This window comes from Hydrogenophaga sp. (genome assembly GCF_019264445.1).
In the GTDB taxonomy this organism is placed as follows: Bacteria; Pseudomonadota; Gammaproteobacteria; order Burkholderiales; family Burkholderiaceae_C; genus Hydrogenophaga.
This window is the reverse complement of sequence record NZ_JAHVAB010000058.1, coordinates 1-55964: the sequence shown is the minus strand read 5'-3', so window position 1 is coordinate 55964 and position 55964 is coordinate 1. Positions and strand designations below refer to the sequence as shown.

Here is a 55964-nt window from a genome sequence, read left to right as displayed (position 1 = left end):
GCTCCCCCGCGGTTCACGGCGTGTCAGCCTGTTCTGCTACGAGCCCGCCGCACTGCCCGATGTGTTGCGGCAGGCCGCCCGGGCGCAAACCCGCAGCGAATGGCTCGTCACCCCCGGGCGCGCGTGGCAGGCGGTGCAACAGGCCGGCCCCGTCGTTGCCAACGACCGAATTCACGCCCTGCCCTGGTTGACCCAGCCCGAGTTCGACCACCTGCTGTGGGCGTGCGACCTGAATTTCGTGCGCGGCGAGGATTCCCTGGCCCGCGCCCTCTGGGCGGGCAAGCCCTTCGTGTGGCACCTCTATCCGCAACACGACAACGCGCACCACGCCAAGCTGGAGGCCTTTCTCGAATGGCTGGATGCGCCCGCCTCCTGGCGCGCGTTTCACCGCGCCTGGAACGGCATGGGGTCCATGCAGGCCGTGTGGCCAGGCGCCGACACGCTGCACGACTGGCATGCCTGCGCTCAAGCCGCGCGCCAGCGGCTGCTCGCCCAGAGCGATCTGTGCAGCCAGCTGATCGGTTTTGTGCAGGAAAAGCGATAAAATTCGAGGCTTTGCGGAAAACCGGACCGGACTCCTTCGGCACCCCGGACCCCGCAAGCCGTCTGCCTCGCCGCACAGACCGCCACCATCAGCTCAGTTTTCGGGTGTCCAGCGCACGCCGGGAGCAAGCGGCCCAACCGTTGGAATCCCTATGAAAATCGCTCAAGAACTCCGCGCCGGCAACGTCATCATGCACGGCAAGGACCCGATGATCGTCCTGAAAACCGAATACAGCCGTGGCGGCCGTGGCGCGGCCACCGTGCGCCTGAAGCTCAAGGCCTTGCTCAACAACATGGCCACCGAAGTCGTCTGCAAGGCCGACGACAAGATGGACCAGATCATTCTGGACAAGAAGGAGTGCACCTACTCCTACTTCGCCGACCCGATGTATGTGTGCATGGACGCCGAGTACAACCAGTACGAAGTCGAAGCCGAAAACATGGGCGACGCCCTGAACTACCTCGAAGACGGCATGACCGTTGAAGTGGTGTTCTACGACGGCAAGGCCATCTCGGTCGAACTGCCCACCAGCGTCGAGCGCGTCATCACCTGGACGGAACCTGCCGTCAAGGGCGACACGTCTGGCAAGGTGCTCAAGCCCGCCAAGATCGCCACCGGCTTCGAAGTGGCCGTGCCGCTGTTTGTGGCGCAGGACGACAAGATCGAGATCGACACGCGCACGGGCGAATACCGCCGCCGCGTCTGAGCCCCCTCGGCGTCGACCCTCGTGAAAAGGCTCCTGCGGGAGCCTTTTCATTTGCCATCGTCTTTTCCCGCCCTGCATGGACCTGATCGCCCGCATCGCTGACGTCATCATCCCGGTCTTCCTGATCGTGGCTGTCGGCTATGGCTATGCGCGCCGTCAGGCGCCAGACATGGGCACCTTCAACCGCATCGCACTCGACGTGCTCGCGCCCGTGCTGGTGTATTCGGCACTCGCCTCGCGGGACTTCGTCATGGCAGAGCACCTCACGCTGCTGGTGGGCGGCGCGGTGATCATTCTGGGCGGCGGCGTGCTGGTCCGGCCCATTTCGGGGCGGCGGTGGCGCTGTTCTAGGTGAGCAACCTGCTGCATTTCTCGGTCGGTGCCCGCATCACCAGCCCCCTCATGATCGCCACCGCACTGGGGTTCCTGAGCGCATTGACCGACGTGCGCCCACACGACGTGATGCTGGCGGGTCTGAAGCTGCTGGGCGACGCGCTGCTGCCGATGATGCTGTTCGCGGCCCTGCGGCCGGCCGTGATGCAGTTCATGCTGGCCGACCGTTACCACCACGAGCCCGACAAGGTCGGTGCCATGATCATGCTGGGCAATGCGCAGGCCGTGGTCTTCGTGCCGCTGGCACTGGCGCTCGCCCTGTGAGCGGCATCATCCGAATCACATGCAAAACAGGAGTGTCCACACCATGGAAGCCACACAAGATCTGAACGAACGCCGCCTGGCAGATGCCTGGGCCGAGCTGCAGACCCACGCCAACGAAGGCCTGCCGCTGCAAGCCGACGCCTACCGTCTCGCCTTTGCCGACCCGGAATTCCTGCTGCGCCGTGAGACCCGCGGCATCCGCTTCCAGCTGGAGATGCTCAAGCCCGACCTCGCCCAGCGCGACGCGGGCATTGAAAACACGATCGTGGTGTTTGGCAGTGCGCGTTTTCGCGAAGCGAGCGAGGCACAGGAGCAGCTGGTGCGCGCCGAGCGCAGCGGCGACGCGCGCGAGATCGCTCGCGCCAAGGCGATGGTGCGCAACGCGCATTACTACACCCACGCGCGCGAATTTGCCCGCACGGTGGCGCGCTACAGCGCCAAGTGCAACAAGGCCGAGCAGCTCTTCATCTGCACGGGCGGCGGCCCCGGCATCATGGAAGCCGCCAACCGGGGCGCACACGACGAAGGCGCGCCCAACGTGGGCCTGAACATCGCCCTGCCGCACGAGCAGGCGGCCAATCCCTACGTGTCACCGGAGTTGAGCTTCAAGTTTCACTACTTCGCGCTGCGCAAGATGCACTTCATGATGCGCGCCAAGGCCTTGCTGGCTTTCCCCGGAGGCTTCGGCACACTCGACGAGCTGTTCGAAGTCATCACGCTGGTGCAATGCAAGAAGGCCAAACCGGTGCCGATCCTGCTGTTCGGCTCGGACTACTGGAAACGCCTGATCAATCTGGATGTGCTCGTTGAAGAAGGCACGATCTCGCCCGAAGACCTCAACCTCTTCAAGTATGTGGATGACCCGCAGACCGCGTGGGAGCACATCCTGAAGTTCTACGACTTGAAGGGCTGAAGGATCACCCCCCGCCGCGCTGCGCGCCCCCCCCTTGAAAGAGGGGCGCACCCTGGGACCGGCAATGCCGGATCCTCGGGTGCTCTGGACAAGGCGCCTCACCTCGGAGAGGGAAGCCGCGTCAGCGGCGCAGGGGGTTACTCCGGCCCCCAGCCGCCACCCAGCGCCTTGTAGAGCGCCACCTGGTTCTGCTGCTGCGCCAGGCGCGTCTGCGCCAGCGCCTGCTGCGTGGTGAAAAGCGAGCGCTGCGCATCCAGCACGTCGAGGAAACTCGCCACACCGTTGCGGTAGCGCAGATCGGCCAGACGGAAGCGCTCGGCCTCTGCAGTGGCCTGCAGCTGCTGGGCACTCAGCTGGTCGCCCAGAGTGGCGCTGCCCGCGAGCGCGTCGGCCACTTCGCGGAACGCGGTCTGGATGGCTTTTTCGTACTGGGCCACCGCGATGTCTCGCGCCGCATTGGATGCGTCGAGGTTGGCGCGGTTGCGGCCGGCATCGAAGATCGGCAACAAGGCCTGCGGTGCGAGCGTGAAACCCCAGGTGCCGTCCTTGAACAGGCCTGAGAGGCTGCTGCTGGCCGTGCCTGCGCTGGCGGTGAGCGAAATGCGCGGGAAGAACGCCGCCCGGGCTGCGCCGATGTTGGCATTGGCGGCGATCAACTGCTGCTCGGCCTGGCGGATGTCAGCACGGCGAGTGAGCAAATCGGATGGCAGGCCGGCGGGCACCTCGCGCAGGATGGAGGCGGCCGGCACGGGCGCCATGGGTACCGCCGCGCCACTGCCGCCAGCGGTATTGGCAGCGGGCATGGTGGGCGGCACCGGCAGCAACTCGGCCGGCGGCGCCTGTCCCACCAGCAGGGTGAGCGCGTTCACGTCCAGCGCACGCAAGCGCCGTTGCTGAGCCAGCGCCGACTGCGCAGCGGCGGTGAGCGACTCGGCCTGGCGCAAATCCAGCGCCGAGGTTGCACCGTTGTCAAAGCGCAGTTTGCTCAGCCGCAGCGAGTCTTCGCGCGTGAGCACGGTGCGCTCGGTCAGGGCCAGCAATTCGTCGTTGGCCTGCAGGCTGAGCCAGGTGCTGGCCACGGCGGCGACCAGGCTGGTCTGCGCGGCGCGATGCGCCTCTTCGCTGGCCAGGTACTGGGCGAGCGCCGCTTCTTTCAATGCCCCCAGACGCCCGAAGAAGTCAATTTCCCAGCTGCTGAGCGCCAGGCCAAAGCTGTACACGCTGGTGATGCCGCCGGTGCCGTCGGGCTGGCGGTTGCCACTGGCGGCCAGACCGATGGAGGGGAACTGGTTGGAGCGGCTGATCTGGTATTGCGCACGAACCTGCTCGATGTTGAGCGTGGCCACGCGCAGGTCGCGGTTGTTCTTGAGTGCGAGTTCGATCAGTTGGCGCAGGCGTGCATCGCCCACGAAATCGCGCCAGGCCACCTCGGCACCCGACGGCACGCCCGCTGCAGCAGCGGGCGCCAGCGCGGGGTACTGCGCATCAACCGGTGCGGCAGGCCGCTCGTACTTGGGAATCATCGAGCACGCCGACAGCGCAGCCACAGCGAGCGCACTCAGCGCAAGCCGCAGCGAGCGACGGGGCGCGAAGTCCAGAGCAGCGGCGGGACGGGCTTGGCCAGTCCGCACGGTGCGCCCCCCTGGAGGGATGGCGCCGAAGGCGGCGCGGGAAGGGGTCATGTCAAGCATCGGTCTGCACTCCTGAACCATGGTGAGCGGCGGCCTGTTCGGCGTCGCGCTGGCGCTGGCGCTCGCTGCCCTTGAACAGCGTGCGCACCACCACAAAGAAGATCGGCACAAACACCACCGCGAGAATGGTGCCGGTGACCATGCCGCCGATCACGCCGGTACCAATGGCACGCTGGCTGGCCGAGCCTGCGCCGGAGGCCAGTGCCAGAGGCAGCACACCCAGGGTGAATGCCATCGAGGTCATGATGATCGGGCGGAAGCGGATATGAGCGGCTTCGAGCGCCGCCGCAATCGCACTCTTGCCCTGGGCCTGCAGGTCTTTCGCGAACTCGATGATCAGGATCGCGTTCTTCGCCGAGAGACCGATGATCGTGATCAGCCCCACCTGGAAGTACACGTCGTTGGAATAGTTGCGCATCAAGGTGGCGAGCAACACGCCCAGCACACCCAGCGGCACCACCAGAATCACCGAGAGCGGGATGGTCCAGCTTTCGTACAGCGCGGCCAGGCACAGGAACACGGCCAGGATGGCGAATGCGTAGAGGATGATGGCCTGCGAGCCCGCCAGCTTTTCCTCACGCGTCTGCCCGGTCCACTCGTAGCCAATGCCTTGCGGCAGCTGGGCAGCGAGTTTTTCCATTTCGGCGATCGCAGCGCCCGTGCTCGAACCCGGCGCTGCGCTGCCACTGATGCGCATGGACGGGTAGCCGTTGTAGCGCACGGTCTGCATGGGGCCAGTGATCCACTTCGTGCTCGCGAAGGCCGACAACGGAACGGCCTGGGCCTTGTTGTTCACCACGTTCAGGCGCAGCAGATCTTCCGGCTGCATGCGGGCGGGTGCATCGGCCTGCACCACCACGCGCTGCAGGCGCCCGGCGTTGGGGAAGTCGTTCACGTAGCTGGAGCCCAGCGCGGTGCCAATGGCTGCGTTGATCGCATCGAAGCCCACGCCCAGGGCGTTGGCCTTGTCGCGGTCGATGTCGATCTGCAGCTGCGGCGCATCTTCGAGGCCATCGGGCCGCACCTGGGTGATCACCTTGCTTTGCGAGGCCATGCCCAGCAACTGGTTGCGCGCGTTGAGCAGCGCTTGCCGGCCCAGGCCGCCGCGGTCTTGCAGACGGAAGCTGAAGCCTGAGGACGCACCCAGCTCCGGAATGGGCGGCGGGCTCAGCGGATAAATGAACGCATCGCGAATGCCCGAGAGCGCACCGAAGGCGCGACCGGCCACCGCCTCTGCAGAGCTGCCTGGGCCGCTGCGTTCGGCCCAGTCCTTCAGTGTGATGAAAGCGAGCGCCGCGTTCTGGCCCTGCCCCGAGAAGCTGAAGCCCAGCACGCCCACCATGCTCTGTACTTCGGGCTGCTTGAGGATGTAGTCCTCGACCTGCTTCATGACTTCCAGCGTGCGCTCTTGCGTGGCACCCGGAGGCAGCTGCACGTTCACCAGCATCGTGCCCTGGTCCTCACCCGGCAGGAACGACGTGGGCAGGCGCATGTAGACCACCGCCGCCGCCGCCACGATGGCCAGGTAGATGATCAACGTGCGGCCCGCGCGCGGCAGCAGCGCAGCCACGCCGCTTTCGTAGCGCTTGGCGGTGCGGGCAAAACCCCGGTTGAACCAGCCGAAGAAGCCCTTCTTGTCGTGGTTGTGCCCGGCCTCGACTGGCTTGAGCAAGGTGGCGCACAACGCGGGTGTGAGCGACAGCGCCATGAAGGCCGAGAAGGCGATGGACACCCCCATCACCGCCGAGAACTGGCGGTAGATGTTGCCCACCGAGCCCGCAAAGAAGGCCAGCGGCACGAACACCGAGATCAGCACCACCGTCACACCGACAATCGCGCCGGAGATCTGCGTCATGGCCTTGCGCGTGGCTTGCAGGGGCGGCAGGCCCTCCTCGCTCATGATGCGCTCGACGTTCTCCACGACCACGATGGCGTCGTCCACCACGATGCCGATCACCAGCACCATGCCGAACATGGTCAGCACGTTGATGGAGAACCCCATGGCCAACAGCACGGCGAAGGTCCCCAGCAAGGCCACCGGCACGACGATGGTCGGGATGATGGTGTAGCGGAAGTTCTGCAGGAACAGGAACATCACCAGGAACACCAGCAACATGGCTTCGCCCAGCGTCTGCGCCACTTGCTGAATGGAGATCTTCACAAAGCGCGAGCTGTCGTACGGAATCGACCAGCTCATGCCCTTGGGGAAGAAGCGCTCGAGCTCCTGCATCTTCTTGCGCACCGCGTCGGCCGTGGCCAGCGCGTTGCCACTCGGCGAGAGCTGCACGCCAATGCCGGTGGACGGCTTGCCGTTCAGCCGCGCCGAGGTGGCGTAGGCCTGCGCACCCAGCTCGATGCGGGCCACATCCTTGAGGCGCACCGTGGCGCCATCGGCGCTGGCACGCAGCACGATGTTGCCGAACTGCTCAACGCTGCCCAGCTGGCCATTCACGACCACCGTGGCCGCAATGCTCTGGCCGCCCACGTTGGGCAGCGCGCCGATTTCACCGGCCGATACCTGCGCGTTCTGCGCGCGAATGGCGTTGGTGACATCGGCCGAACTCAGGTTGAAGCCGAGCAGCTTGGCCGGGTCGATCCAGATGCGCATGGCGCGCTCGGTACCAAACAGCTGCGCCTGGCCCACGCCGGGCAGGCGCTGCAACTCGGGCACCACGCTGCGCGACGCATAGTCGCCCAGCGCCACCGGATCCCAGGCGGGGTCGTCGCTGGAAAGGATCGCAAACAGCAGGAAGTTGCTGCGCGACTTGTCCACGCGCACGCCCTGCTGCGTCACCGCCGCAGGCAGGCGCGGCGAGGCCCGCGATAGCCGGTTCTGTACGTCCACCTGCGCCAGATCGGCGTTGGTGCCGGTCTCAAAGCTCAGCGTGATGCTGCCGGTGCCGTTCGCCTGCGCGACCGACTCCATGTAGATCAAGCCGGGCGAGCCGTTCATTTCCTGCTCGATCACGGAGAGCACGCTGTCTTCGAGCGTGGCGGCCGACGCACCCGGGTAGGTGGCGTTGATGATGATGGCCGGGGGCGCCACCGGTGGGTACTGCGCAATCGGCAACTGGGTGATGGACACGCCGCCCAGCACCATGATGAAGAGCGCGATCACCCACGCAAAGATGGGCCTGTCGATAAAAAACTTCGCCATGTCGGGCGCTCCTTACTTGGCCGGCGCGGCCGCAGGGGCTGCCGCGGGTGCAGGCGCTGCGCCCGGCGGCTGCCAGGGCACGGCCTTCACGGGCGTGCCCGGCGGCATCATCTGGAGCTTCTGGAAGCCATCGACCATCACCTGCTCGCCGGCCTTCACCCCGTCCAGAATCACCCACTTGCCGTTCTGCTGGCCACCCACCTTCACCTGGCGCGATTCGATCTTGCCGTCGGCACCGACCACAGACACCGTGTCGCCCTGGGCGGATCGCGTCACAGCCTGCTGGGGCAAGGTGATCGCGTTGCTGGCCTTGGCCTGCTCCAGGCGCACACGCACATAGAGGCCAGGCAGCAAAGTGCCTTTGGGGTTGGGCACTTCGGCGCGAAGCGTGACCTGACCGGTGGCGCTGTCCACCGTCAGATCGGAAAACAGCAGACGGCCTGGCTGCTCGTACACACTGCCGTCTTCCATCACCACCTGCACCGCCGCGGCCTGCGCGCCAGCGCCCTTGAGCTGACCACTTTCCATGGCCTTGCGCAGCTGGTACACCTCGGCGGCAGACTGCGTGAAGTTCACATACATCGGATGGATCTGCTGGATCACTGCCAGCTGAGTGGCCTCGCCCTGCCCCACCAGCGCGCCCTCGGTCACCAGCGCACGGCCGATGCGGCCAGAAATCGGCGCCGTCACGCGCGCATAGCCCAGGTTGATATTGGCGGTCTGCACCGCAGCCTTGCCACCGGCCACATCGGCCTCGGCCTGCTTCTGCGCCGCCACGGCACTCGCAAACTCCTGCTGGCTGATGGCGTTTTCCTTCACCAGCGGCGCATAGCGCTCGGCCAATGCGGTGGCTTGTGTGAGGTTGGCCTGCGAGCGCGCCAGGCTTGCCTGTGCGCTCTGCAGCGCGGCGGCATACGGCGAGGCGTCGATGCGAAACAGTGCCTGCCCCGCCTTCACGTCACTGCCTTCGCGGAACAGACGCTCCTGAAGAATGCCGGCGGCGCGCGCGCGGACCTGCGCCACGCGCGAGGCCTCCAGGCGGCCCGGCAGCTCGGTCACGAGGCCGACATCGCCCGGAGCCACCGTGACCACACCGACTTCGGGTGCCGGCATGCCGCCACCGGGGGCAGCGGCCTGGGGCGGCGCAGATTTGCCGCAAGCCGCCAGCACCACCGCGAGTGCGACCACGGACAAACCGCGCATCAGGGGGACAGAGGACATGGGGGAGAAGCGGGAGCGCAAGACGGGCGCAAGCTTGATCGGGCTCAAGGCGGGCATGGGAATCCTTGGGTATGAAGGGGGTGAAGGCGCCGGAGTGGGGTCATAGCCTACCCGGCGGCGCTGCCGCAAAACGGCGAAGTATACATACATCCAAGAATGTATGTATAGTCCACCAGTTACCCAAGGGCTTCCATTCTGGAGACACAACACCATGGTCCGACGCACCAAAGCCGACGCGCTCGCCACGCGACACAGCCTGCTGGATGCTGCCGAGCATTTGTTTCAGGAGCGTGGCGTTTCGCGCACCTCGCTCAACGACATCGCCACCGCCGCCGGCACCACGCGCGGCGCCATCTACTGGCACTTCAAGGACAAGGCAGACCTGTTCAACGCCATGATGGAACGCGTGACCCTGCCCCTGGAGGGCACGCTCGCCTGCACCGCACGCACCGCGGACACCACCGCCAACCCCCTGCTCTCGCTGCGCGAGTCGATGATGAATGCGTTGACGCAAGCCGCCAGCGACGAACAGACCCGCCGGGTGTTCGAGGTGGCCACGCACAAGGTGGAATACGTGAGCGAAATGCAGGCTGTGCGCGACCGCCATCTGCAGGTGCGCAACCAGTGCATTTCCATGACGCAGGAAATCCTGCAACAAGCGGTGCAACGGGAAGGCATTGCCCTGAGCATGCCGGTGGCCACCGCTGCGCTGGGCCTGCATGTGATCATGGACGGGCTGATTCAGAACTGGTTGCTCGAACCCGACGCCTTCGATCTCGTCAAGAGCGGCCGGCTGATCATGGACGGCTATCTCCAGGGACTGGGCTTTGTCGTGCACGCCGAGCGTGCACTGCAACGCCGCACCGGCGCCACCCCCCGAAAACTCGCCGCCGTCTGAGGCCCCAGGCGCTCAGGGTGGCATGCGCTGAGGCGCTTCAGCCGGCGGGGCTGGCAGCGTCCATGCCAGTGGCGAGCCCAGCCCCACCACCGCTCCCACCAGCCAGAACACCGCCCCCACACCCATCAGCACGCCAGCCGAGCCGAACATCAGTGGCATCACGACGCTCGACCCGTTGATGGCCATCGCGCGCAAGCCCAGCGCCTCGCCATGACGGTGGTGCGGGGTCATCTGGTGCAGCGAGCTCATGATCATCGGCTGCACCGAGCCCAGCGCCAGGCCCAGCAACACCGAGAGCGCGCCCATGGCCCAAGCGGCATGCACCAGCGGATACACCGCGAACAGCAGCGCCGTGGCCACCATGGCGCTGCCAATCACCACCGACTCACGCAGGTGCGATGCCATCCACGGCATGAGCACACGAATGGCGGTGGCCGCCAGCGCAAAGGAACCCAGGATGGTGCCGATCACCGTGGCACTCAGCCCACGCTCGTGGCCCAGCACCGGCACCAGGAAGGTGTGCACGTCCCAGCACGAGGACAGCAACCAGTTGACCACCATGAGCTTGCGGAAACCCTTGTCGCGCAGCAGGTTCCACGACGAGCCGCTGTTGTGCCGCAGTTCGGCGGCCACCGGCTCGTGCTCCACCGTTCGCTGCACCCAGAACCAGGCGAGCGACGGCAACAGCGCGAGCAGCAGGAATGCCGCACGGAAGCCGAAGCTGTCGATCATCACCCCGGCCGCAAACGGCCCCAGAAAGTTGGAGATCGACGGCCCGATGGCCATCCAGCTGAACACCTGCTTGAGCTCAAGCGGACCGTGGGCCAGACGGCCCACGTGGCGTTGCAGCGCAATCATGGCCAGGCCCGTGGCAGCGCCACAAGTGAGCGCGGTGAAGCACAACACGGCGAACACAGGAAAGGCCACCGCCAGCGCCGCGCCCACCGTCGCGATACCCACCGAGAGTGCCACCGGCTTCTTCAGCCCGCGCCGGTCGGCATAGCGCCCTGCCGGCAGTGCCATGAACACCGGCGCCAGGGCAAACAAGGCCAGCAACATGCCAACCGCCGCAGGGCTGTAGCCCTCGCGCAGGGCCATGAGCGGAGCGGCCATGCGAAAGCCGGTCATGCACGCATGCAGGCAGATCTGCGCCGCAATCAGGCGCGCCAGGTCGGTTCGCAGCGACGGGTTCAAGCGTCCCCGTTGTCGTGCGGGTCCAGCGGCAAAAAGGCGCTGGCCTGCTCTTGCGGCAAGGCCTCCACCGCCTTGAGCGCACGGCCCATGGCGCGGCTGCGCGTCTCGGCGCTGTCCAGCGTGTTGAGCACGGTCTGCGTCTGGCTCTTGACGCGGGCAAGCACGTCACCGAACTTGCCGAACTCGGTCTTGACGGCACCCAGCACCTGCCACACCTCGCTGGAGCGCTTTTCCAGCGCCAGCGTGCGAAAGCCCATTTGCAGCGAGTTGAGCATGGCCATGAGCGTGGTGGGCCCCGCCAGCGTCACGCGGTACTCGCGCTGCAGCACTTCCATCAGCCCGGGGCGCCGCAGCACTTCAGCGTAGAGGCCCTCGGTGGGCAGAAAGAGGATGGCGAAGTCGGTGGTGTGCGGCGGCTCCAGGTACTTGTCGGCCATCGACTTGGCTTCGAGCCGGATGCGTTGCTCGAGCCCGCGCGCGGCCAGTTCGGCGCCCTCCACGTCCGCGCGCTGCTGCGCGTCGAGCAGGCGCTCGTAGTCTTCGTTCGGGAACTTGGCGTCGATAGGCAGCCAGCACGGCCGACCATCGTCACCACGCCCGGGCAGCTTGATCGCGAAGTCGACCGCGTTGCGGCTGCCTGGCCGCGTGGTCACCTGCGTGGCGTACTGATCGGGTGCAAACACCTGTTCGAGCAGCGCGGAGAGCTGCGCTTCCCCAAACATGCCGCGGGTCTTCACGTTGGTCAGCAGGTGCTTGAGATCGCCGACGCCCTGCGCCAGCGTCTGCATCTCGCCCAGGCCTTTGTGCACCTGCTCCAGCCGGTCCGCCACCTGCTTGAAGCTCTCGCCCAGGCGTGCCTGCAGCGTGCTTTGCAGTTTTTCGTCCACGGTGGCGCGCATCTCGTCGAGCTTGGCGGCGTTGCTCTGCTGCAGCTGCGCCAGCTGCGCGTCCAGTGTGGTGCGGATCTCGGCCAGGCGGCGCGCGTTGCCCTCGCTCATGTCTTGCAGCTGTCGGGTGAGCGTGTCGCCCAGCGTGCCCCGCAGCTGCACGAGCTGCAACGCGAAAGCGTCGAGCTGCGCGTTTTGGGTGCGTGTGGCTTCAGCTTCCTGGCGCGACAGCGTCTCCTGGAAGGTGGCCAGCGTCTGCTGCATTTCCTGGCGCCCCCCGCGCGATTGCTCGCTGATCTCACGGCGCAGTTCGCTCTCCACCCGCTCCAGGCGTTGACCGGTTTGCTGCCCCTGTTGCTGGAGCAGGTCGAGCACGCGTTCCCGGTGCACCAGCTCCTGCGCATCGACCGGCGCGCGACGCAACACCAGCCACAGCCCCAGTGCCAGGTTCAGGACCAGCAGGGCCAGCAACAGCCAGAGCACAAGGTCGGTCGTCATCGAGTGGCGTTCAACGCTTGCCAGCGACTTCAGGGTTGAGCGGGGTGACCGTCTTGCCCTGCGTGAGGTAGGCGATCACGTTGTCGGCCGCCAGGTGCGCCATGGCTTTGCGGGTGGCAATGGTGGCACTCGCAATGTGCGGCGTGAGCACCACGTTGGGCACCGTCAGCAAGTCCGGGTGCACCTTGGGTTCGCCCTCGAACACGTCCAGCCCGGCCGCAGCAATGCGCTTGTCGCGCAGCGCCGCCGCCAAAGCGGCGTCGTCCACGATGCCACCGCGTGCGATGTTGACCAGCGTGGCGGTGGGTTTCATCTGGGCCAGCTCAGCTGCGCCGATGGCGTGGTGAGACTCCGCGCTGTAGGGCAGAACGAGCACCAGGTGGTCTGCTGTGCGCAGCAGCTCCGCCTTGTCCACGTAGCGCGCCTTGCAGTCGGCTTCGGTCTGGGCGTCCAGGCGGGAGCGGTTGTTGTAGATCACCTTCATGCCGAAGCCATGCGCTCCCCGCCGCGCGATCGCCTGACCGATGCGGCCCATGCCCAGGATGCCCAGGGTGCTCCCGTTGACCTCGGCGCCCGCAAACATGTCCAGCGCCCAACGGTTCCACTGGCCTGCGCGCAGGAAATGCTCGCTCTCCGTTAGACGGCGCGCCGTGGCCAGCAGCAGGGCAAAGCCGAAGTCGGCCGTCGTCTCGGTGAGCACGTCGGGGGTGTTGCTGGCGAGCACGCCAGCGGCGGTGATCGCCGGCAGGTCGAAGTTGTTGTATCCCACCGCGATGTTGGCCACGATCTTGAGTTGCGGACAGGCCGCGATCAGCGCGGCGTCCACCCGCTCGCTGCCCGTGGTGATCACGCCAGCCTTGCCCTGCAGGCGCTCGGCCAGTTGCGAGGGCGTCAAGGGCTTGTCTTCGTCGTTCGTGTCGACATCAAAGTGCTCGCGCAGCTTGGCCACGACTTCGGGGAACACGTTGCGGGCAATGAGGATGGAGGGACGGGTGCTCATGGGTGGGGCTTTCCTTCAGTGTCAGACGAACCAGATCCAGGTCATCAGCGCGAACAGCGGCAAGAGGATGCCGACCGACCAGAGCATGTAACCGAAGAAGCTGGGCATGCGAACGCCACGGTCTTCGGCAATCGCCTTGACCATCAGGTTGGGCGCGTTGCCGATGTAGGTGTTGGCACCCATGAACACCGCGCCGGCAGAAATGGCCACCAGAATGGGCGCCATGGCGGTCATGAGCACCTTCGGATCACCGCCGGCGGTGTTGAAAAACACCAGGTAGGTGGGCGCGTTGTCGAGGAACGAGCTCAGCAGGCCTGTGGCCCAGAAGTACATGGCCGGGTTGGGGGAGCCATCGGCATTGGTGACCGCGCGCACCACTGCGCCAAACGGGCCGTTCACGCCCGCCTTGAGCATGGCGATCACGGGAATGATGGTGAGAAAGATGGCGGCGAAGAGCTTGGCCACTTCCAGCATCGGCCCCCAGTTGAACTGGTTGCTCTCGTGCACGCTGGACGGCGTCAGCTTGAGCGACACCAGTGTGACGATGATCAGGCCGACGTCTCGCAGCAGGCCGGGAAGTCCCACTTCAGTGCCTGCAATGTTGAACACCACCGAGGATTTCCAAAGGCCGCTCATCAACACCAGCACGACCACCACGCCCAGCAAGGCGAAGTTGAAGCTCCCGTCAAAGCCCAGACGCTGGGTGTCCGGCGTCGGATCCATGGGCGCGATCTCCTCGCGACGGTGGTAGTACCACCAGTCAATTGCATAGAACAGCACGAGCAACGCGCCGATCAGGAAAAGCGCCTGACCCCAGAGATGTGTCACCGTCCAGAAAAAGTCCACACCCTTGAGGAACCCGAGAAACAGCGGGGGATCGCCCAGTGGTGTGAGCGAGCCACCCGCGTTGGAGACGATGAAGATAAAAAACACCACCACATGCACCTGGTGCTTGCGGTTGTCGTTGGCGCGGATCAGCGGGCGGATCAGCAGCATGGAGGCGCCGGTGGTGCCCATGAAGCTCGCGAGCACCGCGCCGATGGCGAGCAAGCCCGTGTTGAGGCCCGGGCTTCCGTGCAGGTTGCCGCGCACAAAGATGCCACCCGCCACCGCAAACAGCGCGGTCAGCAAAACAATGAATGGAATGTATTCCGCCAGCAGCGCATGCACGACGCTGGCGCCTGTGACCGCGGGCCCGACCACCACCGCGAAGGGCACGAGGAACGCGAGCGCCCAGGCCGCCGACACCTTGCCGAAGTGGTGGTGCCAGAAGGTCGGGGCCAGCAACGGCATCAACGCAATGGAGAGCAGCACGCCAGCAAACGGCACGCCCCACAGAAGGGAGAGCTGGCTGCCGTCCAGATCGGCCGCGCGCGCCAACCCGGGCAGCAGCAAGGCGGCCAGCGCCACCCAGGGCGCGAATCGGTGTTTCATCTTGGTCTCCAGAGGTGTTCGCGAACACCGGCTGACGCCAGCGATCCAGCGTCAGCATCCTTTTTGTTTGATTTTTCAGACGGCCAGCAGGTCCACTTCGAACAGCAGCGTGGCGTTGGGCGGAATCACACCACCCGCCCCGCGCGCACCGTAGCCCAGGGCGGCCGGGATCACCAGGCGACGCGTGCCACCCACGGCCATGCCCTGCACACCTTCGTCCCAGCCCTTGATGACATGACCGGCGCCCAACGGGAATTCAAAAGGCTGGCCACGGTCCTTGCTCGAGTCGAACTTGGAACCCTGCACGCCGTCGTTGTAGAGCCATCCGGTGTAGTGCACCTGCACAGGACGACCGGCCTTGGCCACTTCGCCTTGGCCAACCACGGTGTCTTCGTACTGCAGGCCGCTGGGGGTGGTGATCATGTTGTGTCCTTGAAAATGTTGAAAACGGAACCACCGATTATTCCAGCCAGCGGGTGAAGTTCTCCACGCTCTCGCGTGGCGTGTGGAAGCCGTTGACAGGATCGGAGGGATCGGCATAACCCAGTGCCATGCCGCACACCAGCATCTCCTCGGCGCCCGCACCGATGTGCGGCAGGATGATTTTTGCGAAACCGTTCCAGGCGGCCTGAGGGCAGGTGTGCAAACCATGGCCACGGGCGGCAATCATGAGCGTCTGCAGGAACATGCCGTAGTCCACCAGCGAGCCCCTGCCCATGACCCGATCCACGGTAAACATGAGGCCGACAGGCGCATCGAAGAGCCGGAAGTTGCGCTGGTGCTGCGCGTGCATCTTGTCCTTGTCGCCTTTGGTGATGCCCAGCAGGCCATAAAGACTCCAGCCGTTTTCACGGCGGCGGTCAATATAGGGGCTGACCCACTTCTCGGGGTAGTAGTCGTACTCTTCGCGGTACTCCGAAGCCAGGGTGGGGTCGGCCCGCAAAGCGTCGTGCGCCGCACAGACCTTCTGAACCAGCCCATCGCGACTTTCTCCCTGCAACACATACACCTTCCAGGGCTGCGTGTTGGTGCCCGAAGGGGATCGACTGGCCAGGCTGAGCAACGCTTCGATCGTGGCACGGGGCACCGGGTCGGGCAGAAAGGCACGGGCCGACATGCGGCTGCGAATGGCCGCGTCCACGCTGGCGGCATCAATCACTGTCGAAGTGGGGTTCAGACTCATCGCAAGGTCTCCAGGGTTTTTTTGAGGTTGTCAGGCAGGGGAACGGGGCGCCGCGTGTGCCTGTCAACGTACACGTGCACGAAGTGACCGCAGGCAGCGGCACGATCTTCACCGTCCGCAAACAGGCCGACTTCGTAGCGCACGCTCGAGCTGCCGAGGTGTGCCACCCGCAAACCCGCCCACACGGTCTGCGGAAAAGCCAGCGGGGCAAAGTAGTTGCACTGCGTTTCAATCACCAGCCCGATCACCGGGCCCGTGTGAATATCGAGGGCACCTTGTTCGATGAGGTGCGCATTGACTGCTGTATCGAACCAGCTGTAGTACACCACGTTGTTGACGTGTCCGTAGACATCGTTGTCGCCCCAGCGCGTACCTATCGGGCGGAACACCCGGTAAGCGCTGCGCGGCAATGCTTGCGGACGAGAAGGCGGGCTTGAGCTCATGCGGCGGCATTGTGCCAGTGGGTCGCCGCGCTCACGCCGTGGGCGGTGGACGGGCGCGAGGCCCAGCGCCCTGCGTAGTCCAGCGCCGTGCGGTAGGTGTTCATCTGCACCTGCACCGTGGCCTCCAGGTCATGGCCATAGCCACCGCCCATCGCGAACGCCAGCGGCACGCGGCGCGACCAGGCCCAATCCATCACGCGGCGGTCTCGGGCTTCGAGACCATCGAAGCTGAGTTTCAAGCGCCCCAGCCGATCGCCCTCGTGGGGATCGGCGCCAGCCAGGTACAACACCAGATCGGGCTCGAAGCGGCGCTCAAGCTCGCCCAATGCCCGCTCCAGGGCTTCCAGGTAGTCCACATCGCCGCAACCGTCGGGCAGCTCAACGTCCAGGTCGCTCGGTTCTTTGCGGAAAGGGAAGTTCTTCGCCCCATGCATCGACAGCGTGAACACCGAGCCGTCGTTGGCAAAGATCGACGCCGTGCCGTTGCCCTGGTGGACGTCCAGATCGATGATGGCGACCCGAAGCGGCCCGCGTGCGCGGTGACCGCGGGCATGTTCAGCCTGCATCAGCCGTGCGGCCACGGCGAAGTCATTGAACACACAGAAACCACTGCCCTTGTCGGCGTAGGCATGGTGCGTGCCGCCGGCCAGATTGGCAGCCAGCCCGCCGCCTGCCATCGCGCTGCGGCAGGCCTGCAGGGTGGCGCCCACAGACCGATGAGCGCGCTCTGCCATGGCGGGGCTCCACGGAAAACCGATCTCGCGCTGGGCGGCTGCGGTCAGCGTGCCCGATGCGACCGCTTCGATGTAGGCCGGGGAATGCACCAAGGCCAGTTCGCCGCGGCTCGCGGGCAGCGCCTCCTGCAACTGCACACCCGGCATTTCCAACGACAGCCGCTCGCGCAGACGCGCGTACTTGGCCATGGGGAAGCGGTGGCCGCTGGGTAGAGGCAAAACGAAATGATCGGCGTAGAAGGCAAACACGTGAGGCCACCGCAAGGACCATGAAGCGCGCTCATTGTGTGCGGATGTTCAATCCGCAGCGCGGGCGGCAACTTTTAGGAGATCGCCCCTAGAATGTTGCAGCGCAGCAAAAAAGAGTTGCAAGCCCTCGGGTAATCCCTATAATTCGATCCATGTTGCAGCGCAGCAAAGCGAACGAAAACAACAGCGTCCAGACAGCGCGGTGTTCTCAGCAGCCTTCAACTAAGCCCTGTTTTTTTACAAGTTTAGGAGTATGAATATGTTGACCGCCGAACAATTGATTGCCGCCCAGAAAGCCAACATCGAAACGATTTTTGGCCTGACCCAGAAAGCCTTCGAAGGCGTGGAAAAGCTGGTCGAACTCAACGTGCAAGCCACCAAGGCCGCCCTGTCCGAGTCCGCCAACAGCACCCAGGCCCTGCTGAGCGTCAAAGACGCCCAGGAACTGCTGGCCCTGCAAGCCAACCTGATGCAGCCCCTGGCCGAAAAGACCGTGGCTTACAGCCGCCACCTGTACGACATCGCTTCGGGCACCACCGCTGAGTTCGGCAAGGCAGCTGAAGCCCAGGCCAGCGATACCCAGAAGAAGTTTCTGGCCGTTGTGGACAATGCTTCCAAGAACGCACCTGCCGGCTCTGAAACCGCCGTCGCCGTGATGAAGAGCGCCGTGTCTGCCGCCAACAACGCCATGGAATCGGTGCAGAAGGCTGTCAAGCAAGCCACCGAAATGGCCGAAGCCAACTTCAACACCGTGACCGCCTCTGCCGTGAACGCCACGAAGACGGCTGCCAAGAAGCGCTGAACATCACCGCGATCGTGCCGTTGATCGGCCCGCTGGACACGTGTCAAGCCGGCCAAACTAGTATCAATTCACGACGCGCTTGACCCACACAAAGGCAGCGCTTGATTTTCAGGTCTGTTTTTCTGGTTGTCTCCTCGGGTCCTTTTCGAAATTCGGTTTCATCGGACCCCTTAAGCCCTCACTGCAAAGTGGGGGCTTTTTTTATGGCCGCCCCACCAGGGGCAAGCGGCGGGCAAGCTGGGTCCGCAACTGCGGAAGGGCTGCCTGCATCGCGGCCCTGCCCGCCTCGATGGCACGTTGGCGTGCCGTGAAATCCGCACTGCCGACCCCGGCGAGTGCTGGCCGCAACACCACATCTGCACCCGCCAGCTCATGGCGATTGATGCTCTGACCCATGATTGCAAAGGTCTGCAGCAACACCTGCACGCTGCCCACCGAACTGTTGCCTTCGGGTGCACTCGAAATATCCACCGCGAGAACCACCTCAGCGCCCATGTCGCGGGCGTAGCGCACCGGCACCGGAGCAACCAGCCCGCCATCCACATAGTCCCGGCCAGCGATATGGACCGGCGCGAACACGCCCGGCACGGCACTGGATGCGCGCACGGCCTGAGCCGCATCACCACGGCGAAACAGCACGCCCTGCCCGCTGGCGAGGTCGGTGGCCAGCACGCCCAGTGGCATCTGCATGTTTTCGAGCAGCTTTCCGCCCACCGCCTGGCGCACATAGCGGGTCAGTGCCTCGCCACGCAACATGCCACGCCCCATGATGGGCAGCGACCAGTCGGTGAGCGTCGCCTCTTCCATCGCCAAAGCGGCCGCCTCCAGTTCTGCAGCGCTTTTGCCGCTGGCGTACATGGCGGCGACCATGCTGCCCGCAGAGGTGCCCACCACCAGATCGGGCCGGATGCCGTTCTGCTCCAGCACCTGAATCACGCCCACATGCGCAAAACCCCGGGCGGCGCCGCCACCCAGCGCCAAGCCCAGACGAGGCGCCCGGGTGGGCACCTCTGGCACGGGCTGGGAAGGCACGACGACGGGCGCATCAGGCGGTTTGGGCGGCCCGCTTGCACATCCCGCCAGCAGCAGGAGCAATACCCAGATCCACCGGGTCGGGTTTTTATTAAGAACGATTCGCGTTTGTGATAGCATCATCACAGAATTATCTCCTTGACGATTCGCCACCCACTTTTCAAGGCGCGCGACCTGTCTGCGCCGCCACCCGCACAACAACCGAAGGACCGCGTGATGACCCGATTCCCCACCCTGGCTGTGATGGCCGTTGCCGTCACCGCGACGCTGAGCATTCAGTCCACCGCCCTGGCCCAGGACAAAGTCCTGAATCTTTACTCGGCCCGGCACTACCAGACCGACGAGGTGATGTACGACACCTTCACCCGCACCACGGGCATCAAGATCAACCGTGTGGACGCAGACGACGCCGGCATCATTGCGCGCCTGCGCGCCGAAGGCGCGGCATCACCGGCTGACGTGATCATGCTGGTCGATGCCGCCCGTCTGGCGGTGGCCGACACGCAGGGCCTGTTCCAGCCGATCAAATCCGCCAAGCTGGATGCGGCCATTCCGGCCAACCTGCGCGCCACGGCCACGCCTGACGGTGTGACCTGGACCGGCTTTTCCACCCGCGCACGCGTGATCGTGTATGACCCGTCCCGCGTCAAAGCCGAAGACGTGGCGACCTACGAACAACTCGCCGACCCCAAGCTCAAGGGCATGGTGTGCACGCGTTCGGGCTCGCACCCGTACAACCTGTCGCTGTTCTCTACCGTGGTCGAGCGGCTCGGCGACCAGAAGGGCGAGGCCTGGCTCAAAGGTGTGGTCGACAACATGGCTCGCGCGCCCAAAGGTGGCGACACGGATCAGATCAAAGGCGTGGCATCGGGTGAATGCGGTGTGGCCCTGACCAACACCTATTACCTCGCGCGCATGATCAAGTCGACCAAGGCCGAAGACAAGGCCGTGGTGGACAAGGTGCGCGTGGTGTTCCCCAACCAGGGCACGACCGGCACGCACGTCAACATCGCTGGCGCCGGCGTCGCCAAGTACGCCAAGAACCGCGACAACGCGATCCAGTTCATGGAGTTCCTCTCCAGCCCCTTCGCCCAGGACTACTTTGCCAACGGCAACAACGAGTTCCCCACGGTCAAGGGCTTGAAGATCGACAACCCCGCCATCAAGGCCATGGGTGGCGACAACTTCAAGGCGGAAAACGTGCCGCTGGGTGTGGTGGCGAAGAACATGACGAAGGTCCAGCAGATGCTCGACCGGGTCGGGTACAAGTAAGAGCGCAGCGACACCCCACTCAACGGTGGGGCCATCGTCAATCCGGCCGAGCCGGAGCCGTTCTACAAACGACAAAAGCCCGCAACCGCGGGCTTTTGTCATGGGCCTCAGTACACCTGCGGCACGTGGATTTCGCCGGGTACCTGGTGGCGGCGGTAGCCCTCGTGGCGCACGCGCTCGGGCAGCGTGATCGTCGGGCGGTCAACCTCGCCGTAAGGCATCTGCTGCAACAAATGGTGAATGCAGTTCAGGCGCGCACGCTTTTTGTCGTCGGCCTGCACCACCCACCAGGGCGATTCCGGAATGTGCGTGCGCTCCAGCATCACTTCCTTGGCCTGCGTGTAAAGCTCCCAGCGACGGCGGCTTTCAAGATCCATCGGGCTCAGCTTCCATTGCTTGAGCGGGTCGTGGATGCGACCCAGGAAGCGCAGGTGCTGCTCTTCGTCCGAGATCGAAAACCAGTACTTGATGAGCTGGATGCCTGAGCGAACGAGCATGCGCTCGAATTCGGGCACCGAGCGGAAGAACTCCTCGTACTGCTCGTCGTTGCAGAAGCCCATCACGCGCTCGACACCCGCGCGGTTGTACCAACTGCGGTCGAACAGCACCATCTCTCCGGCGGCCGGCAGGTGCGCCGCGTAGCGCTGGAAATACCACTGCGTGCGCTCGCGGTCGTTGGGCGCGGGCAATGCGGCCACACGGCACACGCGCGGGTTCAGTCGCTGCGTGATGCGCTTGATCGCGCCACCCTTGCCTGCAGCGTCGCGGCCTTCGAAAAGGATCACCACCTTGTGCCCGGTGGCCACCACCCAGTCCTGCAACTTCACCAGCTCCGCCTGCAGGCGGAACAGCTCGCGAAAGTAAGTGCGGCGCGCTTCCTTCTGAGCGTTCAACGTGCCCGCGCCGGGTGAGCCGGCCAAGGCCTCATCCAGATGGCGGTCTTCCAGCTCCATTTCCAGCTCTTCGTCGTACCCATCCATCAGGTCGTTGTGAATGCGGCGCATCAGCTCGTCAGGGCTGTCAAACATGAGGACTCCAGATCCAAATCAAAACCGCCAGCCTAGGAGCGCCACATGACATCGGTGTGACGCTGCGGTGTCGCATAATCGCGCACCCATTGACGTTTACGTCAACGTCACATCCCCCTCATCTCAAAGGAGCAACCTATGGACATTCAAGGCAAGGTATTCATCGTCACTGGTGGTGCATCAGGGCTGGGCGAAGGCACGGCGCGCATGCTCGCAGCCAACGGAGGCAAGGTTGTCATTGCCGACATGCAGGCCGACAAAGGTGAAGCCGTGGCCAAGGACATCGGCGGCGCCTTTGTGAAGTGCGACGTCAGCAGCGAGGCCGATGGGCAGGCCGTGGTGGCCAAAGCCGTGTCCATGGGCAAGCTCATGGGGCTCGTCAACTGCGCCGGCATCGCCCCCGCCGAAAAAACCGTGGGCAAGACCGGCGCGCACAACCTGGGCGTCTACACCAAGACCATCATGGTCAACCTGGTGGGCAGCTTCAACATGATCCGCCTGGCCGCAGAGGCCATGAGCAAGAACGAGCCCGAGTCCACTGGCGAGCGCGGCGTGATGATCAGCACCGCCAGCGTGGCCGCCTACGACGGACAGATCGGTCAGGCAGCCTATGCGGCATCCAAGGGGGGCGTGGTCGGCATGACCTTGCCCATCGCCCGGGACCTGGCCCGCAACGGCATCCGCAACATGACGATTGCGCCCGGCATTTTCGGCACACCGATGCTCTTTGGCATGCCCCAGGACGTACAGGATGCGCTGGCCGCCGGTGTGCCCTTCCCCAGCCGCCTGGGTACGCCTGAGGACTACGCCAAGCTGGCCAAACACATCTTCGAGAACGACATGCTCAACGGAGAAGTGATCCGCCTGGATGGCGCCATCCGCCTAGCACCACGCTGAGCATTTAAACGCACCCGGTGCCGACGCCGGGTGCAGCGCAGATCAGCGCAGCTGGATCGAGCCGGACACCGTCACATTCACGGTGGATTTGCCTGCCTCGACCGGCACTACCGCATCGGACATGGCGGCTTTGGCTTCCATCGCCATGGCGCGCGGCTGGAACGGTCGCACTTCCTGATCTGCCGAGCTCACCGAGATTTCGCGCAGGCTGTAGCCGCCAAACCCGAACCCCTTGCTCACCTCGTCGGCCCGCGCCTTGAAACGCTCGATCGCCAGGGCCTGCACGTCGGACTCCAGCTTGCGCCGTGCGTCGCGAGACAACGAAAAGCTGGTGCCAGACATCGTGAGTGTCTGAATCTTGCCCGCAGTGCTGCTGATCAGAGCGAAGTCGCGCCCTTCAAGCACGAGTTCGGTGTTGCCCTGCCAGCCCGTGATCTTTCCGTTTCGGTCGTACCGTGGGTACAGGCTGAACTGACCCGTGCGCACTTCCAGCAGCTGCGGTTTGGCGCTCGCGCGCGCCACCGTCAACGCTGAATCGAGCGCCTGCTTGAGCTGGTTTTGCACGGTGGTCGCGTCCGAGCCTTCGCGCGTCGTGCTCAGGCTCATGCTCAACCAGTCCTGAGGCACTTCGAGCACGCCACTGGCGGCGATGTTCACCACGTTGGCGGGCACCGGGGCCGCGATCTGTGCATGGGCCCATGTGCTCGCAGCAAGCCCGAAGGCCAAAATGGAAGGAAGAAGAAGGCGGGAAGACGAGGTGGAAACGCGGCGTGAGGCAGACAGGGTCATGGTTTGAACTTGAAGTCGTGGTGCGGCTGGTCGCGAAGCTGTTCGCGCAGTCGCTGGCGCTCCTCCACCGAAAGTCGGTAGGGTTTGCGGCTGTCGTCCATGTCGTCGAAGGGCTGCCGCAGCGCATCGCGCAAGCGCATCGTGCTGCGTGGATCACCTTCGTCGACCACCACAGGCATGGCGGCAACGGCAGGGGCTTCCGAGGGCATCGGATGCGGCCGCTGATCCCCTGGCCCGGCGAAGGCCGAACCCATGGTCATCAGCAGCAATCCACTCGACAGATACGAATTCATGGTGCACTCAAGTATGGTCAGGTCGCCGATTGTGTGATGTGGGTGGCGTGAAGCTGCGGCGAATCGGGGCAACATCTGTAACAGCGTGTCAGAAAAATAAAAATCGAGTGCTGACAAGCACTTGCAGCTGCCACAATCGAGTTTGTTACATTTATCGGAAGTTGCTGCCATGCCACAAACCAGTGTCCGTCCCAACAAAGTACTCGTTGTTGACGACGATGTCCGCATCCGGGATCTGCTGCGCCGCTACCTCATGCAGGAAGGCTTTGAGGTCATGCTGGCCGAAGACGGCAAGGCCCTCAACCGCGTCCTGCAGCGTGACTCGGTCGACATCATCGTGCTGGATCTGATGATGCCGGGCGAGGACGGCCTGTCCATCTGCCGCCGCCTGCGCGCCAACGGCGACCGCACGCCGATCATCATGCTCACGGCAAAAAGCGAAGACGTGGACCGGATCGTCGGACTGGAAGTCGGCGCCGACGATTACCTGGGCAAGCCTTTCAACCCGCGCGAACTGCTCGCCCGCATTCACGCGGTGCTGCGTCGTCGCCCGCCCACCGAGGTGCCGGGTGCACCGTCGCAGGACCAGGAAGTGGTCAAGTTCGGCCCGTTTGAGTTCGACCTGAGCTTGCGCACGCTGCGCAAGGACGGTGCCGACCTGCCGCTGACCACCGGTGAATTCGCCATGCTCAAGGCGCTGGTGCGCCACCCGCGCCAGCCGCTGTCGCGAGAAAAGCTCGCCCAGCTGGCCCGTGGACGCGAGTTCGAACCCTTTGACCGCAGCCTGGACGTGCAGGTCTCCCGCTTGCGCAAGCTGATCGAAGAAGACGCCGCGTCACCCCGCTACCTGCAAACCGTGTGGGGCGTGGGCTATGTATTCGTACCCGATGGCAATGCCTGATGTCAGACGAGTCGCGTGTTCCTTTCGAGACGCAGCCGGCCTCGCTGGAGACCATGCCCGCCCCTCTGGACATGCGTCCAGGGCGGGGCGTGAGCCTGTTCTGGCGCACGTTTTTCTTCCTGGCGCTGCTGCTGGTGGGCTGCATCGTGGCCTGGCTGCAGACCTTCCGCGCGCTGGAGTACGAGCCGCGCGCCCTGCAAAGCGCCAACCAGCTCGCGTCGCTCGTCAACCTGAGCCGTGCAGCGCTGGTGCACTCGGACGCGATCGCCCGCGTCTCGCTCATCAAAACCCTGGCGAGTGAAGAAGGCCTGCGCATTGCACCGCGCGAGCCCACCGACACCTTTCGCCTCTACAACACCGACGCCCTGAGCCGCAACGTGGCCGAGCGGCTCAGCGGGCGCCTCGGCCCGGACACACTGGTGGCGCGCGAGGTCAATGGCACACCGGGCTTGTGGATTGGCTTCACCATTGACGGCGATCCCTACTGGCTGCTCACCGATCCCTCGCGCATCGGCCCCGTGGCCGGCACCACCTGGCTGATCTGGCTGGGCACGGCCGCCCTGCTCTCGCTCACAGGGGCGGCGCTGATCGCGCGCCTGATCAACCGGCCGCTCGCGAAACTCTCGTTTGCGGCCAGCCGCGTGCGCGAGGGCGATTTCAACGCCAGCCAGCTCAACGAAGCCGTGGCCACCAGCGAGATCCGCGAGGTGAACATCGGCTTCAACCGCATGGCCCAGCGCCTGAGCAAGATCGAACAGGACCGCGCCCTCATGCTCGCCGGTATCTCGCACGACCTGCGCACACCGCTGGCCCGCCTGCGCCTGGAAACCGAGATGAGCGTGGATGACCCGCAGGCGCGCGAGCACATGGCCGCGGACATTGACCAGGTCAACGCCATCATTGACAAGTTCCTCGACTACGCGCGCCCCGACCACCTCAAGCCAGAGCGGGTCAGCCTCAACCAGGTGGTGGATGCTGCGATCTTCTCGGTGGGTCAGGACCCGAACACCTACATCACGACCAACATTCCGCGCGACACGGCAGTGATGGGTGACGCGGTCGAGCTCCAGCGCGTATTTGCCAACTTGCTGGAAAACGCGATGCGCTATGGCCGCAACCCGGAGACGGGTGTGACCAAGATCGACATTGCCGCGAAGACCAAAGACGACGCGGTGCTGGTGAAGCTGCGTGACCACGGGCAGGGCGTGCTGCCGGAGCAACTCGAACAACTGACCCAGCCGTTCTACCGAGGCGATGTCTCGCGCACGGCGGCCACGGGCACCGGGCTGGGCCTGGCCATCGTGGAGCGCGCCGTTGCCCGCATGGGTGGGCGCTTCGCGCTGGCCAACAGCAGCACTGGCGGCCTGGCCGCGCACATGAAGCTGGTGAAAGCGTCGTCCTGAGCGCGAGCGCGGGTCGGGAACGAAAAGAACCCGTCAGGCGGGCTTTGTGATCAGCAGGACCACTGCGCGCGCCTCGATCGACAGCCCCTGCCCCACGGGCCCGATCTTCTCGGCGGTCTTGGCCTTGACGTTGACCTGATGGGGTGCCACTCCCAGCGTGCGCGCGATGCCCTCGCGCATGGCCTCGATGTGAGGTGCCAGCTTGGGCGCCTGGGCGATCACCGTGCTGTCAACGTTGCCGATCTCAAAGCCGGCGTCGCGCACGCGTCGCGTGGCCTCGGCCAGCAGCACGCTGGAGTCCGCGCCTTTGAAGCGCTCGTCGGTGTCGGGAAAGTGGCGGCCGATGTCGCCCAGCGCGGCCGCCCCGAGCAGCGCATCGGTGATGGCGTGCAGCAGGACGTCGGCGTCGGAATGGCCCAACAGGCCCTGGTGATGGGGCACGTGCACGCCACCAATGATCAAGCGGCGCCCCGGCACGAGTGCATGCACGTCCCAGCCCTCGCCAATACGAAACGGTGCAGGTGTGTTCATGGGCGGCTCCTGAGAACGGCTTCGGCCAGTGCGAAGTCTTCCGGGTAAGTGACTTTGAAGTTTTGGGCGCTCCCGCGCACGAGCCGCGGCGCGTGCCCTGCCATTTCCATGGCACTGGCTTCGTCGGTGACACCGGCAAACCCGCGCCCGGCGGTGAGCGCGAGTGCGGCGTGCAGCGCGCCCAGGCGAAACATCTGCGGGGTTTGCGCCAGCCACTTGTCCGAGCGGTCCACGGTTGCCGCCACACGTCCGCTGGTCTCCGCCTTGAGCGTGTCGGGCAGCGGCAGGGCCAGCAGGCCGCCCACGGCATCGCTCCAGCAGGCGTCGATCAGGGCGTCGACCTGGGCAGGGGTGACCAGGCAGCGCGCTGCGTCGTGCACCAGCACCCAGTCGTGCTCATGGGCACCGTGGTCGCGAAGGGCCTGCAGGCCGTTGAACACGCTTTCAGCACGCGTTGCGCCACCACAGCGCGCCAGCGTGATGCCCACCGGCTGTGAGGACCAGAACACGTCATCGGGTGCGATGACCACCAGGCAACGGTCCAGGCGAACCACGCTGCGCAACGCGTCGAGCGTGTGCATGACCATGGGCTGGCCGGCGATGGGCTGGTACTGCTTGGGGATGTCGGTGCCGGCGCGGCTGCCGGTGCCGGCGCAGGGCAACAGTGCATGGCAAAGGGGTGTGCCGGGGCGGGTCAATGGGGCTTCGGCATCGGACATGAGTGCCCGCATTCTAAAATCAGGTTGAACACCCCCGACCAGCCCGGTCGGGGGTGTTCGTCATGGCCGGTTCGGCCCACGCATCCCAAGTCCACCCTCGTACGCCCTTTCACACCCATGGACTTGCCTCCACTCCAAGCCGGTAAGCGCCACACCGTTCCCCACCCGGGAGGCTCGGCCGATGCCCTGATGCTGGCCCAGCTGGGCGAGCGCGAAAAGACCGCGGGCCGCATCACTGCCATCGTCACGGCCGACGCCAACGACGCGCAGCGCCTGATCGACGAGATGGCTTTCTTTGCGCCCGGCCTGCGCTGCGCCCTCTTCCCCGACTGGGAAACGCTGCCCTACGACACGTTCTCGCCGCACCAGGACCTGATCAGCGAACGGCTGGCCACGCTCTGGCGCATCTCCCAGCGCGACAAGGACACCGGCGCCGACGTGGTGCTGATCCCGGCCACCACCGCGCTGTACCGGCTCGCACCGCCCTCCTTTCTGGCGGGCTACACCTTTCACTTCAAGGTCAAGCAAAAGCTCGACGAAGGCAAGCTCAAGGGCCAGCTCACGCTGGCGGGCTACCAGCATGTGACGCAGGTGGTGAGTCCGGGCGAATACGCGGTGCGCGGTGGGCTGATCGATCTCTTCCCGATGGGCAGCCTGGTGCCCTATCGCGTGGACCTGTTCGACGACGAGATCGACAGCATCCGCACCTTCGATCCCGACAGCCAGCGCAGCCTGTACCCGGTCAATGAAGTGCGGCTGCTGCCCGGGCGCGAGTTCCCGATGGACGATGGCGCGCGAGCCAAATTCCGCAGCCGCTGGCGCGAACTGCTCGAGGGCGACCCCACCAAGAGCCGCATCTACAAAGACATCGGCAACGGCGTGGCCACGGCCGGCATCGAGTACTACCTGCCGCTGTTCTTCGACGACACCGCCACGGTGTTCGACTATTTGGGCGACAGCGCCACCGTGGTCCTGCACGGCGACCTGGAGCCCGCCTTCCAGCGGTTCTGGCAGGACACCAAAGACCGGCACCGCCTGCTCAAAGGCGACCCCGAGCGACCGGTGCTGCCGCCCGACGCGTTGTTTCTGGACATGGAGCAGTTCTATGTGCGCGCCAACCAGCACGCGCAACTGGCCATCAAATCCGTTCGCCCTGAGCTTGTCGAAGGGCTTGGCGAGGCTTCGACAGGCTCAGCCCGAACGGCGTATGCGCAGTTCAACGGACTGCCGGACCTGTCGGTGGTGCGCGGCGCGGAAGACCCGCTCGCGCGGCTGCAGGCCCACATTCGCAACACCGCGCACCGCGTGCTGCTGCTGGCCGAGAGCGATGGCCGGCGCGAGAGCCTGCTGGACTTTCTGCGCGCCAGCGGCGTCAGTCCACCTGCCTTCGATTCGCTGGTGGAATTCCAGACCAGCGACGAGAAGATCGGCATCGCCACCGCCGCGCTCACGGTGGGCTTCTCCTGGCTCGACGACAGCATCGACTTCGTCACCGAAACCGAGCTGTTTGCCGCCAGCCCGACGACGCGGCGGCGCAAAAAGCAGGAACAGGTCAGCGATGTCGATGCGCTGATCAAGGACCTCTCCGAGCTCAACCTCGGCGACCCGGTGGTGCACAACGCCCACGGCATCGGGCGCTACCGTGGCCTCGTGAACATGGACATGGGCGAGAAGAACCCGGACGGATCGCCCGCGCTGCAGGAGTTCCTGCACCTGGAGTACGCCGACAAGGCGGTGCTGTACGTGCCGGTGAGCCAGCTGCAGCTGATCGGGCGCTACACGGGCGTGAGCGCCGACGAGGCACCGCTGCACAAGCTGGGCAGTGGCCAATGGGAGAAAGCCAAGCGCAAAGCCGCCGAACAGGTGCGCGACGCCGCCGCCGAGCTGCTCAATATTTATGCCCGCCGCGCCGCGCGCCAGGGCCACGCGTTCCGCTACTCGGCGCAAGACTACGAGGTGTTTGCCAACGACTTCGGCTTCGAGGAAACCGCCGACCAGCGCGCCGCCATCCATGCGGTCATTCAGGACATGATCAGCCCGCGCCCGATGGACCGGCTGGTGTGTGGCGACGTGGGCTTTGGCAAGACCGAGGTGGCGCTGCGGGCCGCTTTCGTGGCCGTGACCGGCGGGCGACAGGTGGCGTTTCTCGCGCCCACCACGCTGCTGGCCGAGCAGCATTTCCAGACGCTCTCCGACCGCTTCTCGAAGTGGCCGGTGAAGGTCGCCGAGATGAGCCGGTTTCGTTCGGCCAAAGAAATCACCGCCGCCGCCAAGGGCCTGGCCGATGGCTCGGTCGACATCGTCGTGGGCACGCACAAGCTGCTGAGCGAAAGCGTGAAGTTCAAGGACCTGGGCCTGCTCATCATTGACGAGGAACACCGTTTCGGTGTGCGCCACAAGGAAGCCATGAAGGCGATGCGCGCCGAGGTGGATGTGCTCACGCTCACTGCCACGCCGATTCCGCGCACGCTGGGCATGGCGCTGGAAGGCCTGCGCGATCTGTCGGTGATCGCCACCGCGCCACAGCGCCGCCTGGCCATCAAGACCTTTGTGCGCACCGAGGGCAACGGCGTGATCCGCGAGGCCGTGCTGCGCGAGCTCAAGCGCGGCGGGCAGGTGTATTTCCTGCACAACGAGGTCGAGACGATCGAGAACCGCCGGCAGAAGCTGGAGGAAATCCTGCCGGAGGCGCGCATTGCGATTGCCCACGGCCAGATGCCCGAGCGCGAGCTCGAGCGCGTGATGCGCGACTTCGTGGCGCAGCGCTTCAACGTGCTGCTGTGCTCCACCATCATCGAGACGGGCATTGACGTGCCCACCGCCAACACCATCGTGATGAGCCGCGCCGACAAGTTCGGCCTGGCGCAGCTGCACCAGCTGCGCGGGCGCGTAGGCCGCAGCCACCACCAGGCCTATGCCTACCTCATGGTCCCGGACATCGAGGGACTGACCAAGCAGGCCTCCCAGCGGCTCGATGCGATCCAGCAGATGGAAGAACTCGGCAGCGGCTTCTACCTGGCCATGCACGACCTGGAGATCCGGGGCGCGGGCGAAGTGCTCGGCGAGAACCAGAGCGGCAACATGCTGGAAGTGGGCTTCCAGCTCTACAACGAGATGCTGAGCGAAGCCGTGCGCTCGCTCAAAGCCGGGCGCGAACCCGACCTGCTCTCGCCGCTGTCCGTCACCACCGACATCAACCTGCACGCCCCCGCCCTGCTGCCCAACGACTACTGCGGCGACGTGCACCTGCGCCTGTCGTTCTACAAGAAGCTCGCCACCGCGAAGAACACCGACCAGGTGGACGCGCTGCTCGAAGAAATCGTTGACCGCTTCGGCAAGCTCCCGCCACAGGCCCAGACGCTCATCGACGTGCACCGCCTTCGCTGCATCAGCGCACCGTATGGCGTGGTCAAGGTCGATGCGGCGCCCGGCGTGATCCAGATCACCTTCCGCGCCAACCCGCCGTTTGACTCGATGCGCATCATCGAACTGATCCAGAAGAACCGCCATATCAAGCTGGCGGGCAACGAGAAGCTGCGCATCGAGCGCGCCCTGCCCGAGGTGAAAGACCGCGTGCAACTGGTGCGCGACGTGCTGCGCTCGCTCGGCCAGCCCCACAAGAGCCCCGAAACCGCCTGACCGCCGGGCTGCGCCTGTCCACGCCCACCCAGACCATGACCACGATCAAAACCGCCACCGAATTCGCCCCCGGCCTCACCGTCCAGGGCTTCACGCCACCGCTCAAGCTCAGCGACTTCAAGCTGATTGCCTTCGACATGGACTCCACGCTGATCAGCATCGAGTGCGTGGACGAGATCGCCGATGCGGTGGGCAAGAAAGCCGAGGTGGCTGCCATCACCGAAGCCGCCATGCGCGGCGAGATCACCGACTACAAGGACAGCCTGCGCCAGCGCGTGGCGCTGCTGCGCGGCGTGACGGTGGCCGACATGGAGCAGGTCTACAACGAGCGCCTGCGCATAAACCCGGGTGCGGCCGAACTCATCCAAGCCTGCAAGGCGGCGGGGCTGAAGGTGCTGCTGGTGTCGGGTGGCTTCACGTTCTTCAGCGAGCGCGTGCGCGAGCGCCTGGGGATCGACTTCACGCGCGCCAACGTGCTCGAAGTGGAAAGCGGCCCGAACTGCGGCCAGCTCACCGGCCGCATGGTCGACCAGCCATGGGGCGACATTTGCGACGGCGCGGAGAAACGCCGCACCGTGCTGGAAGTGGCCTCGCTGCTCGGCATCGAGCCATCGCAATGCATTGCCATGGGCGACGGCGCCAACGACCTGCCCATGATGGGCGTGGCCGGCCTCTCGGTGGCTTACCACGCCAAGCCGGCGGTGCGCGCCCAGGCCATGGTGGCCATCCACGAAGGCGGGCTCGACCGCCTGCTCGAGGTCTTGCGCTGACGCTCAGCCGCCAGCGCGCTTGACGGTGTGGCCCTGCGCCTTCAAGGCGGCCATCACCTTCTCGATGTGATCGCCCTGGATCTCGATCACGCCATCTTTCACCGTGCCACCGGTGCCACACGCGGCCCTGAGCTGCTTGCCCAGGGCCGCCAGTGCCGTGGCATCCAGCGCCACCCCCTTGACCAGCGTGACCGCCTTGCCACCCCGGCCCTTGGTCTCGCGCGACACCCGCACCACGCCGTCGCCCGCGGGCGCTGCTTTCGCGGCCTGCTTGCAGACGCACTGGGCCACCGGCTGGCGGCAATCAGGGCACATGCGACCCGCTTCGGTGGAATACACCAGGCCGCCCAGGGAGAGCTTGTTCTTCATGGGGCCGCATGGTAACTGCGCCAACCCCGCCCGGTACACTGCCCCGATCCATGCCATTCCAAGCCCTGGGCCTCGCGCCCGCCCTCGCCCAAGCCGCAGCCGAACTCGGCTTCACCCAACCGACGCCCATTCAGAGCGCCGCCATCCCTGCGGTTCTGCAAGGCCAGGACCTGCTGGCCACCGCACAGACAGGGTCGGGCAAAACCGCCGCCTATGCCCTGCCCTTGCTGCAGCGCCTCGGCCAGGGCGGCGGCCACACACCGCGGCGCGTGCGCGCGCTGGTCGTGGTGCCCACACGCGAACTCGCGGCGCAAGCCGGTGAAGTGATCCGCTCACTGGCACAGCACCTGCCCAGCCAGCCCAAGGTGGCAGTGGTATTTGGCGGCGTGTCGATCAACCCGCAGATGATGGCGCTGCGCGGCGGTGCCGATGTGGTGGTCGCCACGCCGGGGCGTCTGCTCGATCTGGTGGAGCACAACGCCTTGCGCCTGTCCGCCGTGGAGCTGCTGGTGCTCGATGAGGCCGACCGCCTGCTCGACCTGGGCTTTGCCGAGGAGCTCGCGCGCGTGCTGGCCCTGTTGCCCGCCCAGCGGCAAAACCTCTTCTTCTCGGCCACCTTCCCGCCGGACGTGCAAACCCTCGCCGGCACCCTGCTGCAGGCGCCTGCGCGCATCGACGTGCCCGCCCTGGCGATGGAAGACGCCGTCATCCTGCAGCAGGCCTACCGGGTCGATACCACCCGCCGCACCGAGCTGCTGCGCAAGCTCATCAAGACCCAGGGCTGGCAGCGCGTGCTGGTGTTTGTGGCCACGCAGTACCTGGCCGACCGCGTGGCCACCAAGCTCCACCAGGGCGACCTGTACGCCACCTCGTTTCATGGCGGCCTGAGCCAGGGCGCGCGCCAGCAGGCGCTGCGCGAGTTCAAGGAAAAGCGCTGGGACGTGGTGGTCACCACCGACCTGGCCGCGCGCGGCATCGACATCGAGCAGCTGCCCGTGGTGGTCAACTACGACCTGCCCCGCTCGGCGGTGGACTACGTGCACCGCATCGGCCGCACGGGGCGCGCCGGCGCCAGCGGGTTGGCCGTGAGCTTCGTCACCCCGGCCAGCGAGGCCCACTGGCGGCTGATTGAAAAGCGCCAGGGCCTGAGCCTGCCGCTGGAGGTGCTGCCCGGCTTCGAGCCCAAAGAGGAAGCGCCCCCCGCCTCACCGGGTGACGGTGGCATCAAGGGCAAGCGCCCCAGCAAAAAGGACAAGCTGCGCGCGGCCGCCGCTGCGGCAGCACGCCAGCCCGACTGAGCTCAGTCGGCCGCAGCCGCCTTGCCAGCGCGCCTGGCGCCACCGCCACGCAGGCGCAGCATCTGCAGAAACGTCTGTGCGGCCGGCGAGAGCGACTGCCCCTTGCGCTGGTACACAAAGTACTCGCGCTGAATGGCCGGTGAGCGCAGCGGCACGAAACGGACGCCGAAGTTGTCGGCAAACGAACGCGCGTATTCCGGTGCCAGCAGCACGCCCATGCCGTGTCCCGCCAGTGCCAGCGCGGTGGTGAGAAAGCCCACGTCGCTCGCCGTGTTGAGCGAGAAATCGTGTCCGTGCGTGTGCAGTGCCCGCTCCACATGGCGGCCGAACTCGTGGGAATAGCTGATCCAGCGCTCGTCGCGCAGGTCTTTCCAGGACACGCTGGCGCGCTCGTACGCCGGGTGTCCCTTGGGGCACACCAGCCGGATCGGCACGTTCATGAGAAAGCTGCGCGTCACGTCGTCGCCGGTGGCGCGCTCAGGGCCAATTCCCAGCTCCACCGCACCGTGGCGCACGGTGTCCACCACGTCATCGGCCACGGCGTCTTTCAGGCGCAGGCTGATGCCCGGGTGCTGCGCGCCGAACTCGGTGAGCACCGAGGCCACCCAGGTGCAGGCCATCATCTGGGAGGTGGCCACACGCAGAAAGCCACGGCGCAGCGCGCGGATCTCGGAAGCACCGTCCACCACCTGGCGCACATCTTCCAGGATGCGCTGCGCCAGCGGCAGCAGGTTCTTGCCCGCTTCGGTGAGCGTGATGGCGGTGCGGCTGCGGTCAAACAGCTGCAGGTGCAGCTCCTGCTCCAGTTGCTGCACCAGCATGCTTACCGCCGACTGCGTCAGGCTGAGCTGGCGCGCAGCGCCCGTGAAGCTGCCGCTTTGCGTCACCGCGGCAAATGCCCGCATCTGCCGGAGGCTGATGTTCATGAATGCACCACTTTCGTCCGTTGGCCAGGGGGTGCACCCGGCTGTGCACCACCATCAGGTTTCATGATCAATGTATCAAAAGAATTGGCTTGTCTGATGACGAGAGCGGTTCATAGAATGCCCGGCAAACCCGCCCGATCCTCTTGAACACCCCCTAGTCCCATGCACATCGCCGTCGTAGGCACCGGCATCGTTGGCGCGTGCACCGCAGCATGGTTGCAGCGCGACGGCCACCAGATCACCTTTGTGGACCCGCTCGAACCCGGCGAGGCGTGCTCGTTCGGCAACGCGGGCTCGCTCTCGCCCAGCGCCTGCCTGCCCGTGGGCATGCCCAACATGTGGAAGAAGGTGCCCAGCTGGCTGCTGGACCCACTGGGCCCGCTCACCATCCGCGCCTCCTACCTGCCGCGCGTGCTGCCCTGGCTGGTGCGCATGCTGCAGCACTCCACGCCGCAGGAAGTCACGCGCATCGCTACCGCGCTGCAGACCCTGCTGCGCCCCATCTTTGACTGCTACGGCCCCTTGCTGGAGCGCGCAGACGCCACCGCGCTGGTGCGGCGCAGTGGCTGTCTGTACGTCTATTCGTCCCGCGAGGCGGCGAACCAGTGGAAGTGGGGCATGGCGCTGCGCCAGTCGCTGGGGGTGAACCTGGTCAACGTGGAGCGCGACGAGCTCGAAGCCCTCGAGCCCGACCTCAAGGGGCGCTTTCGTTTCGGCATCCTCGCGCCCGACAACGGCTCCACGCTGGACCCTTCGCAACTGGTCAAGGCGCTGGTGGCGCAAAGCGTGCGCGACGGTGCGCGACACGACCACCGCTCGGTGACCGGCTTCGAGCGCCAGGGCCGGCGCGTCACGGGTCTGCGCATGGACCAGGGTGAACCGCTGGCGGTGGACGGCGTGGTGGTGGCGGCCGGCGCCTGGTCGGGCCAGCTGGCCCGACAACTCGGCGACCGCGTGCCGCTGGAAACCCAGCGCGGCTACCACGTGACCGTGCGCAGCTCCAACCTGCAGCTGCGCCACACCGTGATGGCCTCCGAGAACAACATCATGGTCAACCCCATGGCCATGGGCCTGCGGCTCGCCGGCACGGTGGAGTTTGCCGGCCTGCGGCGCGCGCCCAACTACGAACGCGCGCAGGCGCTGCTGCGCCAGGGCCAGCTGCTGTTTCCGCACCTGGACACATCCGAGGTGACGCAGTGGATGGGTCACCGGCCCTGCATGCCCGACAGCTTGCCGGTGATCGACCGCAGCCGCGACGCCGACAACGCCTGGCTCGCCTTTGGCCACGGCCACATGGGCATGTGCATGGGCGCGGCCACCGGGCGCGAGGTGGCCCACCTCGTGGCAGAGCGCGCCACCCAGGTGGACCTGGCGCCCTTCAGCGCACGGCGCTTCGGATGAAGGCCGCCACACGCTTTCCAACGAGCGTGCCTCCAACCGGAGGCATCAAGGGTCCGGCTCCGCCGGCCCAAGATGCCGTCCTCCCTCCAAGCGCCGAAGTCGCGCAAGAGAGGGGGGAAGCCGCGCAGCGGCGCAGGGGGGGATTCCAGTCATGGGCCATCGGCATCGACATGGGCGGCACGTTCATCGACGTGGTGGCCTGCTCATCGGCCGGCGAGTTGCGCACGCTCAAGCACCCGCGCGAGGCGGGCCAGCTGGTGGCTCCCGTGCTGCAGGCGGTGCAGCGCATGCTCGATGAAAACGGCATTGCCACGGCGCAGGTGACCCGCCTGGTGCACGGCTCCACCGTGGTGACCAACCTGCTGCTGGAGCAGAACGACGGCCCGGTGGCGGTGATCACCAACGCCGGCATGCGCGACATCCTGGCGCTGGCACGGCAGGACCGGCGCGACCTCTACACCGCCGCAGTGCAGCCGCCCACCCCCGAACGCCAGCTGTTCCCCGCCGCGCTGCGCTTCGAAATCGCGGGCCGCATCGACGCGCAGGGCCACGCCATCGAAGCGCTGCAGCGCGAAGAGGTCACCCGCCTGGCGGGCCGCATCGCCGACGCCGGCGTGCGCTCGGTGGCGGTGTGTCTGCTGTTCTCGCACCTGCACCCGGCGCACGAACAGCAGGTGCGCGCCCGGTTGCAAGAGGCTGTGCCCGGGCTGATGGTGTCGCTCTCCAGCGAGGTCGACCCCAAGCCGCGCGAGTTCGAACGCTTTCTGGCCACCGCATTCGACGCCTACAGCAAGCCCACCGTGCAGCAGTACCTGTACGCGCTGGCGCAGGCACTGGGCGAGCGCGGCCTGCCCGCGCCCGATCTCATGCGCTCAGAAGGTGGCATCGCGCCCTGGGCGGTTGCGGCGGCGCGCCCCATCGGCCTGGCCATGTCGGGCCCCTGCGCGGCGTTGCAAGGCGTGGCCGCGAGCCTGCCCGACGCCGACCCATCCCACGTGGTGATGTCCATCGACGTGGGCGGCACCAGCACGGATATCGGCATCCTCGAAGCAGGCCGCCCCCTGTTCACCGACACCCTGCTCTGCGGCGACCTGAGCCTGCGCCTGCGCTGTGCCGACGTCGAGTCGCTCTCGATCGGCGGCGGCAGCATCGCCAGCGTGAACGCGGGTGGGGGCCTGCGCCTGGGGCCGCGTTCGCAAGGCGCCTGGCCAGGCCCTGCGGCCTATGGCCTGGGTGGCACCAGCGCCACCCTCACCGACGCGCTGCTGCTGCTCGGACGGCTGCCCCGCCAACTCTCGGGCGGCGTGCGGCTGGACGCGGCCCTGGCCGAGGCCGCGGTGCAGCGCGACATTGCGCAACCGCTGGGCCTGTCTGCCCTGGACGCGGCGCGCGCCGTGGTGGCCACCGCCGCCACCGCCATGGCCGAGAGCGTGAAGATGCGCGCCTTCCAGCGCGACATCCACCCCGCCGACTGCCTGCTGGTGGCCGCCGGTGGCGGGGGCGCCCAGCACGTGGCCGAAGTGGCCGAACTCGCGGGCGTGGGCCAAGTGCGCGTGATTCCCCATGCCGGCGTGATCGCCGCGCTCGGCCTGCTCGCCTCGCCGCCCACGCAGACGGTGGAGCTGGCCTGCGCGCTGGCCCTCACGCCCGAAGGTCTCGCCGAACTTGGCCGCCTGCGCACGCCCCTGCAGCCCAGCATTGCCTGCACCGCCATCCGCTGGAGCCTGGACATCCTGCTGCGTGGCCAGGGCAGCCCGGTGGAGGTGACCTGGCTGCCCGACGACGACTTGCCCACCCTGCTGGCGCGCTTTGCGGCGCGCTACGAATCGCTGCGCGGCCAGATGCCGGCGCGCAGCGAACCGCAGGTGACCCTGCTGCGCGGCGTGTTCGAGCAAGCCGTGCCGGCGCCCGCCGTGAACGCTCGGCACCTGCAGCCCGACCACGCCTTGTGGGCCGGCTGCGCGCCAGAGGGCGTTGGACCCCAGGCGCTGCTGGCGACCACCACCACCGTGTGGGTGCCGGCTGGCTGGCGCTGGCAGTTGCTGGCCGATGGCTCGCTGCTGCTCATCCAGTGCCCTGCCAGGGAGGCGGCATGAACGAACACCTCATCCTCATGGAGCCCGTGCGGCTGGCGCTGCAGGGCATCGTGGACCGCATGCAGAGCCGCATGATGCGCGCGGCCTACTCCTCTATTGCCCGCGAGGGCGGCGACTGCGCCGCCGCCGTGTTCCTGCCCGATGGCCGCCTGCTTGCACAGGCGCGCTCACTGCCCTTGCTGCTGGGCTCGCTGATCCCTGCCGTGGCCGGCGTGCTGCGGCGCTTTCCCACCCACGAAATGGTCGAGGGCGACGCCTACCTGATGAACGACCCATGGTCTGGCGGCACACACCTGCCCGACCTGATCGTGGTCAGCCCCGTGATGAATGAAGGCCGCGTGATCGCGCTGGCCGCGACCATCCTGCACCACCAGGATGTGGGCGGCATGGCCGCTGGCTCGATCCCGCCCAACGCCACCGACATCCACCAGGAAGGCCTGCGCATTCCACCGGTGCGCTGGCGCGCAGCCGGCGCCATTGACCGCCACATTGAAACCCTGCTCACCGCCAACAGCCGCACGCCCGACAACCTGTTGGGCGACCTGAATGCGCAGTGGTCGGGCGTGAGCCTGGGCGCGCGCGAGACCGCCGCGCTGCAGGTACGCACCGGCCCCGCTTTCGAAGCCGTGTGCGATGCGCTGCTCGCACAGTCCGAGCGCATGACGCGCGATGCGCTGCGCCAGGTGCCCGATGGCGAATGGCAGTGGCAAGACCAGCTCGATGGGGACGGCATCGATGACGCCCCCGTGCGCATCGCCGTGAGCCTGCGCAAGCAAGGCGATGCGCTCACCATCGACTTCACCGGCTCGTCGCCACAGACGCGCGGGCCGGTGAATGCCTCGCCCTCCAGCATGATGTCGGCCATCCTATTTTTCATGCGCTCGCTCGCGCCGCAAGCGCCCAACAACGCAGGTTGCCTGGCGCCCGCCACCTGGGTGCTGCCCGAAGGCAGTGTGGTCAACCCCCGGCTGCCCGCCGCGGTGAACGCGCGCACCGCCACCCTGAAGCTCGCGTGCAACGCCATGCTCAGCGCGTGGTCGCTGGGTGCGGCGCGCGAGCCGCTGGCCTCCAATGCGGGCGTGGCCACCGTGCTCTCGCTCGGCGGCACGCGCGCCAACGGCGAGCGCTGGCTCATGACGGAAATCATCGCCAGCGGCGCAGGCGCCAGCGCCTCGGGCGACGGCACCAGCGGCATTTCCACCGACGTGGGCAATGCGCGCAACACGCCCGTGGAAGTGATCGAAGCCGAGGCGCCCCTGCGCGTGCACACCTATGCCATTCGCGAAGGCTCGGGCGGCGCGGGCCGCTTCCGGGGCGGCCACGGCGTGCGCCGGGTATACCTGTTGCTTGAAGGACAGGGCAGCGTCTCCTACCGGGGCGAGCGCCATGTCAGCCGCGCGCGCGGCAGCGATGGCGGTGGCGACGGCGCGCCGTCGGCCGCCCGCATCGAACGATCCGATGGCCGCATCGACGTGTTGTCCGCCCGGGCACGCGCCGAGTGGTCAGCGGGGGACAGGCTCGTCATAGAAACGGCCGGAGGAGGCGCTTGGGGTGCACCCGCCCACACGCGGGTGACACCAGAGAACCCAACCACTTGAAAGCGAGATCACCATGAAACGCACCCCCTTCTCCCTGGGCACACTGGCCTTGGTGGCGACCCTGGCCTTTACGGCGCTGGCGCCATCGCTGGCCTCGGCACAGGCCTACCCCACCAAGATCGTGCGCATCGTCGTGCCCTTCCCGCCCGGTGGCAGCACCGACCTGCTCGCGCGCAAGCTCAGCGAGAAGCTCACCGTCACCTGGAAGCAGACGGTGATCGTCGACAACCGCCCGGGCGCCGGCGGCACGGTGGGCGCGGACCATGTGTCCAAGTCCGATCCCGATGGCCACACGCTGCTGCTGGGCGTGACCGGCAGCAACGGCATTGCCGGCGCGTTGTATCCCAACCTGCCCTACGACATGGTCAAGGGTTTCACGCCGGTCACCGCCGTGGTGAGCGCGCCGCTGCTGATCGTGAAGAACCCCAACCTGCCCGCGAAAAACCTCGCCGAGCTGGTCGCCGCCGCGCGCGCCAAGCCCGCCTCCATCACCTACGGCTCGCCCGGCAGCGGCACCTCGATGCACCTCACGGGCGAAATGTTCAAGCTCGCCACCAAGGCCTCGTTCCTGCACATCCCGTACCGGGGCAGCGCGGGCGCACTCACCGACCTCATGGGCGGGCAGATCGACCTGATGTTTGGTGACGTGCTGGTGGTGATGCCCCAGATCCAGGGCGGCAAGCTGGTGCCACTGGCCGTGACCTCCAAACAGCGCCACCCGCTGTTTCCCAACGTGCCCACCGTGGCCGAAAGCGGCTACCCCGGCTTTGAAGCGCTGTCGTGGCAAGGCCTGTTTGCGCCACCCGGCACGCCGGTGGCCGTGGTCGAAAAAATCAACAAGGACGTGAATGCCGCGCTGACCAGCCCGGACATCCAGGAGTACTTCGTCTCGCGCGGCTTCCAGCTGGGCGGCAGCAGCGCCACCGACTACAAGGCGTTCATCGAGGCCGAGACCAAGAAGTGGGCGGCCATCGTGAAAGCCTCGGGCGCCAAGCCGGACTGAAGCGCATGAGCAACAACCCCGGTATCCGGCATGTGGGCCCGCCCGTGGAGCGCGCGGGCCAGGTGCAACCGATCTCGCCGGCGGTGGTGGTGGACGAGCGGCTGGTCTTTGTGGCGGGCCAGGTGCCCATGCGCAACGGCCAGCCCGTGGGCGACGACATCGCCAGCCAGACGCACTACACCATCGACTTGATCGAAGGCATTCTTCAGCGCGCCGGCTGCACGCTGGCCGACGTGGTCAAGACCACCGTGTGGCTGGTGCACGCGCAGGACTACGCGGCCTTCAATGCAGCGTACGCCGAGCGCTTTCCCGCCGCCACCGCGCCGGCGCGCTCGACCGTGATCGCCGGTCTGATCGCGCCGGTGCGGGTCGAAATCGAGGCCGTGGCCGTGCGACCCAGCGCCTGAAGAAGGCGCCGCAACCGCGCACCACAATGGAGCGGCTGCTATCATGAAATCCCCTTTTTTCAGCGCGTGTGGCCGGCCCCAGGCCCACGCGTCTTTGGACCATGACAGCTGCCACACCCCCGGCGCGACGCAAGCCGCGCGCCGAGACCAGCGCACCCGCCCGCCCCGTGCGGGCCGTGCGGGAGAGCCGCCAGCGCATCCTGTCCGCCATCCGCGAAGCGGCGATCCAGGAGTTCAGCCTGCATGGCCTGAAGGGCACTTCCACGCAGGCCATTGCAGAACGCGCGGGCCTCACCAAGCCGCAGCTGCACTACTACATCACCGGCAAGGAGGAGCTGTACAGCGAGCTGCTCGATTCGGTGATGATGGCCTGGAAGATCGAGTTCGCCCCGGCGGGCATGACCGACCCGGCCGAGATCCTCGCCCACTACATCCGCCAGAAGCTGGACCACGCCTTCGACCAGCCCACCGTCTCGCGCATCTTCACGCGGGAGATTCTGGACGGCGGCCACAACCTGGGGCGCTACTGGCCCAATGCCCGCGTCTGGATTCAGAAGGAAGTCGGCATGATCAACGGCTGGATCGCGCGCGGCCTCATGCGGCCGATGAACGCGCACCTGCTGCTCATGCACATCTGGGCCATGACGCAACACCACGCCGACTTTGCGCTGCAGGTGCGCGAGATCTGCGGCAGCGAACGAGACCCCCTGCCACTGAACCGCGAGGCCGTGGCCAACGACCTCATTCCGTTCGTGCTGCGCGGCTGCGGGCTCCAGCGCGACTGACATCCGCGCCGCAGGCTGCGGGCGCTGCGGGCCTGTGGCGCGAGCGACACAACACCCCGACCTTCCGTCGATCCCATGAGGGTTTTTACGCTTCTCGCGCCGGGCTTTGTTCTTATACTGACCAAATAGTCAAATTAAATGGTCAGACATTGAGCACGATCAAGGCAGAGCCTCTCCCAACCGGCTCGCTCCCTTCCCACAGCGTCCCCTGCCGCGGTGACCTGACCATTCGCGTCGATCGCGTGGTGCGCCACACGGACGAGGTCAACAGCTACGTGCTGCAGCGCATTGATGGCCTGCCGCTGCCCGCTTGCGAGGCCGGCGCGCACATCGACGTGTACCTGCCCGGCGGCCTGGTGCGCAGCTACTCGCTGTGCGGCGATCCGGCGCACACCACCGAGTCCTACCAGATCGCCGTCAAGCGCGAAACCACCGGCCGAGGCGGTTCGCGCGCCATGCACATGTGGGTGCGTGAAGGCGAAATCCTGCGCATCGGCCAGCCCCGCAACCAGTTTCGTCTGGCGCCTGAAGCCGCCCACCACCTGCTGCTGGGCGGCGGCATCGGCGTGACGCCGCTGGTGGCCATGGCCCATGCGCTGCATGCCCGGGGCGCCTCGTTCACGCTGGCGGTGTTTGCGCGCAGCGCCCAGCACCTGGCCCTGGCCAGCGAGCTGGACAAAGCGCCCTGGCGCGACCGGCTGCAGGTGCACTTCGACAACGTGCCCGCGCCCACCGACCCCGCCACCTTGCTGCAGCAAGCGCCAGAAGGCACCCATGTGTACTTCTGCGGCCCACCCGGTTTCATGACCCATGTGCGCCAGGCCTGCAGCGGCTGGGCGCCCGAGCGTGTGCATTTCGAATACTTCGCGGCACCGCCCCAGGCGGCACCCGCCACGCCCGCTGCGGCCGACACCGCCGGCTTCGAGGTGCTGCTGGCGCGCAGCCAGCAACGCCTGCGCGTGGCACCCGGCAAAAGCATTGCCCACGTGCTCCAGGCCGCTGGCGTGGCGGTGGACACGGTGTGCGAGCAAGGCATCTGCGGCTCGTGCCTCACGCCGTACATCGACGGCACGCCCGACCACCAGGACGCGTGCATGACCGACGCGGAGCGCACGACGCATGTCGCCGTCTGTTGTGCTCGCAGCCACTCGCCTACGCTGACGCTGGACCTCTGAACATCGCCATGCCGCCGCCGCCCACCGCCCCCGCTTTCATCGCCCATGCGCGGCTGCCCCGGTGGCTGCTGCCGGTCGGCTGGCCGTCTGATGAGGCCTCGCCCGCGCTGGCCGGTATCGAGATCGCCCGAGGCCGCATCACACGCGTGACCCCGATGGTGGCGGGCGCAGCCGCTGCGGCACCCGCCTGGGATGTGCAGGGCGCTCTGGTGCTGCCCGGCTTCGTCGATGCCCACACCCACCTGGACAAAGCCTTCATCCTCCCGCGCATCGGTGCCGTGAAGCCAGGGTTGCTCGGCGCCATCGACGCCGTCATCGGCGACCGCGTGCACTGGACGCACGCCGACCTGCGCGAGCGCGCCGAGCGCGGCTTGCGCTGGGCCTGGGAGGCCGGCACCACGCACCTGCGCACCCACATCGACTGGTGGGACCCGCACACACCGCCGCTGGCCTGGCACGTCATCGCCGAGCTGGCCGCCGAATGGCGCGGGCGCGTGCACCTGGAGCAGGTGGCCATGATCAAGCTGGCGCTGTTCAAGGACGACGACGAGGCGCGCCGCCTGGCGCAGTGCGTGGCCGACACCGGAGCGCACGCGCTGCTGGGCGGCTTCGTGCATTCGAGCCACTGGGACCCGGTCTCGCTGCGCCGCCTGGTGCTGGCCGCGCAGGCGGTCGATCTCGACCTGGACCTGCACGTGGATGAAGAGCTCAACCCCGATGCGCAAGGGCTGTCGTTCCTGGCGCAACTGCTGCGCGAGATCGGCTTTGCCGGGCGCGTGGTGTGCGGCCACAACTGCGCGCTGGCCGCACAGCCCGAAGCCATTGCCCTGGCCACGCTCGACGCAGTGGCGCGCGCGCCCATCACGCTGGTGTCGCTGCCCATCACCAACCTGCTGCTGCAAGACGCGGTGACCGACCGCACCCCGCGCCTGCGCGGCCTCACGCTGGTGAAGGAAGCGCGCGCGCGCGGCATTCCGCTGCTGGTGGCCAGCGACAACGTGCAAGACCCCTTCTGCCGCGCCGGCAGCCTGGACCCGCTGGAAGCCATGCAGACCGCTGCGCTGGTGGGCCAGCTCGACACCCCGTTCGACGCCTGGTCCGATGCCCTGTGCCGCAGCGACTGGCTGCAGCGCACCCCCTTGCAGCGCGCCACACTCGAAGGCGTCAGCGCCGACCTGGTGGTCTTCACCGCCGCCGACATCCACGCCTGGCCCTCCCGCAGCGCACCGCGCGTGGTGCTGCGCCAGGGCCAAGCCATCGCCCCCTGAACTCTTCCCAGGACACCGCCCATGCTGCACGGCTACTTCCCTCCACACCGCTTCCTGCCCTACCTCGCCTGGACGGAAATCACCGCACTGCCCGACCGCGAAAACACCGTCATCGTGCTGCCCGTGGGGGCCACCGAACAGCACGGGCCGCACCTGCCCTGCTCGGTCGACACCGTGATCGCCGCCGGTGTGATCGGCAAGGCGTTCGAGCGCCTGCCAGCCGAGATTCGCGCCTTTGGCCTGCCGCCGATCACCTACGGCAAGTCCGAGGAGCACCTGCACTTTGCCGGCACCATGACGCTGACCGGCACCACCCTGCTCTCTACCATGATCGAGCTGGGCGAGTCGGTCTACCGCTCGGGCTTTCGCAAGCTGGTGTTTGCCAACGGCCACGGCGGCCAGCCCCAGGTGCTGGAGATGGCTGCGCGCGAACTGCGCCTGCGCCATGGCGACTATGTGGTGGTGCCGTACGGTGTCTCGCGCGTGCCCAACGTGTCCGGGAAATTCATCAGCGAGGAAGAGCGCAAGCTCTCCATGCACGCCGGCCACTCGGAAACCGCGCTCATGCTCGCGCTCGCGCCCGACACCGTGCACATGGAGCATGCAGCGGCCTACTTCCCGCCACCCTTCCCTTCCAAGACGCTCTCGGCCGACGGCCGCCCCGCCTGCGCCTGGGTGGCGCGAGACTTCGGGCCCAGCGGCGTGATTGGCGACCCCACTACCGCCACGCGCGAACAGGGCGAGGCCATCCTCGACAGCCTGGCCGACAGCTGGGTCAAGGCCATCACCGAGCTCTACACCATGCGCTGGGTGGTTCGCGACGAACCCACCTGGGAGCGCGGCCACCACACCGGTCACATCCAGCAAACGCTGGACTGATTCCCTCTCGTTTCCCCCGTCCCTCCGCCACGTCCCCACGCTTCATCAGAAAGGCCTGCCATGTCCTCCTCCCTGAACCGCCTGTGCCGCGCCCTGGGCGCGACCGCCATTGGTGCCCTCACCCTGACCGCCGCCCAGGCGCAGGAGAAGTTCACCTTCATGACCAACTGGTATGCGCAGGCCGAGCACGGCGGCTACTACCAGGCCATCGCCAACGGCATCTACAAGAAGTACGGCCTGGACGTGACGATCAAGATGGGTGGACCGCAAATCAACATCATCCAGATCATGGCGGCCGGCCAGGCCGACTGCATCATGGGCGCGACCGACACGCAGATGATGGTGGCGCGCGGCAACGGCCTGCCCATCGTCAACGTGGCCGCGATCTTCCAGAAAGACCCGCAGGTGCTGATCGCCCACGAAGACGTGAAGTCCTTCGAAGACATGAAGGGCAAGACCATCCTGATCGCGCCCACCGCCATGCGCGGCATGTGGTCGTGGCTCAAGGGCAAATACGGCTACACCGACGCGCAGGCACGGCCCTACACCTACAACATCCAGCCCTTCGTGGCCGACAAGAACATCGTGCAGATGGGATTCCTGTCGTCCGAGCCGTTCGCCATCCAGAAGGCCGGCGTGAAGGCCAACACCTTCCTGCTGGCCGACCAGGGCTACCCGCCCTACGCCAACCTGATCTCCTGCATGGACAAGACCGTGAAGGAACGCGAGAAGACCGTGGCCGCCTTCGTGAAGGCCACTGTGGAGGGCTACAAGAGCTACCTGGCCGACCCTGCACCGGCCAACGCGCTGATCAAGAAGGACAACCCCAACATGACCGACGAGCAGCTGAACTACGGCATCACCAAGCTCAAGGAGATGGGGATCATCACCGGCAACGACGCGGCCAAGCTGGGCATCGGCATCATGACGCGCGAGCGCCTGGAGAAGACGCACGCCTTCCTGGTGGAGAACCAGATGATCGATCCGGCCAAGGTCAACCTCGATCAGGCCTACCGCCTGGACCTCATCAAGGACGTCAAGGTCCTGCCCTGAACGGTCTGCGCCCGAGCGCACGACCCCAGCGAACCGATGCGCGCCCGCGCGGCGCGCATCGGCCAGCCACCGCCCTCACTTTCTGAACCGCCCATGAAAACTGATCCAGCGTCTGCTGTCACCGCCATCGACATACGGGGCGTGCACAAAACCTACCCCAACGGCACCGTGGCCCTGCAGCCGGTGGACCTCACCGTGCGCGAAGGCGAGTTCGTCACGCTGCTCGGCCCGTCGGGTTGTGGCAAGAGCACGCTGCTGAAAATGGTGGCCGGCCTGCTGGAGCCCACGGGCGGCAAACTCCAGCTGTGGGGCCAGGGTGTGAACCAGCTCGAGCAATCGGGCCACCGCCTGGCCTTTGTGTTCCAGTCGCCCACGCTCATGCCCTGGGCCAGCGTGCAGACCAACGTGCGCCTGCCGCTGGACCTGGCGGGTGTGCCCCGCGCCGAGGCCGATGCCCGCGTGGCCGACGCGCTGGCGCTGGTGGGGCTGTCGAAGTTCGCCAAGGCTTTGCCGCGTGCGCTCTCCGGCGGCATGCAGATGCGCGTGTCGATTGCGCGCGGCCTCGTGGTCGAGCCCACGCTGCTGCTGATGGACGAGCCCTTTGGTGCGCTCGACGAAATCACCCGCCACAAGCTCGACGCCGACCTGCTGGAGCTGTGGCAGAAGAAGAACCTCACCGTGGTCTTCGTGACGCACTCGATCCACGAGGCGGTGTTCCTCTCCAGCCGCGTGGTGATGATGGCCGCACGGCCCGGGCGCATCGTGGAGGCGTTCCCGATCGACCAGCCCTACCCGCGCACACCCGACTTCATGGTCTCCACCGAATTCAGCCGGCACGCCAAACAACTGCAGGACAGCCTGCTGCGCGCCAGCCGCGACACCACCGAGGACGCGAACGCATGAGCACGAACACCCCCTTCCTGCGCCAGCCCCAGGTACAGCGCGTGCTGTACCCCGCGCTCGTGGCGATTGCCCTGGTGTCGATCTGGCATGGCCTGGTGGTCGGCCTCGAACTGCCACCCTATCTGGTGCCGTCTCCAGGCCTGATGATGGAAACGCTCATCAAGGACTGGTCCACGCTGTTTGGCTCACTGCTGATAACCATGAAGATCACCGTGCTGTCCTTCGCGGTGGCGGTGGTGGTCGGTGTGCTGATCTCGTTCCTGTTTGTGCAGAGCCGCCTCATCGAAACCGCGCTGTTTCCCTATGCCGTGCTGCTGCAGGTCACACCCATCGTGGCCATTGCGCCGCTGATCATCATCTGGGTGAAGCAACCGACGGCTTCGCTGGTGGTGTGTGCGGCGCTGGTGGCGCTGTTTCCCATCATCTCCAACACCACGCTGGGCCTGCGCAGCGTCGACCCCGACCTGCAGAGCTACTTCAAGATGAACCGCGCCTCGCGCGGCCAGATCCTCTGGCGCCTGCGCATTCCCAGTGCGCTGCCGTACTTCTTTGGCGGCCTGCGAATCTCCTCGGGCCTGGCGCTCATCGGCGCCGTGGTCGCGGAGTTTGTGGCCGGCACCGGTGGCACCAACACCGGCCTGGCCTACCAGATCCTCATGGCCGGCTACCAGCTCGACATTCCCCGCATGTTCGCCGCGCTGCTGCTGATCTCGCTGGCCGGCGTGTTCCTGTTCGTGCTCATGGCATGGCTGACCAAGGTGTCGCTGGGCTCCTGGCACGCCAGCGAAATTGCACAAGACTGACAGGGAGCCCTTCACATGACAACGCCCATTGAACAACTGCAGCACGAGCTGCCCGAGCTCGACTGGATCACCGACCCGCTGAAGATCGGTCGCCTCTCGCAAGACTTCTCGTGGTTCAGCCCGGTGCTCAAGCGCCAGCTGCTCGGCAAGCGCGGCGACATTGCGGTGAAGCCACGCACCGAAGACGACATCACCCGCCTGGCCGCGGCCTGCGCGCGCCACCGTGTGCCGCTCACGCTGCGCGGCAGCGGCACGGGCAACTACGGCCAGTCCACGCCGCTGCATGGTGGCGTGATCCTGGACATGAGCGGCTACAACGCCTTTTTGTGGTCGCGCCCGGGCGTGGGCCGCGCGCAGGCGGGCATTCGCCTGGCCGAGTTCGACAACGCCACGCGCCCCATGGGCTGGGAGCTGCGCTGCATTCCGTCCACGTTCCGCAGCGCGTCGCTCGGCGGCCTGTTCAGCGGCGGCTTTGGCGGCGCGGGCTCGATCAACTACGGTCCCATCGGTGCCGCAGGCAACATCCTGGGCATCCGCGCCATGACGGTGGGCACCGACCCGCAGGTGGTGGAGCTGCGCGGCCCTGAGGCCCTGCTGATGCACCACCTGTGGGGCACCAACGGCATCGTGCTGGAAGTGGAAATGGCATTGGCGCCCGCCCACCCCTGGCTGGAGATGATCGTCACCTTCAACGATGCCGACCGCGCGCTGGACTTCGGCAACGCGCTGGCACACGCGCCCGGCATCGTGAAGAAAAACATCGCCGTGCTGGCCGACCCGATCCCGGGCTACATGACCGCGCTGGCCGGGCACCTGCCCGCGGGTTGCCATGCCGCACTGGTGCTGGTGGCCGAGTTCTCGGAACCGGCCGCCCTGCAGGTGGCTGCCGCACACGGCGGGCAAGTCACCTACAGGAAGACGGCGGAAGAAGCCAAGGCCGCGCACCACACACTGGTGGAGTACTGCTGGAACCACACCACCCTGAACGCCTTGAAGGTGGACAAGGGCCTGACCTACCTGCAGACCACCTTCACGCCCGGCAAACACCTCGACCAGGTGCGCCGCATCCGCGAGCTGTTTGGCGACGAGGTGCTCATGCACGTCGAGTTCCTGCGCAGCATGGACGGTTTCACCACCTGCACGTCGCTGCCGCTGGTGCGCTTCACCACCGAGGAGCGGCTCAACGAGATCATCCAGATCTTCCGCGACAACGGCATCCGCGTGAACAACCCGCACACCTTCATCATCGAAGAAGGCAAGGTCGGTGGCGACCTGCCGCAGAACGTGATCGACATGAAGCAGCGCTTTGACCCCGCAGGCCTGCTCAACCCAGGGAAAATGCGTGCCTGGGGCTTGCCCAGCTAGTCAGCCCTCAACACGGAGATCCTCCATGAGCACCGGCAAACCCATGGCCCATTACGCCGCCGCACGGCGCGTGGGTGATTTCGTGTTCATGAGCGGTGTGGTGGCGGTGGACCCGCTCACGCGCCGCGGCGTGAACACCTACGAAGATGTGCCCACCAAGGCCCTGGCGGTCTTGCGCAAACTGGGCTATGTCACGGGACAGATGTCGGTGGACGCGTTCGAGGCGCCCATCGTGGCGCAGAGCTGGTTTGTGCTGGAGCGCATCCGCCAGCTGGCCGAAGAGCACGGCGGCCAGATGTCCGATGTGGTCAAGCTGGTGCAGTACTTCCGGCAGCTGCCGCACTACGCGTACTACAACCGCGTGCGCGGCGTGTTCTTTCCGGGCGAGCCCCCGGTGAGCACCGTGGTGGAGGTGTCGCGCTTCCTGCCGGGCGACGATGTGCTCGTGGAAGTGGAAGCCACGATGTACCTGCCGCGCTGATGCGCGGCGTGCGTGCCTAGCGACGCGCCAGCAGTCGCGGCACGTTCACCACCACCCGCACCTCGCCGGGAGGCAGGCTGGCTTTCACCTCATGCGCGGCGTCCAGTGTGTCGCGCAAGGTGGGCTCACCCAACGGCATGCCCTGGCGGCCCACGATGGCAAACACCTGCGGTGCATTGGCCTTGGTGCCACGGCGCGTCACCACCGCCACCTCGCCACTGGCCAGGCGCACATAGCTGCCCGGTGGATAAAAACCAATGTGCTTCACAAACAGCGCGCCCAGCGCGTCGGGCTGGTGATCGGGCCCCAGGTAGAGCTCGCGCGCCACTTGCTGAGACAGCAAGCCACCACGGCCCTGGCGCGGGCTGATGCAGGCCACGTACACGTCGGCCATCTGCAGCAGGCGCTGCGCCAGCAGCGACACCGGCTTGCCCGCCGGGTAGCCGCTGCCGTCGGGCCGCTCGTGGTGCTCCTGCACCAGCTGCAGCCACAGCGCGTCGTTCACGCCCAATTCGCGCAACACGGTGGCGCTGCGCAAGGGGTGTTCGCGCACGGTGTGGCGTTGCGCATCGTTCAGGGCACCGCTTTGGCGCGCCATGGCATCGTGGGTGCGCGTCATGCCGATGTTCATGGTGAGCGCGGCGCGAAACAGCGAACCCTGCTCCTCGGGCGACAGACCCGTGGACGGGGACACCAGCGCACACAAACCGGCAGACAGCAGCGCGTGCGACGCGCTGTAGCCCATGCGGGCGTCAAAGAGCAGTTGCACCAGCACCAGCAGGCTGTCGTCGGGTGCCGTGCGCCACAGGCGTTGCGCGCGCGCCGCCAGGCGATCAAGCTTCTCGTGGAAATGCACGGCCGCAGAGCCCTGCTGCAGCAGGCTGTTGAGCGACGTGTGCAGGTCCGTCCACACCTCGACCGGCCCCGCTTCGTCGCGGTCCACCACATGGGGCACTTCCACGGCATGGGTCAGGCCGGCAATGCGCTTGAGGGGCGCGTCGTCGCGCACCATGCGGTCGAGCTCGGTGGTGTAGCTGTACGACCAGGCACGCCAGTCCGACTCCAGCACCACCGGCCCATGCAGCATGAGCAGGCCGCGATGCTGCTCCGAGGTGATGGGCTCGCCCTTGCGCAGCAACAACACCCCCTTCGGGTCCCACACGTTCACGGGCACCGGCTGTTGCAACGCGATGGCGTCCAGGGGAAGCGGCTTGTACATGGCGGCCAATGTACGCCTCGCGCGCGGAGGCAAATCCGAGAATAAAAGCAGAAAAGCCTGCGAGTTCAAGGAACTCGCAGGCTTTCTGGGTCTGGTGGGCGGTGCAGGGTTCGAACCTGCGACCCCTGCCGTGTGAAGGCAGTGCTCTACCACTGAGCTAACCGCCCGATTGATCTGGCCGATCTCTCGGAAGCCTCGAATTATAGCCGGATTTTGAGCGACTTCAGGCCGGCTCCAACTTGCGCCACACGGTTTTTCCTTTGCTGGCCTTGTCCAGGTCCGCCAGCACACCGTCGTGCGCCTGGGCTTCGGACGCGTTGGCGCGCAGCACGGGCAGGTCAAAGCGGCTCAGGTCCAGCACCTCGACCTGGCCGTCTTCGCCAGGCGCATCGCCCAGGTCCATGAGCAGCGCGTCCTGTCCGCGGGTCATGTTGATGTACACGTCGGCCAGCAGCTCGGCGTCGAGCAGGGCGCCGTGCAGTGTGCGGCCGGAGTTGTCCACGCCCAGGCGGTCGCACAGCGCATCCAGGCCATTGCGCTTGCCGGGGAACATTTCCTTGGCCATCACCAGGCTATCGGTCACCTGGCCCAGGATGGTGGTGATGGGCGGGTGACCGAGCCGCTCCATTTCCTTGTTGAGAAAGCTGATGTCGAAAGGCGCGTTGTGGATGATCACCTCGGCATCGCGCAGGTAGTCCAGCAGCTCATCGGCAATGGCAGCGAACTTCGGCTTGTCGCGCAGGAACTCGTTGCTGATGCCGTGCACCTTTAGCGCGTCCTCATGGCTGTCGCGCTCGGGGTTCACATAGAAGTGCAGGTTGTTGCCGGTCAGCTTGCGGTTGAGCAGCTCCACGCAGCCGATTTCAATGATGCGATCGCCGTTGTCTGCGGACAGGCCGGTGGTTTCCGTGTCGAGGACGATCTGGCGCATCAGTGGTTTTCCTTGGCGTGGTTGATCGAGTACTTGGGAATCTCCACCGTCACATCGGCCTGCGCCAGCAGGGCCTGGCAGGACAGACGCGAGTTGGGCTCCAGGCCCCACGCGCGGTCCAGCAGGTCTTCCTCGGTCTCGTCGAGTTCGTTGAGGCTGTTGAAGCCTTCGCGCACGATCACATGGCAAGTCGTGCAGGCCGCGCTCATGTCGCAGGCGTGCTCGATGTTGATCTTGTTGTCGAGCAAGGCTTCGCAGATCGACGTGCCAGAGGGTGCGGCGATGCTCGCGCCCTGTGGGCAGTATTCGGGGTGGGGCAGGATCGTGATCGTGGGCATGGGAGGTTCAGACTTCTTCGAGTTTCTTGCCAGACAGGGCTTGCTGGATGCCGCGGTTCATGCGCAGTGCGGCAAAGGGTTCGGTGGTCTTGGCGAGTTCGCTGGTGGCGTTTTCGATGGCCTTGGCGTCGTCGCCAGCGGCCGTCGTTGCCAGCGATGCCAGCAGTGCTTCGATCTGTTCGCGCTCGGCGGGCTGCAGCAGGTCGGCGTCCGCAGCCAGTGCGGTGCGCGTGGCAGCCATCATGCGGTCGGCGTCCACGCGCGCTTCAACGAGTGCGCGCGCCTGGATGTCTTGCTGTGCGGTGGCAAAGCTGTCCTGCAGCATGGCCGCGATCTGCTCGTCGCTCAGGCCGTAGGCGGGCTTCACGTCCACGCGCGCTTCCACGCCACTGCCCTGCTCTTTCGCACTCACCGACAGCAGGCCGTCGGCATCCACCGTGAAGGTCACGCGGATGCGCGCGGCACCGGCCACCATGGGCGGAATGCCGCGCAACTCGAAGCGCGCCAGGCTGCGGCAGTCGGCCACCAGATCGCGTTCGCCTTGCACCACGTGCAGGGCCAGCGCCGTCTGCCCGTCTTTGTAGGTGGTGAAGTCCTGGGCCAGCGCAGTGGGAATGGCGCTGTTGCGCGGCACGATGCGCTCCACCAGGCCGCCCATGGTCTCGATGCCGAGCGACAGCGGAATCACGTCGAGCAAGAGCAAGTCGCCGTCGCGGCTGTTGCCCGCCAGCGCGTTGGCCTGAATGGCCGCACCCAGTGCGACCACTTCGTCGGGGTTGAGGTTGGTCAGCGCAGGCTGACCAAAGAACTCGCTCACGGTGCGCCGCACCACCGGCATGCGGGTGGAGCCGCCCACCATCACCACGCCCTGGACCTCGTCCTTGGTGATGCCCGCATCGCGCAGCACCTTGCGCACCGCCGTCATGGTGCGGGCGGTCAGCGCAGCCGTGCTGGCTTCGAAATCGGCTGGCGTCACGCTGTGCTCGATGCGCTGCCCCGCGACGGTTGCCGCAAAGGTTTCGCTCGTCGCGGAAGACAGCGCCTCTTTCACGCGGCGGGCTTCGGCGTGCACCGCCGCGCGCTCGGAAGCCGTGAGCGCAGCGCTCACGCCGTGCTTCGCCAGCGCCCAGGCGGCCAGCGCCTGGTCGTAGTCGTCACCGCCCAGGGCCGAATCGCCACCCGTGGCCATCACTTCGAACACCCCTTGCGTCAGGCGCAGGATGGAGATGTCGAACGTGCCGCCACCCAGGTCGTAGATCGCGTAGACACCCTCGGACCCGTTGTCCAGGCCATAGGCGATGGCCGCTGCGGTGGGCTCATTGATCAGTCGCAACACGTTGATGCCGGCCAGCTGGGCGGCGTCTTTGGTGGCCTGGCGCTGCGCGTCATCGAAGTAAGCCGGCACGGTGATCACCGCGCCGTAGAGGTCGTCATCGAAACTGTCCTCGGCGCGAAAACGCAAGGTGGCCAGAATCTCGGCGCTGACCTCCATGGGCGTCTTGCGCCCGGCCACGGTGTCCACCACCGCCATGCCGTCCTGCTCAACCACGCTGTAAGGAAGCTTGTCGACATCGGCCACCTGCGCACGGCTGCGGCCCATGAGGCGCTTGACCGAACTCACCGTGTTGGCCGGGTCCTGCACCTGCGCCGCCAGCGCGTCAAAGCCGATCTGCCGTCCGGAGCCGCCCTGGGCGGGATCGAGGTAGCGCACCACACTGGGCAGGATCACACGGCCATCTTCGGCAGGCAGGCACTCGGCAACGCCGTGGCGCACCGCAGCCACCAGCGAGTGCGTGGTACCCAGGTCAATGCCCACCGCCACCCTGCGTTGATGCGGGTCGAGGGATTGGCCGGGTTCGGAAATCTGCAGAAGCGCCATGGGTGATCGATCGGTTCAAAAACGTAACTGGCTATTGTCCCAGCAGATCGATCCGGTTCTCCACATCGCTGGCAAAGCGCTCAACGAACATAAGGGCTCTGACTTGCTGGGCAAGTGCTGACCAGTCGTGGTGCACATCGGCAGTGGTCTGCAGGTCTTGCAGCATGGCGCGCCGTGCGGTGCTCACCTCGTCGGCCATGCGCTCCAGGTCTTCCAGGCGGGTGGCTTCGTCAAGATCTTCGCGCCACTGCATCTGCTGCATCAGGAACGACGCCGGCATGGCGGTGTTGTCCTCGGCCTGGATGGGTGCCCCGTGGAGTTCGCACAGGTAGGCTGCTCGCTTGAGCGGGTCCTTCAGGCGTTGGTACGCCTCGTTGATCCGCACCGACCACTGCATCGCCTGACGCTGGGCCTGTGCATCGGCGGTGGCAAAACGGTCGGGGTGCGCTTCGCGCTGCAGCGCCTTCCACCGGGCATCGAGCGCGGCGCGGTCGAGCTCAAAGCGGGGGTCGAGGCCAAAGATCTCGAAGTCGTTCGATTGCAGGTTCAGGTTCATGACAAGAAAAAGCCGCCGGCGCTGTTCAGCACGGGCGGCCTCGGTAGAAGGTCACGGGATCAGATGCGAAAGCTCTCGCCACAGCCACAGCGGTCGCGCTCGTTCGGGTTGTTGAAACGAAAGCCCTCGTTGAGGCCTTCGCGCACGAAATCGAGCTGCGTGCCGTCGATGTAGGCCAGGCTCTTGGGGTCGACCAGCACCTTCACGCCGTTGTCTTCGAACACCACGTCTTCCGGGGCGATCTCGTCGGCGTACTCGAGCTTGTAGGCCATTCCGGAACACCCGGTCGTCTTCACACCCAGGCGCACACCCACGCCCTTGCCGCGCTTGGCGATGTAGCGGTTGACGTGCCGGGCAGCGGCTTCAGAAATCGAAATGGCCATCTTTGTTTGCTCTCTCCATGGCGCCACATCGGCGAAATGTCTTCTCAAGTACACGCCACAGAACCGGCTTTGCCGGGCTGCAGGCGTGGTCCCCATGGGGGAAGACGCGAAGCGGCGCAGGGATCCTTAGTTCACGTGCTTCTTGCGGTAGTCGTCCACCGCGGCCTTGATGGCGTCTTCGGCCAGGATCGAGCAATGGATCTTCACGGGCGGCAACGCCAGCTCTTCGGCGATCTGGCTGTTCTTGAGGGCGGCAGCCTGGTCAAGCGTCTTGCCCTTGACCCACTCGGTCACGAGTGACGAAGAAGCAATGGCCGAACCACAGCCGTAGGTCTTGAAACGAGCGTCTTCAATTACGCCGGTGGTCGGGTTGACCTTGATCTGCAGCTTCATCACGTCACCGCAGGCCGGTGCGCCCACCATGCCGGTGCCCACCGAATCGTCACCCTTTTCAAAAGAGCCCACGTTGCGGGGGTTTTCGTAGTGATCAACAACTTTGTCTGAATAAGCCATGGTGTTTCTCCTTCAATGCGCTGACCACTGGATGGTGGACAGGTCAATACCGTCTTTGAACATTTCCCACAGCGGGGACAACTCGCGCAGCTTGGCCACGTTTTCCTTGATGGTGGCAATCGCGTAGTCGATTTCTTCTTCGGTCGTCCAGCGGCCGATCGTCATGCGAAGGCTGCTGTGCGCGAGCTCGTCGCTGCGGCCGAGCGCGCGCAGCACGTAGCTGGGCTCCAGGCTGGCCGAGGTGCAGGCCGAACCGGAAGATACCGCCAGACCCTTGATGCCCATGATCAGCGACTCGCCTTCGACGTAGTTGAAGCTCATGTTGAGGTTGTGCGGTACGCGGCGCGATTCGTGGCCGTTGATGAACACCTCTTCCACGTCCTTGAGGCCAGCGACCATGCGGTCGTGCAGCGCCTTGATGCGAATGTTTTCTTCGTGCATTTCGGCCTTGGCGATGCGGTAGGCCTCGCCCATGCCCACACACTGGTGCGTCGGCAAGGTGCCCGAACGCATGCCACGCTCGTGGCCACCACCATGCATTTGCGCCTCGATGCGGATGCGGGGTTTGCGGCGCACATACAGCGCACCAATGCCCTTGGGGCCGTAGGTCTTGTGGCTGGTCAGGCTCATCAGGTCAATCGGCAGGCTCTGCAGGTCGATGTCGACACGCCCGGTGGCCTGTGCCGCGTCGACGTGGAAGATCACACCCTTCTCACGGCAGATCGCACCGATCGCGGCGACGTCCTGAATCACACCGATTTCGTTGTTGACGAACATGACCGAAGCCAGGATGGTGTCCGGGCGGATCGCGGCCTTGAACACATCCAGGTCGAGCAGGCCGTCCGCCAGC

General features: G+C 66.2%; 55 protein-coding genes and 1 tRNA gene (1 of these 56 running past the window's edge). 28 read left to right on the top strand and 28 right to left on the bottom strand.

What is annotated here, in order from left to right; translation table 11 throughout:
* The 5 genes from earP to KXJ60_RS11200 all read left to right on the top strand — a co-directional run.
* Positions 1-544: the 3' portion of an elongation factor P maturation arginine rhamnosyltransferase EarP gene (gene earP, locus KXJ60_RS11220; RefSeq protein WP_291127224.1), read on the top strand. The gene continues 524 nt to the left of window position 1, outside the view; the window shows 544 of its 1068 coding nt (coding positions 525-1068); its start codon lies beyond the left edge, outside the window; it ends in the stop codon at positions 542-544.
* A gap of 151 nt (positions 545-695) precedes the next feature.
* Positions 696-1250: an elongation factor P gene (gene efp / locus KXJ60_RS11215; protein WP_291127222.1), complete on the top strand. Its 555-nt coding sequence runs from the start codon at positions 696-698 to the stop codon at positions 1248-1250.
* Between the two features lie 76 nt (positions 1251-1326).
* The gene (locus KXJ60_RS11210) at positions 1327-1605 is read left to right on the top strand and encodes a hypothetical protein (RefSeq protein ID WP_291127221.1); all 279 of its coding nucleotides are present in this window, start codon (positions 1327-1329) and stop codon (positions 1603-1605) included.
* Complete coding sequence (locus KXJ60_RS11205; protein ID WP_291127219.1) at positions 1602-1907, top strand: hypothetical protein; 306 nt, start codon at positions 1602-1604, stop codon at positions 1905-1907. The genes KXJ60_RS11210 and KXJ60_RS11205 overlap by 4 nt, the downstream gene beginning before the upstream one ends.
* Before the next feature lie 43 nt (positions 1908-1950).
* Positions 1951-2820 (top strand): TIGR00730 family Rossman fold protein, encoded by an 870-nt coding sequence (locus tag KXJ60_RS11200; protein WP_291127217.1) that lies wholly within the window; start codon positions 1951-1953, stop codon positions 2818-2820.
* Positions 2821-2957: 137 nt separating this feature from the next.
* On the opposite strand, the gene KXJ60_RS11195 is transcribed toward KXJ60_RS11200, so the two are convergent.
* Genes KXJ60_RS11195 through KXJ60_RS11185 form a run of 3 tightly spaced genes read right to left on the bottom strand, consistent with a single transcriptional unit; the run spans position 2958 to position 8889 of the window.
* Positions 2958-4502 (bottom strand): efflux transporter outer membrane subunit, encoded by a 1545-nt coding sequence (locus KXJ60_RS11195; protein ID WP_291127215.1) that lies wholly within the window; start codon positions 4500-4502, stop codon positions 2958-2960.
* Between the two features lies 1 nt (position 4503).
* A complete protein-coding gene (locus KXJ60_RS11190; RefSeq protein WP_291127213.1) occupies positions 4504-7668 on the bottom strand; it encodes an efflux RND transporter permease subunit in 3165 nt (1054 codons plus the stop codon).
* Between the two features lie 12 nt (positions 7669-7680).
* Complete coding sequence (locus tag KXJ60_RS11185; protein WP_291127212.1) at positions 7681-8889, bottom strand: efflux RND transporter periplasmic adaptor subunit; 1209 nt, start codon at positions 8887-8889, stop codon at positions 7681-7683.
* A gap of 211 nt (positions 8890-9100) precedes the next feature.
* Between KXJ60_RS11185 and KXJ60_RS11180 the strand changes: the two genes are divergently transcribed.
* Positions 9101-9787: a TetR family transcriptional regulator gene (locus KXJ60_RS11180; protein WP_291127210.1), complete on the top strand. Its 687-nt coding sequence runs from the start codon at positions 9101-9103 to the stop codon at positions 9785-9787.
* A gap of 12 nt (positions 9788-9799) precedes the next feature.
* Here the strand turns inward: KXJ60_RS11180 and KXJ60_RS11175 are convergent, their stop codons facing one another.
* From KXJ60_RS11175 to KXJ60_RS11140, 8 genes are all read right to left on the bottom strand, one after another.
* Complete coding sequence (locus KXJ60_RS11175; RefSeq protein ID WP_291127488.1) at positions 9800-10969, bottom strand: MFS transporter; 1170 nt, start codon at positions 10967-10969, stop codon at positions 9800-9802.
* 8 nt (positions 10970-10977) lie between these two features.
* Positions 10978-12366, bottom strand: a complete 1389-nt coding sequence (rmuC, locus tag KXJ60_RS11170) for a DNA recombination protein RmuC (protein WP_291127209.1) — start codon at positions 12364-12366, stop codon at positions 10978-10980.
* 10 nt (positions 12367-12376) lie between these two features.
* On the bottom strand, positions 12377-13366 hold the full coding sequence (locus tag KXJ60_RS11165; RefSeq protein WP_291127207.1) for a D-glycerate dehydrogenase: 990 nt from the start codon (positions 13364-13366) through the stop codon (positions 12377-12379).
* Positions 13367-13387: 21 nt separating this feature from the next.
* Positions 13388-14800: a sodium:proton antiporter gene (locus KXJ60_RS11160; protein ID WP_291127206.1), complete on the bottom strand. Its 1413-nt coding sequence runs from the start codon at positions 14798-14800 to the stop codon at positions 13388-13390.
* 75 nt (positions 14801-14875) lie between these two features.
* Positions 14876-15223 (bottom strand): FKBP-type peptidyl-prolyl cis-trans isomerase, encoded by a 348-nt coding sequence (locus tag KXJ60_RS11155; protein WP_291127204.1) that lies wholly within the window; start codon positions 15221-15223, stop codon positions 14876-14878.
* Positions 15224-15260: 37 nt separating this feature from the next.
* Positions 15261-15983, bottom strand: a complete 723-nt coding sequence (locus KXJ60_RS11150; protein ID WP_291127202.1) for a nitroreductase — start codon at positions 15981-15983, stop codon at positions 15261-15263.
* The gene (locus KXJ60_RS11145; protein WP_291127200.1) at positions 15980-16426 is read right to left on the bottom strand and encodes a thioesterase family protein; all 447 of its coding nucleotides are present in this window, start codon (positions 16424-16426) and stop codon (positions 15980-15982) included. Before KXJ60_RS11145 ends, KXJ60_RS11150 begins: the two co-directional genes overlap by 4 nt.
* Positions 16423-17409, bottom strand: a complete 987-nt coding sequence (locus KXJ60_RS11140) for a histone deacetylase (protein ID WP_291127198.1) — start codon at positions 17407-17409, stop codon at positions 16423-16425. Before KXJ60_RS11140 ends, KXJ60_RS11145 begins: the two co-directional genes overlap by 4 nt.
* Positions 17410-17668: 259 nt before the next feature.
* Between KXJ60_RS11140 and KXJ60_RS11135 the strand changes: the two genes are divergently transcribed.
* The gene (locus KXJ60_RS11135; protein ID WP_291127197.1) at positions 17669-18211 is read left to right on the top strand and encodes a phasin family protein; all 543 of its coding nucleotides are present in this window, start codon (positions 17669-17671) and stop codon (positions 18209-18211) included.
* Positions 18212-18412: 201 nt separating this feature from the next.
* Here KXJ60_RS11135 and KXJ60_RS11130 read toward each other — a convergent pair whose 3' ends face one another.
* Positions 18413-19243 carry a patatin-like phospholipase family protein gene (locus KXJ60_RS11130; RefSeq protein WP_291127196.1) on the bottom strand — a complete coding sequence of 277 codons (831 nt, stop codon included), beginning with the start codon at positions 19241-19243 and terminating at the stop codon, positions 18413-18415.
* A 243-nt stretch (positions 19244-19486) separates the two neighbouring features.
* Here KXJ60_RS11130 and KXJ60_RS11125 point away from each other — a divergent pair, with 243 nt between their 5' ends.
* A complete protein-coding gene (locus KXJ60_RS11125; protein ID WP_291127486.1) occupies positions 19487-20515 on the top strand; it encodes an extracellular solute-binding protein in 1029 nt (342 codons plus the stop codon).
* Between the two features lie 107 nt (positions 20516-20622).
* On the opposite strand, the gene ppk2 is transcribed toward KXJ60_RS11125, so the two are convergent.
* Entirely contained in the window at positions 20623-21543 is a 921-nt protein-coding gene (gene ppk2 / locus KXJ60_RS11120; protein ID WP_291127194.1) for a polyphosphate kinase 2, read from the bottom strand.
* 138 nt (positions 21544-21681) lie between these two features.
* Here ppk2 and KXJ60_RS11115 point away from each other — a divergent pair, with 138 nt between their 5' ends.
* On the top strand, positions 21682-22440 hold the full coding sequence (locus KXJ60_RS11115; RefSeq protein WP_291127192.1) for a 3-hydroxyacyl-CoA dehydrogenase: 759 nt from the start codon (positions 21682-21684) through the stop codon (positions 22438-22440).
* Positions 22441-22482: 42 nt separating this feature from the next.
* On the opposite strand, the gene KXJ60_RS11110 is transcribed toward KXJ60_RS11115, so the two are convergent.
* On the bottom strand, positions 22483-23229 hold the full coding sequence (locus KXJ60_RS11110; protein WP_291127190.1) for an SIMPL domain-containing protein: 747 nt from the start codon (positions 23227-23229) through the stop codon (positions 22483-22485).
* A complete protein-coding gene (locus tag KXJ60_RS11105; RefSeq protein WP_291127189.1) occupies positions 23226-23693 on the bottom strand; it encodes a hypothetical protein in 468 nt (155 codons plus the stop codon). The genes KXJ60_RS11110 and KXJ60_RS11105 overlap by 4 nt, the downstream gene beginning before the upstream one ends.
* On the opposite strand from KXJ60_RS11105, the gene ompR reads away from it, so the two are divergent.
* Together ompR and KXJ60_RS11095 are read left to right on the top strand one after the other, a co-directional pair.
* Complete coding sequence (gene ompR / locus KXJ60_RS11100; protein ID WP_291127187.1) at positions 23692-24423, top strand: two-component system response regulator OmpR; 732 nt, start codon at positions 23692-23694, stop codon at positions 24421-24423. The genes KXJ60_RS11105 and ompR overlap by 2 nt on opposite strands.
* A gap of 53 nt (positions 24424-24476) precedes the next feature.
* Positions 24477-25826 carry an ATP-binding protein gene (locus tag KXJ60_RS11095; protein ID WP_291127185.1) on the top strand — a complete coding sequence of 450 codons (1350 nt, stop codon included), beginning with the start codon at positions 24477-24479 and terminating at the stop codon, positions 25824-25826.
* 33 nt (positions 25827-25859) lie between these two features.
* Here the strand turns inward: KXJ60_RS11095 and ispF are convergent, their stop codons facing one another.
* Positions 25860-26357, bottom strand: a complete 498-nt coding sequence (gene ispF / locus KXJ60_RS11090) for a 2-C-methyl-D-erythritol 2,4-cyclodiphosphate synthase (RefSeq protein ID WP_291127183.1) — start codon at positions 26355-26357, stop codon at positions 25860-25862.
* Positions 26354-27076, bottom strand: coding sequence for a 2-C-methyl-D-erythritol 4-phosphate cytidylyltransferase (gene ispD, locus KXJ60_RS11085; protein ID WP_291127181.1), 723 nt, complete (start codon positions 27074-27076; stop codon positions 26354-26356). Before ispD ends, ispF begins: the two co-directional genes overlap by 4 nt.
* 117 nt (positions 27077-27193) lie before the next feature.
* On the opposite strand from ispD, the gene mfd reads away from it, so the two are divergent.
* Entirely contained in the window at positions 27194-30715 is a 3522-nt protein-coding gene (gene mfd / locus KXJ60_RS11080) for a transcription-repair coupling factor (RefSeq protein WP_291127179.1), read from the top strand.
* Between the two features lie 44 nt (positions 30716-30759).
* Complete coding sequence (serB, locus tag KXJ60_RS11075; RefSeq protein WP_291127483.1) at positions 30760-31485, top strand: phosphoserine phosphatase SerB; 726 nt, start codon at positions 30760-30762, stop codon at positions 31483-31485.
* 3 nt (positions 31486-31488) lie between these two features.
* Here serB and KXJ60_RS11070 read toward each other — a convergent pair whose 3' ends face one another.
* Positions 31489-31854, bottom strand: a complete 366-nt coding sequence (locus KXJ60_RS11070; RefSeq protein ID WP_291127177.1) for a translation initiation factor Sui1 — start codon at positions 31852-31854, stop codon at positions 31489-31491.
* Between the two features lie 50 nt (positions 31855-31904).
* Between KXJ60_RS11070 and KXJ60_RS11065 the strand changes: the two genes are divergently transcribed.
* Positions 31905-33152, top strand: a complete 1248-nt coding sequence (locus KXJ60_RS11065) for a DEAD/DEAH box helicase (protein ID WP_291127175.1) — start codon at positions 31905-31907, stop codon at positions 33150-33152.
* Between the two features lie 2 nt (positions 33153-33154).
* Here KXJ60_RS11065 and KXJ60_RS11060 read toward each other — a convergent pair whose 3' ends face one another.
* Positions 33155-34078 (bottom strand): LysR substrate-binding domain-containing protein, encoded by a 924-nt coding sequence (locus KXJ60_RS11060; RefSeq protein WP_291127174.1) that lies wholly within the window; start codon positions 34076-34078, stop codon positions 33155-33157.
* A 162-nt stretch (positions 34079-34240) separates the two neighbouring features.
* On the opposite strand from KXJ60_RS11060, the gene KXJ60_RS11055 reads away from it, so the two are divergent.
* The 14 genes from KXJ60_RS11055 (at position 34241) to KXJ60_RS10990 (ending at position 49295) form a co-directional block, all read left to right on the top strand.
* A complete protein-coding gene (locus KXJ60_RS11055; RefSeq protein ID WP_291127172.1) occupies positions 34241-35479 on the top strand; it encodes an FAD-dependent oxidoreductase in 1239 nt (412 codons plus the stop codon).
* Positions 35480-35649: 170 nt separating this feature from the next.
* The gene (locus KXJ60_RS11050; RefSeq protein WP_291127170.1) at positions 35650-37575 is read left to right on the top strand and encodes a hydantoinase/oxoprolinase family protein; all 1926 of its coding nucleotides are present in this window, start codon (positions 35650-35652) and stop codon (positions 37573-37575) included.
* Positions 37572-39173, top strand: coding sequence for a hydantoinase B/oxoprolinase family protein (locus KXJ60_RS11045; RefSeq protein ID WP_291127169.1), 1602 nt, complete (start codon positions 37572-37574; stop codon positions 39171-39173). Before KXJ60_RS11050 ends, KXJ60_RS11045 begins: the two co-directional genes overlap by 4 nt.
* A gap of 13 nt (positions 39174-39186) precedes the next feature.
* A complete protein-coding gene (locus KXJ60_RS11040) occupies positions 39187-40176 on the top strand; it encodes a tripartite tricarboxylate transporter substrate binding protein (protein WP_291127167.1) in 990 nt (329 codons plus the stop codon).
* A 5-nt stretch (positions 40177-40181) separates the two neighbouring features.
* The gene (locus KXJ60_RS11035; protein ID WP_291127165.1) at positions 40182-40583 is read left to right on the top strand and encodes a RidA family protein; all 402 of its coding nucleotides are present in this window, start codon (positions 40182-40184) and stop codon (positions 40581-40583) included.
* 101 nt (positions 40584-40684) lie between these two features.
* A complete protein-coding gene (locus tag KXJ60_RS11030) occupies positions 40685-41368 on the top strand; it encodes a TetR family transcriptional regulator C-terminal domain-containing protein (protein WP_291127163.1) in 684 nt (227 codons plus the stop codon).
* A 245-nt stretch (positions 41369-41613) separates the two neighbouring features.
* On the top strand, positions 41614-42543 hold the full coding sequence (locus KXJ60_RS11025; protein WP_291127161.1) for a PDR/VanB family oxidoreductase: 930 nt from the start codon (positions 41614-41616) through the stop codon (positions 42541-42543).
* Positions 42544-42551: 8 nt separating this feature from the next.
* Complete coding sequence (locus tag KXJ60_RS11020) at positions 42552-43811, top strand: amidohydrolase family protein (protein WP_291127160.1); 1260 nt, start codon at positions 42552-42554, stop codon at positions 43809-43811.
* A gap of 21 nt (positions 43812-43832) precedes the next feature.
* Positions 43833-44690, top strand: a complete 858-nt coding sequence (locus KXJ60_RS11015) for a creatininase family protein (RefSeq protein ID WP_291127158.1) — start codon at positions 43833-43835, stop codon at positions 44688-44690.
* 60 nt (positions 44691-44750) lie between these two features.
* Entirely contained in the window at positions 44751-45743 is a 993-nt protein-coding gene (locus tag KXJ60_RS11010) for an ABC transporter substrate-binding protein (protein WP_291127156.1), read from the top strand.
* A gap of 93 nt (positions 45744-45836) precedes the next feature.
* Entirely contained in the window at positions 45837-46646 is an 810-nt protein-coding gene (locus KXJ60_RS11005; RefSeq protein WP_291127154.1) for an ABC transporter ATP-binding protein, read from the top strand.
* On the top strand, positions 46643-47449 hold the full coding sequence (locus tag KXJ60_RS11000; RefSeq protein ID WP_291127152.1) for an ABC transporter permease: 807 nt from the start codon (positions 46643-46645) through the stop codon (positions 47447-47449). The genes KXJ60_RS11005 and KXJ60_RS11000 overlap by 4 nt, the downstream gene beginning before the upstream one ends.
* A gap of 15 nt (positions 47450-47464) precedes the next feature.
* Positions 47465-48814, top strand: a complete 1350-nt coding sequence (locus tag KXJ60_RS10995; protein ID WP_291127151.1) for an FAD-binding oxidoreductase — start codon at positions 47465-47467, stop codon at positions 48812-48814.
* Between the two features lie 25 nt (positions 48815-48839).
* Positions 48840-49295 (top strand): RidA family protein, encoded by a 456-nt coding sequence (locus tag KXJ60_RS10990; RefSeq protein ID WP_291127149.1) that lies wholly within the window; start codon positions 48840-48842, stop codon positions 49293-49295.
* A 16-nt stretch (positions 49296-49311) separates the two neighbouring features.
* On the opposite strand, the gene KXJ60_RS10985 is transcribed toward KXJ60_RS10990, so the two are convergent.
* The 9 genes from KXJ60_RS10985 to KXJ60_RS10945 form a co-directional block, all read right to left on the bottom strand.
* Positions 49312-50514, bottom strand: a complete 1203-nt coding sequence (locus tag KXJ60_RS10985) for an HD domain-containing phosphohydrolase (RefSeq protein ID WP_291127147.1) — start codon at positions 50512-50514, stop codon at positions 49312-49314.
* A 92-nt stretch (positions 50515-50606) separates the two neighbouring features.
* Positions 50607-50681 (bottom strand) — tRNA-Val (locus KXJ60_RS10980).
* A gap of 56 nt (positions 50682-50737) precedes the next feature.
* Positions 50738-51445: a DNA polymerase III subunit epsilon gene (gene dnaQ, locus KXJ60_RS10975; protein ID WP_291127145.1), complete on the bottom strand. Its 708-nt coding sequence runs from the start codon at positions 51443-51445 to the stop codon at positions 50738-50740.
* The gene (fdx, locus tag KXJ60_RS10970) at positions 51445-51783 is read right to left on the bottom strand and encodes an ISC system 2Fe-2S type ferredoxin (RefSeq protein WP_291127143.1); all 339 of its coding nucleotides are present in this window, start codon (positions 51781-51783) and stop codon (positions 51445-51447) included. Before fdx ends, dnaQ begins: the two co-directional genes overlap by 1 nt.
* Before the next feature lie 7 nt (positions 51784-51790).
* Entirely contained in the window at positions 51791-53662 is a 1872-nt protein-coding gene (hscA, locus tag KXJ60_RS10965) for a Fe-S protein assembly chaperone HscA (protein WP_291127141.1), read from the bottom strand.
* Between the two features lie 31 nt (positions 53663-53693).
* Positions 53694-54212: a Fe-S protein assembly co-chaperone HscB gene (gene hscB, locus KXJ60_RS10960; protein WP_291127480.1), complete on the bottom strand. Its 519-nt coding sequence runs from the start codon at positions 54210-54212 to the stop codon at positions 53694-53696.
* A 65-nt stretch (positions 54213-54277) separates the two neighbouring features.
* Positions 54278-54601 (bottom strand): iron-sulfur cluster assembly protein IscA, encoded by a 324-nt coding sequence (gene iscA / locus KXJ60_RS10955; RefSeq protein ID WP_291127139.1) that lies wholly within the window; start codon positions 54599-54601, stop codon positions 54278-54280.
* 126 nt (positions 54602-54727) lie between these two features.
* Positions 54728-55114: a Fe-S cluster assembly scaffold IscU gene (iscU, locus tag KXJ60_RS10950; protein WP_291118536.1), complete on the bottom strand. Its 387-nt coding sequence runs from the start codon at positions 55112-55114 to the stop codon at positions 54728-54730.
* A 12-nt stretch (positions 55115-55126) separates the two neighbouring features.
* On the bottom strand, positions 55127-55964 hold an 838-nt coding region (locus tag KXJ60_RS10945; RefSeq protein ID WP_291127137.1), incomplete at its 5' end, for an aminotransferase class V-fold PLP-dependent enzyme.

Bases quoted from the DNA above. Each gene is read 5' to 3' on its own strand.
- efp (WP_291127222.1), top strand. From the start codon at position 696: ATGAAAATCGCTCAAGAACTCCGCGCCGGCAACGTCATCATGCACGGC.
- KXJ60_RS11210 (WP_291127221.1), top strand. From the start codon at position 1,327: ATGGACCTGATCGCCCGCATCGCTGACGTCATCATCCCGGTCTTCCTG.
- KXJ60_RS11200 (WP_291127217.1), top strand. From the start codon at position 1,951: ATGGAAGCCACACAAGATCTGAACGAACGCCGCCTGGCAGATGCCTGG.
- KXJ60_RS11195 (WP_291127215.1), bottom strand. From the start codon at position 4,502: ATGACCCCTTCCCGCGCCGCCTTCGGCGCCATCCCTCCAGGGGGGCGC.
- KXJ60_RS11190 (WP_291127213.1), bottom strand. From the start codon at position 7,668: ATGGCGAAGTTTTTTATCGACAGGCCCATCTTTGCGTGGGTGATCGCG.
- KXJ60_RS11185 (WP_291127212.1), bottom strand. From the start codon at position 8,889: ATGTCCTCTGTCCCCCTGATGCGCGGTTTGTCCGTGGTCGCACTCGCG.
- KXJ60_RS11180 (WP_291127210.1), top strand. From the start codon at position 9,101: ATGGTCCGACGCACCAAAGCCGACGCGCTCGCCACGCGACACAGCCTG.
- rmuC (WP_291127209.1), bottom strand. From the start codon at position 12,366: ATGACGACCGACCTTGTGCTCTGGCTGTTGCTGGCCCTGCTGGTCCTG.
- KXJ60_RS11165 (WP_291127207.1), bottom strand. From the start codon at position 13,366: ATGAGCACCCGTCCCTCCATCCTCATTGCCCGCAACGTGTTCCCCGAA.
- KXJ60_RS11160 (WP_291127206.1), bottom strand. From the start codon at position 14,800: ATGAAACACCGATTCGCGCCCTGGGTGGCGCTGGCCGCCTTGCTGCTG.
- KXJ60_RS11155 (WP_291127204.1), bottom strand. From the start codon at position 15,223: ATGATCACCACCCCCAGCGGCCTGCAGTACGAAGACACCGTGGTTGGC.
- KXJ60_RS11150 (WP_291127202.1), bottom strand. From the start codon at position 15,983: ATGAGTCTGAACCCCACTTCGACAGTGATTGATGCCGCCAGCGTGGAC.
- KXJ60_RS11145 (WP_291127200.1), bottom strand. From the start codon at position 16,426: ATGAGCTCAAGCCCGCCTTCTCGTCCGCAAGCATTGCCGCGCAGCGCT.
- KXJ60_RS11135 (WP_291127197.1), top strand. From the start codon at position 17,669: ATGTTGACCGCCGAACAATTGATTGCCGCCCAGAAAGCCAACATCGAA.
- KXJ60_RS11125 (WP_291127486.1), top strand. From the start codon at position 19,487: ATGGCCGTTGCCGTCACCGCGACGCTGAGCATTCAGTCCACCGCCCTG.
- ppk2 (WP_291127194.1), bottom strand. From the start codon at position 21,543: ATGTTTGACAGCCCTGACGAGCTGATGCGCCGCATTCACAACGACCTG.
- KXJ60_RS11115 (WP_291127192.1), top strand. From the start codon at position 21,682: ATGGACATTCAAGGCAAGGTATTCATCGTCACTGGTGGTGCATCAGGG.
- KXJ60_RS11110 (WP_291127190.1), bottom strand. From the start codon at position 23,229: ATGACCCTGTCTGCCTCACGCCGCGTTTCCACCTCGTCTTCCCGCCTT.
- ompR (WP_291127187.1), top strand. From the start codon at position 23,692: ATGCCACAAACCAGTGTCCGTCCCAACAAAGTACTCGTTGTTGACGAC.
- KXJ60_RS11105 (WP_291127189.1), bottom strand. From the start codon at position 23,693: ATGGCAGCAACTTCCGATAAATGTAACAAACTCGATTGTGGCAGCTGC.
- KXJ60_RS11095 (WP_291127185.1), top strand. From the start codon at position 24,477: ATGCCCGCCCCTCTGGACATGCGTCCAGGGCGGGGCGTGAGCCTGTTC.
- ispF (WP_291127183.1), bottom strand. From the start codon at position 26,357: ATGAACACACCTGCACCGTTTCGTATTGGCGAGGGCTGGGACGTGCAT.
- ispD (WP_291127181.1), bottom strand. From the start codon at position 27,076: ATGTCCGATGCCGAAGCCCCATTGACCCGCCCCGGCACACCCCTTTGC.
- mfd (WP_291127179.1), top strand. From the start codon at position 27,194: ATGGACTTGCCTCCACTCCAAGCCGGTAAGCGCCACACCGTTCCCCAC.
- KXJ60_RS11070 (WP_291127177.1), bottom strand. From the start codon at position 31,854: ATGAAGAACAAGCTCTCCCTGGGCGGCCTGGTGTATTCCACCGAAGCG.
- KXJ60_RS11065 (WP_291127175.1), top strand. From the start codon at position 31,905: ATGCCATTCCAAGCCCTGGGCCTCGCGCCCGCCCTCGCCCAAGCCGCA.
- KXJ60_RS11060 (WP_291127174.1), bottom strand. From the start codon at position 34,078: ATGAACATCAGCCTCCGGCAGATGCGGGCATTTGCCGCGGTGACGCAA.
- KXJ60_RS11055 (WP_291127172.1), top strand. From the start codon at position 34,241: ATGCACATCGCCGTCGTAGGCACCGGCATCGTTGGCGCGTGCACCGCA.
- KXJ60_RS11050 (WP_291127170.1), top strand. From the start codon at position 35,650: ATGGGCGGCACGTTCATCGACGTGGTGGCCTGCTCATCGGCCGGCGAG.
- KXJ60_RS11045 (WP_291127169.1), top strand. From the start codon at position 37,572: ATGAACGAACACCTCATCCTCATGGAGCCCGTGCGGCTGGCGCTGCAG.
- KXJ60_RS11040 (WP_291127167.1), top strand. From the start codon at position 39,187: ATGAAACGCACCCCCTTCTCCCTGGGCACACTGGCCTTGGTGGCGACC.
- KXJ60_RS11035 (WP_291127165.1), top strand. From the start codon at position 40,182: ATGAGCAACAACCCCGGTATCCGGCATGTGGGCCCGCCCGTGGAGCGC.
- KXJ60_RS11030 (WP_291127163.1), top strand. From the start codon at position 40,685: ATGACAGCTGCCACACCCCCGGCGCGACGCAAGCCGCGCGCCGAGACC.
- KXJ60_RS11020 (WP_291127160.1), top strand. From the start codon at position 42,552: ATGCCGCCGCCGCCCACCGCCCCCGCTTTCATCGCCCATGCGCGGCTG.
- KXJ60_RS11015 (WP_291127158.1), top strand. From the start codon at position 43,833: ATGCTGCACGGCTACTTCCCTCCACACCGCTTCCTGCCCTACCTCGCC.
- KXJ60_RS11010 (WP_291127156.1), top strand. From the start codon at position 44,751: ATGTCCTCCTCCCTGAACCGCCTGTGCCGCGCCCTGGGCGCGACCGCC.
- KXJ60_RS11005 (WP_291127154.1), top strand. From the start codon at position 45,837: ATGAAAACTGATCCAGCGTCTGCTGTCACCGCCATCGACATACGGGGC.
- KXJ60_RS11000 (WP_291127152.1), top strand. From the start codon at position 46,643: ATGAGCACGAACACCCCCTTCCTGCGCCAGCCCCAGGTACAGCGCGTG.
- KXJ60_RS10995 (WP_291127151.1), top strand. From the start codon at position 47,465: ATGACAACGCCCATTGAACAACTGCAGCACGAGCTGCCCGAGCTCGAC.
- KXJ60_RS10990 (WP_291127149.1), top strand. From the start codon at position 48,840: ATGAGCACCGGCAAACCCATGGCCCATTACGCCGCCGCACGGCGCGTG.
- KXJ60_RS10985 (WP_291127147.1), bottom strand. From the start codon at position 50,514: ATGTACAAGCCGCTTCCCCTGGACGCCATCGCGTTGCAACAGCCGGTG.
- dnaQ (WP_291127145.1), bottom strand. From the start codon at position 51,445: ATGCGCCAGATCGTCCTCGACACGGAAACCACCGGCCTGTCCGCAGAC.
- fdx (WP_291127143.1), bottom strand. From the start codon at position 51,783: ATGCCCACGATCACGATCCTGCCCCACCCCGAATACTGCCCACAGGGC.
- hscA (WP_291127141.1), bottom strand. From the start codon at position 53,662: ATGGCGCTTCTGCAGATTTCCGAACCCGGCCAATCCCTCGACCCGCAT.
- iscA (WP_291127139.1), bottom strand. From the start codon at position 54,601: ATGGCCATTTCGATTTCTGAAGCCGCTGCCCGGCACGTCAACCGCTAC.
- iscU (WP_291118536.1), bottom strand. From the start codon at position 55,114: ATGGCTTATTCAGACAAAGTTGTTGATCACTACGAAAACCCCCGCAAC.